At 39.0% G+C, this 44,252-nt stretch carries 47 protein-coding genes, 1 pseudogene and 1 riboswitch (1 of these 49 only partly in view); of the genes and pseudogenes, 10 read left to right on the top strand and 38 right to left on the bottom strand.

Annotated features, from left to right (window positions below; all coding sequences use genetic code 11):
• On the top strand, window positions 1–77 hold a 77-nt coding region (locus ACQKII_RS16705), incomplete at its 5' end, for an IS3 family transposase (RefSeq protein WP_427461115.1).
• Window positions 78–152: 75 nt separating this feature from the next.
• Here ACQKII_RS16705 and ACQKII_RS16700 read toward each other — a convergent pair.
• The 6 genes from ACQKII_RS16700 to glnA all read right to left on the bottom strand — a co-directional run bounded on the left by ACQKII_RS16700 (window position 153) and on the right by glnA (window position 5,632).
• Window positions 153–1,319, bottom strand: coding sequence for an MFS transporter (locus ACQKII_RS16700; RefSeq protein ID WP_427461099.1), 1,167 nt, complete (start codon window positions 1,317–1,319; stop codon window positions 153–155).
• A 328-nt stretch (window positions 1,320–1,647) separates the two neighbouring features.
• Window positions 1,648–1,794 carry a hypothetical protein gene (locus ACQKII_RS16695; RefSeq protein WP_427461097.1) on the bottom strand — a complete coding sequence of 49 codons (147 nt, stop codon included), beginning with the start codon at window positions 1,792–1,794 and terminating at the stop codon, window positions 1,648–1,650.
• Between the two features lie 76 nt (window positions 1,795–1,870).
• Window positions 1,871–2,044 carry a hypothetical protein gene (locus tag ACQKII_RS16690; RefSeq protein WP_427461096.1) on the bottom strand — a complete coding sequence of 58 codons (174 nt, stop codon included), beginning with the start codon at window positions 2,042–2,044 and terminating at the stop codon, window positions 1,871–1,873.
• A gap of 128 nt (window positions 2,045–2,172) precedes the next feature.
• Entirely contained in the window at window positions 2,173–3,465 is a 1,293-nt protein-coding gene (gene hemL / locus ACQKII_RS16685; protein ID WP_427461113.1) for a glutamate-1-semialdehyde 2,1-aminomutase, read from the bottom strand.
• A 407-nt stretch (window positions 3,466–3,872) separates the two neighbouring features.
• Complete coding sequence (locus ACQKII_RS16680) at window positions 3,873–4,058, bottom strand: hypothetical protein (RefSeq protein ID WP_427461094.1); 186 nt, start codon at window positions 4,056–4,058, stop codon at window positions 3,873–3,875.
• 239 nt (window positions 4,059–4,297) lie between these two features.
• A complete protein-coding gene (gene glnA, locus ACQKII_RS16675; RefSeq protein WP_427461092.1) occupies window positions 4,298–5,632 on the bottom strand; it encodes a type I glutamate--ammonia ligase in 1,335 nt (444 codons plus the stop codon).
• Between the two features lie 509 nt (window positions 5,633–6,141).
• Here glnA and ACQKII_RS16670 point away from each other — a divergent pair.
• From ACQKII_RS16670 to ACQKII_RS16655, 4 genes are read left to right on the top strand one after another with little or no spacing between them, the layout of a single operon-like run.
• Complete coding sequence (locus tag ACQKII_RS16670) at window positions 6,142–7,272, top strand: SpoIIE family protein phosphatase (protein ID WP_427461090.1); 1,131 nt, start codon at window positions 6,142–6,144, stop codon at window positions 7,270–7,272.
• Window positions 7,273–7,278: 6 nt separating this feature from the next.
• Window positions 7,279–7,698 carry an ATP-binding protein gene (locus ACQKII_RS16665; protein WP_427461088.1) on the top strand — a complete coding sequence of 140 codons (420 nt, stop codon included), beginning with the start codon at window positions 7,279–7,281 and terminating at the stop codon, window positions 7,696–7,698.
• 22 nt (window positions 7,699–7,720) lie between these two features.
• The gene (locus ACQKII_RS16660; RefSeq protein WP_427461086.1) at window positions 7,721–9,415 is read left to right on the top strand and encodes a methyl-accepting chemotaxis protein; all 1,695 of its coding nucleotides are present in this window, start codon (window positions 7,721–7,723) and stop codon (window positions 9,413–9,415) included.
• Between the two features lie 45 nt (window positions 9,416–9,460).
• The gene (locus ACQKII_RS16655; RefSeq protein ID WP_427461084.1) at window positions 9,461–9,847 is read left to right on the top strand and encodes an STAS domain-containing protein; all 387 of its coding nucleotides are present in this window, start codon (window positions 9,461–9,463) and stop codon (window positions 9,845–9,847) included.
• 327 nt (window positions 9,848–10,174) lie between these two features.
• Here the strand turns inward: ACQKII_RS16655 and ACQKII_RS16650 are convergent, their stop codons facing one another.
• The 16 genes and pseudogenes from ACQKII_RS16650 to ACQKII_RS16575 form a co-directional block, all read right to left on the bottom strand.
• Window positions 10,175–11,521: a sodium-dependent transporter gene (locus tag ACQKII_RS16650; RefSeq protein ID WP_427461082.1), complete on the bottom strand. Its 1,347-nt coding sequence runs from the start codon at window positions 11,519–11,521 to the stop codon at window positions 10,175–10,177.
• Window positions 11,518–11,934 (bottom strand): hypothetical protein, encoded by a 417-nt coding sequence (locus ACQKII_RS16645; RefSeq protein WP_427461080.1) that lies wholly within the window; start codon window positions 11,932–11,934, stop codon window positions 11,518–11,520. Before ACQKII_RS16645 ends, ACQKII_RS16650 begins: the two co-directional genes overlap by 4 nt.
• Window positions 11,935–12,040: 106 nt before the next feature.
• On the bottom strand, window positions 12,041–12,628 hold the full coding sequence (locus ACQKII_RS16640) for an ECF transporter S component (RefSeq protein WP_427461078.1): 588 nt from the start codon (window positions 12,626–12,628) through the stop codon (window positions 12,041–12,043).
• Window positions 12,629–12,852: 224 nt separating this feature from the next.
• A riboswitch (FMN riboswitch) is annotated at window positions 12,853–13,050 on the bottom strand.
• A 259-nt stretch (window positions 13,051–13,309) separates the two neighbouring features.
• Window positions 13,310–13,498 (bottom strand): annotated as a pseudogene (locus tag ACQKII_RS16635) (transposase); the annotation flags it as partial.
• Window positions 13,499–13,728: 230 nt separating this feature from the next.
• Window positions 13,729–15,036, bottom strand: a complete 1,308-nt coding sequence (locus ACQKII_RS16630; RefSeq protein ID WP_427461076.1) for an RNA polymerase subunit sigma — start codon at window positions 15,034–15,036, stop codon at window positions 13,729–13,731.
• Window positions 15,033–15,566, bottom strand: a complete 534-nt coding sequence (sigX, locus tag ACQKII_RS16625; RefSeq protein ID WP_427461075.1) for an RNA polymerase sigma factor SigX — start codon at window positions 15,564–15,566, stop codon at window positions 15,033–15,035. Before sigX ends, ACQKII_RS16630 begins: the two co-directional genes overlap by 4 nt.
• Before the next feature lie 179 nt (window positions 15,567–15,745).
• A complete protein-coding gene (locus tag ACQKII_RS16620; protein ID WP_427461073.1) occupies window positions 15,746–17,518 on the bottom strand; it encodes an ATP-binding protein in 1,773 nt (590 codons plus the stop codon).
• Window positions 17,511–18,227, bottom strand: a complete 717-nt coding sequence (locus ACQKII_RS16615; protein WP_143997863.1) for a response regulator transcription factor — start codon at window positions 18,225–18,227, stop codon at window positions 17,511–17,513. The genes ACQKII_RS16620 and ACQKII_RS16615 overlap by 8 nt, the downstream gene beginning before the upstream one ends.
• A gap of 114 nt (window positions 18,228–18,341) precedes the next feature.
• The gene (gene ccsB, locus ACQKII_RS16610) at window positions 18,342–19,523 is read right to left on the bottom strand and encodes a c-type cytochrome biogenesis protein CcsB (RefSeq protein ID WP_427461070.1); all 1,182 of its coding nucleotides are present in this window, start codon (window positions 19,521–19,523) and stop codon (window positions 18,342–18,344) included.
• Window positions 19,520–21,193 carry a cytochrome c biogenesis protein ResB gene (resB, locus tag ACQKII_RS16605; protein ID WP_427461068.1) on the bottom strand — a complete coding sequence of 558 codons (1,674 nt, stop codon included), beginning with the start codon at window positions 21,191–21,193 and terminating at the stop codon, window positions 19,520–19,522. The genes ccsB and resB overlap by 4 nt, the downstream gene beginning before the upstream one ends.
• 13 nt (window positions 21,194–21,206) lie before the next feature.
• Complete coding sequence (gene resA, locus ACQKII_RS16600; RefSeq protein ID WP_427461066.1) at window positions 21,207–21,740, bottom strand: thiol-disulfide oxidoreductase ResA; 534 nt, start codon at window positions 21,738–21,740, stop codon at window positions 21,207–21,209.
• 366 nt (window positions 21,741–22,106) lie between these two features.
• Window positions 22,107–22,838 (bottom strand): pseudouridine synthase, encoded by a 732-nt coding sequence (locus ACQKII_RS16595; protein WP_427461064.1) that lies wholly within the window; start codon window positions 22,836–22,838, stop codon window positions 22,107–22,109.
• Window positions 22,839–23,222: 384 nt separating this feature from the next.
• Window positions 23,223–23,768 carry a hypothetical protein gene (locus ACQKII_RS16590; protein ID WP_427461063.1) on the bottom strand — a complete coding sequence of 182 codons (546 nt, stop codon included), beginning with the start codon at window positions 23,766–23,768 and terminating at the stop codon, window positions 23,223–23,225.
• A 170-nt stretch (window positions 23,769–23,938) separates the two neighbouring features.
• Window positions 23,939–24,979 carry a D-alanyl-D-alanine carboxypeptidase family protein gene (locus ACQKII_RS16585; RefSeq protein WP_427461111.1) on the bottom strand — a complete coding sequence of 347 codons (1,041 nt, stop codon included), beginning with the start codon at window positions 24,977–24,979 and terminating at the stop codon, window positions 23,939–23,941.
• Window positions 24,980–25,226: 247 nt separating this feature from the next.
• Window positions 25,227–25,820 carry an SMC-Scp complex subunit ScpB gene (gene scpB / locus ACQKII_RS16580; RefSeq protein WP_427461109.1) on the bottom strand — a complete coding sequence of 198 codons (594 nt, stop codon included), beginning with the start codon at window positions 25,818–25,820 and terminating at the stop codon, window positions 25,227–25,229.
• Window positions 25,792–26,571, bottom strand: coding sequence for a segregation/condensation protein A (locus ACQKII_RS16575; RefSeq protein WP_427461061.1), 780 nt, complete (start codon window positions 26,569–26,571; stop codon window positions 25,792–25,794). Before ACQKII_RS16575 ends, scpB begins: the two co-directional genes overlap by 29 nt.
• A gap of 170 nt (window positions 26,572–26,741) precedes the next feature.
• Here ACQKII_RS16575 and ACQKII_RS16570 point away from each other — a divergent pair, with 170 nt between their 5' ends.
• Complete coding sequence (locus ACQKII_RS16570) at window positions 26,742–27,245, top strand: DUF309 domain-containing protein (RefSeq protein ID WP_427461059.1); 504 nt, start codon at window positions 26,742–26,744, stop codon at window positions 27,243–27,245.
• Here ACQKII_RS16570 and ACQKII_RS16565 read toward each other — a convergent pair.
• From ACQKII_RS16565 to ACQKII_RS16510, 12 genes are all read right to left on the bottom strand, one after another.
• Window positions 27,242–27,613: a GNAT family N-acetyltransferase gene (locus tag ACQKII_RS16565; protein ID WP_427461057.1), complete on the bottom strand. Its 372-nt coding sequence runs from the start codon at window positions 27,611–27,613 to the stop codon at window positions 27,242–27,244. The two genes, ACQKII_RS16570 and ACQKII_RS16565, sit on opposite strands and share 4 nt — an antisense overlap.
• 200 nt (window positions 27,614–27,813) lie before the next feature.
• The gene (gene lysA, locus ACQKII_RS16560; protein ID WP_427461055.1) at window positions 27,814–29,133 is read right to left on the bottom strand and encodes a diaminopimelate decarboxylase; all 1,320 of its coding nucleotides are present in this window, start codon (window positions 29,131–29,133) and stop codon (window positions 27,814–27,816) included.
• 215 nt (window positions 29,134–29,348) lie between these two features.
• Entirely contained in the window at window positions 29,349–30,791 is a 1,443-nt protein-coding gene (locus ACQKII_RS16555; RefSeq protein ID WP_427461053.1) for a spore germination protein, read from the bottom strand.
• Between the two features lie 36 nt (window positions 30,792–30,827).
• Window positions 30,828–31,598: an RNA polymerase sporulation sigma factor SigF gene (sigF, locus tag ACQKII_RS16550; RefSeq protein ID WP_427461051.1), complete on the bottom strand. Its 771-nt coding sequence runs from the start codon at window positions 31,596–31,598 to the stop codon at window positions 30,828–30,830.
• Window positions 31,599–31,608: 10 nt separating this feature from the next.
• Window positions 31,609–32,049, bottom strand: a complete 441-nt coding sequence (gene spoIIAB, locus ACQKII_RS16545) for an anti-sigma F factor (RefSeq protein WP_427461049.1) — start codon at window positions 32,047–32,049, stop codon at window positions 31,609–31,611.
• Window positions 32,042–32,395: an anti-sigma F factor antagonist gene (spoIIAA, locus tag ACQKII_RS16540; protein WP_427461047.1), complete on the bottom strand. Its 354-nt coding sequence runs from the start codon at window positions 32,393–32,395 to the stop codon at window positions 32,042–32,044. The genes spoIIAB and spoIIAA overlap by 8 nt, the downstream gene beginning before the upstream one ends.
• A gap of 791 nt (window positions 32,396–33,186) precedes the next feature.
• A complete protein-coding gene (locus ACQKII_RS16535; protein WP_427461045.1) occupies window positions 33,187–34,437 on the bottom strand; it encodes a thymidine phosphorylase in 1,251 nt (416 codons plus the stop codon).
• A 13-nt stretch (window positions 34,438–34,450) separates the two neighbouring features.
• Window positions 34,451–35,632 (bottom strand): phosphopentomutase, encoded by a 1,182-nt coding sequence (deoB, locus tag ACQKII_RS16530; protein ID WP_427461107.1) that lies wholly within the window; start codon window positions 35,630–35,632, stop codon window positions 34,451–34,453.
• 87 nt (window positions 35,633–35,719) lie between these two features.
• A complete protein-coding gene (xerD, locus tag ACQKII_RS16525; RefSeq protein ID WP_427461043.1) occupies window positions 35,720–36,622 on the bottom strand; it encodes a site-specific tyrosine recombinase XerD in 903 nt (300 codons plus the stop codon).
• Window positions 36,623–36,860: 238 nt separating this feature from the next.
• Window positions 36,861–37,325 (bottom strand): Fur family transcriptional regulator, encoded by a 465-nt coding sequence (locus ACQKII_RS16520; RefSeq protein WP_143997847.1) that lies wholly within the window; start codon window positions 37,323–37,325, stop codon window positions 36,861–36,863.
• Between the two features lie 124 nt (window positions 37,326–37,449).
• Complete coding sequence (locus tag ACQKII_RS16515) at window positions 37,450–37,962, bottom strand: hypothetical protein (protein ID WP_427461041.1); 513 nt, start codon at window positions 37,960–37,962, stop codon at window positions 37,450–37,452.
• A gap of 74 nt (window positions 37,963–38,036) precedes the next feature.
• Window positions 38,037–38,573 (bottom strand): NUDIX domain-containing protein, encoded by a 537-nt coding sequence (locus ACQKII_RS16510; RefSeq protein ID WP_427461039.1) that lies wholly within the window; start codon window positions 38,571–38,573, stop codon window positions 38,037–38,039.
• A gap of 76 nt (window positions 38,574–38,649) precedes the next feature.
• Here ACQKII_RS16510 and ACQKII_RS16505 point away from each other — a divergent pair, with 76 nt between their 5' ends.
• Together ACQKII_RS16505 and ACQKII_RS16500 are read left to right on the top strand one after the other, a co-directional pair.
• Window positions 38,650–39,549, top strand: a complete 900-nt coding sequence (locus tag ACQKII_RS16505; protein WP_427461037.1) for an aldo/keto reductase — start codon at window positions 38,650–38,652, stop codon at window positions 39,547–39,549.
• On the top strand, window positions 39,546–40,004 hold the full coding sequence (locus tag ACQKII_RS16500) for a VanZ family protein (protein WP_427461035.1): 459 nt from the start codon (window positions 39,546–39,548) through the stop codon (window positions 40,002–40,004). Before ACQKII_RS16505 ends, ACQKII_RS16500 begins: the two co-directional genes overlap by 4 nt.
• A gap of 174 nt (window positions 40,005–40,178) precedes the next feature.
• Here ACQKII_RS16500 and ACQKII_RS16495 read toward each other — a convergent pair whose 3' ends face one another.
• Window positions 40,179–40,682: a GNAT family N-acetyltransferase gene (locus tag ACQKII_RS16495; RefSeq protein WP_427461034.1), complete on the bottom strand. Its 504-nt coding sequence runs from the start codon at window positions 40,680–40,682 to the stop codon at window positions 40,179–40,181.
• A gap of 222 nt (window positions 40,683–40,904) precedes the next feature.
• Entirely contained in the window at window positions 40,905–41,432 is a 528-nt protein-coding gene (locus tag ACQKII_RS16490; RefSeq protein WP_427461032.1) for a GNAT family N-acetyltransferase, read from the bottom strand.
• A 185-nt stretch (window positions 41,433–41,617) separates the two neighbouring features.
• Here ACQKII_RS16490 and ACQKII_RS16485 point away from each other — a divergent pair, with 185 nt between their 5' ends.
• Complete coding sequence (locus tag ACQKII_RS16485; RefSeq protein ID WP_427461030.1) at window positions 41,618–41,818, top strand: hypothetical protein; 201 nt, start codon at window positions 41,618–41,620, stop codon at window positions 41,816–41,818.
• 109 nt (window positions 41,819–41,927) lie between these two features.
• Here ACQKII_RS16485 and ACQKII_RS16480 read toward each other — a convergent pair whose 3' ends face one another.
• Both ACQKII_RS16480 and ACQKII_RS16475 read right to left on the bottom strand, forming a co-directional pair.
• Window positions 41,928–42,194: a YqkE family protein gene (locus tag ACQKII_RS16480; RefSeq protein ID WP_427461028.1), complete on the bottom strand. Its 267-nt coding sequence runs from the start codon at window positions 42,192–42,194 to the stop codon at window positions 41,928–41,930.
• An 85-nt stretch (window positions 42,195–42,279) separates the two neighbouring features.
• Window positions 42,280–43,464, bottom strand: coding sequence for an acetyl-CoA C-acetyltransferase (locus tag ACQKII_RS16475; RefSeq protein ID WP_427461027.1), 1,185 nt, complete (start codon window positions 43,462–43,464; stop codon window positions 42,280–42,282).
• Window positions 43,465–43,733: 269 nt separating this feature from the next.
• On the opposite strand from ACQKII_RS16475, the gene ACQKII_RS16470 reads away from it, so the two are divergent.
• A protein-coding gene (locus tag ACQKII_RS16470) for an alpha/beta hydrolase (RefSeq protein ID WP_427461025.1) crosses the window boundary here: on the top strand, window positions 43,734–44,252 show its 5' portion. It continues 453 nt past the right edge of the window; 519 of the gene's 972 nt are visible here — the first part of the coding sequence; it begins with the start codon at window positions 43,734–43,736; its stop codon lies beyond the right edge, outside the window.

The raw sequence follows: 44,252 nt of genomic DNA, 5'->3' as shown, positions 1-44,252 counted from the left end.
ATTGGTTCAATAACATTCGAATTCATGGAACATTAGGCTATTTAACACCCGTGGAATTTAAAAAACAGACCTTATAATTTTTGTCCAGTTTAGTGTTGACATACCAAGAAAACCAAAAGTCCACTTCTATGAAGTGGACTTTTTTCATCGCTTTATATATTTGTATTCCTTTTCTTTTCATTTAAAAAATCCTTATAGACTAAAACAGCCACTACAAGAAAACTTAGACTAACAAATCGGAAGATCATCTCTAAACTAATCCATTCAGCTAAAATCCCTAAGACAAATGCGCTTACCCCAACACCAACGTCAAAACTGGAAAGAAAGGTTGCGTTGGCTGCGCCACTTTTTTCTTCACTTACCTTTTGAACCGTCCATGTTTGTAAACATGGCATGACAGTCCCATAACCTGCACCAAATAAAATCGCTGCAATAATAAGATAAAGATTATTTGTCGTATAAGAAAGGATAACAAGTGATAAAAAACCTAGCACTGCTGACGCAATGATGATAGACCAAGGTCCTTTTTTATCATACCATTTACCTGTAAACGGACGTAATAAAGTTGCGACAGTCGCATTGATAAGGAAGAATAGAAAAACTTGATCTAATCCCTTTTGTTTTCCAAAAAGCACTAAAAAAGTAATAATCGCTCCAAAACCAAGTGTTGTAATAACCGTCAGTAATGCTGGGAACCATGCGTCTTTTTCAAATATTGCTTCAAAAAATCGAAATGGTTGCTTGTCATGTTTAACAGGTTTAGATGAATATATAAATTGAAGCGCTATTACGGCCAATAGGCTGAGTACTACTGATAACCAAATTAAAATATCGAAGGAAAAAGCGTCATAGATAAGGATACCTATACTCGGTGCAATGATAGCCCCGACCGTTGTTGAAATAGAAAAATACCCTATACCTTCTCCTAACCGATTTTTAGGAATTAAGTCAACTACAATTGTACTGCTGGCTGTGGTTGATACTCCCCATGCTGCGCCATGGAAAAGTCGTAACAATAGCAATAGCGAAATAATATTAAGTAAAGGATACAGCATTGTAATAATCATTAAAGCTACACTTGCTATAATGGCAAGACTTTTCCGTTGATTATCAATTAAATAATACCCTACAAACGGTCTGATTAGAACAGCTCCTAATGTAAATAACGATGTCATTAAACCTACTTGCGTGGAAGATGCATGCATGCTTAACAAATAAGCTGGTAAAATAGGGAGCAACATTTCAAACCCTATAAAAATTAAAAAGTTACTTATAAATAAAAATAGAAATGATTGATTAAAGATTTTTTGTTTTTTCATAGTATTATTCCTCGCTTCTAATTATTTTTCTATATTAGAAGCGTTTGGAACACTGAAACCTTTCTATATCGCCTAAGTTTTTTAAGCAATTGACTCACCCTTTCTAAAACTCCTTTATTGGAGGCACATCAATTTTTCCAACTTGGTTGTTCGGTATTTGGTAGTTCCTTACCTGACCTTTGTCCACTGGTTCATGAATCTCATCTAAGAGGTCGTATAGGTATATCCATCTCTTATAACGCAAAAAGACGCCATATACAACCGGCGTCTAGTCATTGCTTAGCACTTAATGAAAATGCACAAATAATGTAAGTGTTTACTACAGATTCTATAATAAAGAGACAAAAAGCTTCCGGTAGCTGGTTTCTATATGAAGTTTGCTTAAAAAAGGACAGACTGGTCCCTTTGAAAGTAAATCTGCTAGTTGTAAATATGACTTTACTTCTGTTGCAATTCTTCTGAAAACAGTTTCCATGACTTTTTGCCTCCTTTCTTAATATTAGTAAATAGTTTTGTTTATTCTAATATATGTAGATAAAAAAAGCAAATTCTCATGAGAGTACGATAATGTGATTCGCTATTACATACTTAGCTTTTGAATTTTCTGCAATCCTAGTTTTAGATAAATTAATTTTAAATCCGAAACTATGAATCACAGTACGTACAACTATTTCCTTTGGATTAAATACTGCAGCACATTTGGGACAATTTAATGCTTTAACCATCGCTTCATCGCACCTATTATGTATTTTTTATCACTATACTTTGAATTACTAAATATACCAATTAAGTTCTATGATATGAAAGAAAAAAGCCCAGACTCAAAATTAATTGAGTACCTAGACTTTGTGTTTTATATCAATGATAAAATTCTTTTAAATGCTACATCTGCAGCATTAATCGTGCTATCAATATCATTTATTGAATGGGCAGTCGATATAAATATACTTTCATATTGAGAAGGAGGTAAAAGTATACCTTGTTTAAGCATTTCTACATAGAAACGACGAAACATCTCAGCGTCTATTTTTCGAGCATCATCAAAATTTTGTAAGGGATTGTCTATGAATGAGAATCCAATCATAGTTCCAGCTTTAGTTGTTTTAAGGGGAATATTATATTTATTAGCTACTGTTGATAATCCTTGAATAAGTCTGTCTGATAGCTCTTCTATATACTTGTAACTGTCATGATCTAATTTATTTATTGTGGTATAACCCGCTACCATAGCTAATGGATTACCCGATAGAGTTCCAGCTTGATAAATATTACCTTCAGGAGCAATTAGATCCATAATCTCTTTTCTTCCTCCATATGCGCCAACAGGCATCCCTCCACCAATTATCTTTCCTAAACAAGTTAAGTCTGGTTTAATGTTATAAAGCCCTTGAGCAGAGTAGTAATCTATACGAAAACCAGTCATTACCTCATCAAGAATAAATAGCCCACCATATTTTTTAGTCAAAAAACGTATAGCTTGTAAGAATTCGAGGTCAGCAGGTATTCCTGCCATATTACCAGCAAAGGGTTCTACTATAACTGCTGCAATTTCTGACCCGAATTTATCAAATATTTTATTAAGTGCTTCAATATTGTTATATTGAACTGATAAAGTATTTTTTGTTATCTCTAAAGGTACACCAGGACTATCTGGAAGGCCTAATGTAGCAATTCCTGAACCTGCCTTTACCAATAGATCGTCACTGTGTCCATGATAGTTTCCATCAAATTTAACAATAATGTTTTTGCCAGTAAAACCTCTAGCCAGCCTAATGGCACTCATTGTTGCTTCTGTACCCGAGTTAACCATTCTAATCTTCTCTATGGAAGGAATCCGAGTTGTTATTAATTTTGCTAGTTTATTTTCTTGTAACGTAGGCAACCCAAAACTTGTCCCACTATTTATAGCTTTAAGTAGTGCACTTGAAACCTCTTTATCTGCATGTCCATGAATTAATGGTCCCCAGGAAAGAACATAATCTATATAACTATTACCATCAATATCATATATTTTCGAACCTATTCCATGGCTCATAAAAATTGGATCGATACCAACAGATTTAAATGCTCTTACTGGGCTATTTACTCCACCAGGCATAAGTTTTTTTGCTATTTCGAAGGCTTCTGTTGATTTGTTTGTATTTATTTTAAAAACCACCTTTATTATTTAGATGTTTTTGAACGATGAAGTAATTTTTTTCTAATATTTTTGAAGAATATTAAATACACATTCTTAATCTTCTTACTTGCGTGTTGAAGCTTGGCAAGCTAATTTCAATCTACTTCCTCACAATTGAGAGACTTTCTTGAACTAAATAGACTAATATATTATGCCCCCTCTTTGTTCTTTGTCAGTTTGATGAATGAATGAATGAACGCTCTAAGCATAACGAATTAAGGATTGATAAAAAACATCCAAAAACACATTTTTCAGCAGTCCATAATCAAATTCATACTTTTCTCATTTACAAACCAATTACCAGGAAATTTTATTTCTCGCTTGTATTTCCATGCTCAGGCATTGTCTTACTATCCAGTTGGGCATATACCATTTTAGAGACGACATAATTTAAGATTCGCTTCAAATACTCGCTCGTTTCCTGGTACTGCACCTTTTTCTTCAAATTCTTCAATTTCTCTTTGACTCATCTTCTTTTCGGATTGACGTCTTTTTGATTCTTGCCCTTGTTCCTTCTTGCCTAACCCCTTCTGCACTAGCTCAGTCTGTAACATACTCAACTACCCCACCCCTTCCTATAGACATCGAAAAAGAGGCACCAACATAACAGGTGCTTAACCTGTCTGTTAGTGCCTCCGGTATTTTCCGTAAAGGCTTATGAATTTTGAACAACTCTTATAAGCTTCTAATATTTATAATGTGAACAATATTATTAGTTAAAGGTATCTCTTTATCTCGAAGATGCTTTTTTTATTTGTCTATACTTTTGGGGTCAGTCCCAAACCCCAACACTTCTTTTCTAGTACATTTTCATATATTCATCACGTTCCCAGTCATGAACGCGTGTACGGTATTTATTCCATTCAATTTCTTTAGCTACCGTGAACTTCTCAAAAATATGGTCTCCAAGTGCATCACGTACGATATGATCCATTTCTAGCTCAATAAGTGCGTACTCTAGTGAGGAAGGTAGACTATCTATGCTGTTAATTTCACGATCCACCCGAGTCATCTTATAAATATTACGATCTACAGCATCTGGTGGTGTGAAACCTTTCCGTATACCATCGAGTCCAGATGCTAAAATTACGGCCATTGCTAAGTAAGGATTGGCTGCTGGATCTACAGAACGAAGCTCAATACGTGTAGAGAGGCCTCGTGTTGCCGGAATTCGAATAAGTGGTGAGCGATTTTGAGCTGACCATGCCACATAGCAAGGTGCCTCATAGCCTGGCACCAATCGTTTATAGGAATTTACTAATGGATTTGTCACTGCTGTGAAGCCATGCACATGCTTCATAATCCCTGCCATAAAGCTGCGGGCTGTTTGGCTTAATTGCAATTCTGCATTTGCATCGAAGAAAGCATTTTTATCACCCTCAAAAAGTGAGAGGTTAAAGTGCATACCTGATCCGTTGACGCCGAATAATGGTTTAGGCATGAAGGTTGCGTGTAGACCATGCTGAGCTGCCACCGTTTTCACAACAAGTTTGAAGGTTTGAATATTGTCACACGCTTCAATGGCGTTTGCATACTTAAAGTCAATTTCGTGCTGGCCAGGTGCAACCTCATGGTGGGATGCCTCAATTTCAAAGCCCATTCCCTCTAATTCTAGGACAATATCACGGCGACAATTCTCGCCTAAATCGGTCGGTGCTAAATCGAAATACCCTCCACTATCATTTAACTCAAGCGTTGGATGTCCTTTTTCGTCGAGCTTGAATAAGAAAAACTCTGGCTCCGGTCCTAGATTAAACGAGGTAAAGCCTAATTCCTCCATCTCTTTTAGCACACGCTTAAGGTTGGAGCGTGGGTCCCCCTCAAATGGCGTGCCATCCGGTCTTGCAATATCACAGATGAAGCGCGCCACCTTCCCCTTTTCAGCTGTCCACGGAAAAATTACGAAAGTAGCCAAATCCGGACGTAAATACATATCTGATTCCTCGATACGTACAAACCCTTCAATTGAGGAGCCATCAAACATGACCTTATTGTCCAATGCTTTCTCTAATTGACTAAGGGGTATTTCAACGTTCTTAATTGTTCCCAATATATCAGTAAATTGTAGGCGAATAAATTTCACATTTTCTTCTTTCACCAGGCGGACAATATCTTCTTTCGTATAATGTTTCATTCTTCACCACTCCAATTGTCATTTTTCCTTACATAAAATTTATAACTGATATTAAAATACACTAACAGTAGATGGAAACGCAATACATATGTTAAGTTTTCTTACATAGAATTTTTAGAATAATTTTATCTTATTTATAGATGTATAGCATATTGATTTACTTCAAGAAGAAATTAGATGGAATGGCGTCTAATCTATAATGTAGTTTTTGGGTGTTTTTACATATTTTTAGTCACCACCTAATAATAGGTGATATCAATCATTTTTAATTCTATCGATATAAAGATAAAACAGTATAATATACATAGTTCACTTAACAAAACTACCCTTAAAAATTTCACACTTTATACCACAATAGTCTTGTATAAAGTTAGATTTATTGGTAAATTTATAGCAAATTAGAATTTTAAATTGCTCATTCATATTTTAAGACAGCTAATGAAAAAAGCCGTATATATAAAATGCGCATACAGTTCTAAAGATATATAAGGCGGTGAGCGTAAAGAAGGATGGCAGTATTAATTATTGGTAGCGTGAGCAATGATGTGTTGCGAATGCAAAAATATTTTCATCGTATAGACATCAAAAATATTCATTGCTTTACAACAACGGAAGCGGCGATGAATTATTTATTAGATGATTTTAAAGAAGAGCTCGATTTAATTATTTATGATGCAAAATTAACACTTAAAAATTGCGAGGAGATTTGTCAACAAATTGAAGTATTACAGAGTTGGAGTGATGCACCCATTCTTCTCTCCACTTCATATGAAAAATCGATTACGATTGACAGAGTCTTTGAGGCTGGCATATTCGATTTTATATTGAAGCCATTTGATTTCACCCATTTCAAGACACGCATTCAAGTTGCCTTAAAATATCGAGGAGAAGCTAAACTTCGGAAGCAGCAGGAAAGTAGCATTCACAAGGATTTAACGATTGCTAAAAAGTTCCAAAAGAACGCCTTATCACCACCGTTAAATCTCAAACATATACAAATAGATGGGCTATATGTTACTTCTAATACATTAGGCGGTGACATGTATAGCTGGTTTAAAATTAATGAGGATTTAACCGCTGTTTTACTCTATGATGCGATGGGACACGGCATCGCTGCCTCACTTGTCACTATGTCCATTAAATCGTTACTAAAAGGAATTATTACTAGATTAATCGATCCCGTTGCCGTTATTCACGAACTTAACCATCAAATATATGAGTTGTTTTCAGATGAGGATATGGATCGTTTTTTAATGACAGCTATCTATATACTAATCGATACAAAAAGTGGCACCTTACATTATGTCAATGCGGCTCACCCATCTGGTTTTTTATACGGCAAGTACGGAGAAACGGTGTTCCTGCCAGCGAATACGCCCATCTTAGGTCTTTTTCCAACTATTCAAATCAACAAAAAGATGATTCCTTTATCTGGTTGGCATCGCATAATTCTTTATACCGATGGTTTACTTACACTAAATGAAGAACAGGTAATCGATTTTGATTTCTTTCATTCCTATGCATCTCAAGATAACGCCTATGCCCTGCAAAAATTTTCTAAAAAATACGATTTGTCAGAAAATAAATATAGCGATGATATTACAATAGTATCAGTAACGATAACATTACAAGGTAGGTGATTGGTAATGGAATTCACACTCAATGTACAACCTAATATGCAGGCCATTACCTTTGTTGATCAGGTAATGGAAAATTATATGACTGTATATAATCTTCCTTATCAAAGGGAATTACGATTCGTCGTTCACGAATTAGTCATTAATGCTGTCGAAGCGATGGAAAAATTTTATACAGACTGTAAAGAAAAAATACAAGTACAGGTTACCCAGACGGACGAAGAGATACGAGTAACGGTCACTGATGAAGCTAAAGGAATCGACGAAAATGATTGGGAAAAAGTCTTTCAATTTGATGTACATAATCACACTTCTTTTGATCGGGGACGAGGTTTATTATTCGTAAAAAATATGGTTGATCATATTTGGTTTGAAAATATAACAGAAACAAAATTTTTAGTTGGTATTTCAAAAAAAATCCATGCGTAATATATAACTAGGAGGAAGTTTAATGAAATGGACAATCCGGAAAAAGATGACCCTGCTCATCTTTACTTGTATTTTACTACTGACATCACTTTTAGTCGGTATTAATTTCTATGTAGCAAAGAATAATCTATTAGAAAGTGCAAATACAAAACTTTTATCAGATATTCAATTAAGCTATCAATATTTAGATGCAAAAATCCCTGGAGAATGGAAAATTGTTAACAACCAATTATATAAAGGCGATATCAGCATGGTAGAGAATTATGAAATTGTTGATAAAATTGGTGAGCTAACAGACGGGAACGCTGTATCCATATTCCAAAATGATACCCGCATTAGTACGAATATAGTAGAATCTGGCGAACGAGCTCTCCATACAAAAGTTTCCGATGAGGTAGCTAGCGTTGTACTCGGGCAAAAAGACCGTTTTATTGGCTCTGCAAATGTTTTAGGAAGCATGCATCAAGCAGCCTATGATCCCATTTTAGATAGTAAAGGGGAAGTCATTGGTGTGTGGGCAACAGCTGTCCCAACCGCACCCTATATAAAAATTGCTACAAATTCCGCATACTACGATATCGCCATTTCAATAGGAATTGCCATTTTGATTCTTATATGTATTAGCTGGTTTTTACAACGTCAGATTATTACACCCATCAATATACTTAGTGCAAATGCCAAAGAACTTGCCAATTTAAATTTAAATGTTCAATTATTAAGCCCAAGAGGAAAAGATGAGATTACGGATTTAGCACAAGCCTTTAGTGATATGAAAAATCGCTTAACCGAAACGATAACCATTGTAGCTGGTAGTGCCAACCAAATAGCAAACTCTTCTCATTCTTTAGCAGAATCATCACATCAAACAAGTGAAGCAGCAAGTCAAATTGCGTTAACAATGAATGAAATTGCAGTCGGGACCACGACACAATCTGACCAATCTGAGAAAATCGTAAATATGATGCAAAAAACGATTGATGAAGTAGCTCATAGTTTACAAAAGGTAGAAGAAACTTTAAATAATGCCGTAGATTCGACCCATATTGCTCGTAAAGGTGACGAAGCCATCAATGAAGCCATCAAACATTTGAGCGCTGTTACAACAACAGTTTCTTATGCTACTGATTCTATTCAAAAGCTTGGTAAGCGTTCAGAAGAAATTGGCGGAATAATCACAGTCATCACTAGCATTGCTGAGCAAACAAATTTACTTGCCCTCAACGCTGCTATTGAAGCAGCACGAGCAGGTGACCAAGGAAAAGGCTTTGCAGTGGTAGCTTCAGAGGTTCGCCAGTTAGCAGAGCAGTCTAGTTTAGCTTCAGGACAGATTACAAATTTAATTAATGATATACAAGCAGAAACTTCAGTGACTGTTCGCACAATGGAAAGTAACTTGCTTGCCGTAGAGGAACAAGTGGTAATCATCAATAAAGGAGGGAGTGCTTTAAAAGAAATTGTTGAAAAGGTGGTCGAAACCGAAGCAGATATTAAGCAAATGAAAGACGCATTCACGCATGTAAATGATAATTCTCTAGGTGTCCAACAAGCAATTCAAGATATTTCACGAATTATCGAAGACTCAGCAGCTGCTACCGAAGAAATAGCGGCAACCTCAGAAGAACAATATGCAACTGTTGCAGAAATCACACAAAGTTCAGACGAACTAGCTACGATTGCTCATAAATTACAGAATGAAGTGAATAAATTTAAGTTTTGAAAAACGAATCCTAATAACGAAAAGAAAGATGGAGGCGCTATAAATATGGCTCAGAAAAAGGTTACAATGGATATAAAAACAAAGGCTAATTATATTGTCATTTCGTTTACTGGTGATTTGGAATATGGGGTAATTGAGGATATTAAAAAAGATCTGCAAGCGCTTAAATTAGAAACAAAGCACGGATACATTATCGATATGCAAAAAGTAATGAATATTGATAGTACAGGCTTTGGCATGATTGTCAATTTTGCAAAGATGGTATCTGTAAAAGAAAAAAGAATTGCCATTATTGTCGTTGATGACTTCATTCGTAACTTATTCGCTATTTCTCAGTGCGACAAAATATTCCCAATCTCAAAAAACGAGGATGACGCAAAACAGATCATCCAGGACGGATGGTCTAGCGAATTATCGCTAAATGAGTATTAATCTTTTGTAAGTAAAAATTTAGAGACTGGGTCAAAACTTTAAATTTTAAGAAAGAGGAGCATAGGTGTTATTAAATTTTCGCTATCTAAAATGAAGAAAAATTTAGACGTTCTTCCTTTTGGAATAAATAAAGTTCAGAAGAGAGTACTAGTTGATGGTAGCGAAGGCGGCGAATCCTGGGGGATTAGCGTACCTGAGACTACAGGCTCAGGTCACGCCCCCGGAAAGCGTCCGCCGCAGCGGACATCAACGCTTACAGCAAAAAAGTGTTAGATCGACATCAGTCAATCTAACACTTTTTCTCTTTTGTCCCAGCCTCTTCTTACTTTAAAATTGCAAAAGCATATTAAGCAGTACAACAATAATGACACAAGGAACTACAATTAACATTAACCAGCGATATGTCATAAAATATCCCTGTCCCATTTTACTGCCCATCAGTAATTCTTTTTTCACAAATTCCTTATCAACCACATACGCAATAAAAATCGCAATCAATAAATTGCCTAATGGCAACATTAAATTCGACACTAAAAAGTCGGTCGCATCAAAAATTGTTTTACCAAAAAACGATACATCTGCTAAAAGACTTGAAGATAAAGCAGATGGAATCGCAGCTATAAAGACAACCACACCGAGTAACATTGTCAATGAAGTACGTGACATATGCCACTTTTCAATAAATGCAGCTACAATTATTTCATATAAACTAAAGGATGATGTAAGCGTAGCAAATAAAAACAGTAATAAAAACATCGCTAAAAATACTTCACCGAATGGCATTTGACTAAAGGCTGTTGGCAACACCATAAATAACAATCCAGGTCCCGCTGCTGGCTCTAAATCAAAAGCAAAAACAACCGGGAAAATCGCAAGTCCGGCAAAAAACGACACAAGCACAGTTAGCATAACAACTGATCCCGCCGAATTCGGTAGGCTCACATCCTTTTTCAAATATGAGCTATACGTCACAAGACATGAAAACCCAACGGCCAAACCAAAGAACGATTGCCCTAAAGCCTCTAGTAACGCCTTCCCTGTAATATGTGTGAAGTCCGGCCACAAGAAGAATTTAACACCCTCCATCGCCCCATCTAACGTTAACGCACGCACTACAAGTACTACAAACATAAAAAATAATAATGGCATCATCCACTTATTAGCTTTTTCAATCCCATTTTGCACACCAAGTGAAATAACCACTACATTTGCCAACGTAAACAACCCTAAACCAAGCAGTGTAATCCAAGGCGTCCCTATAATGTCACTAAATAGATTACTAGGATTCACCGCAGGATCTATGACCGCTCCCGTCACACCAAGGCCACTATAGATAAAAATCCAGCCCCCTACTACACTGTAAAAAGTTAATAGCAGAAAACAACCAAGCACACCCATACGGCCAATCCATGCCCAGCCTTGCTTCGTTGGCACAACTTTTTTATACGCAGTTACAGCCTCTGACTGTGTACCACGCCCTAAAATATATTCCGATAATAACATCGGTAAACCAATCAATAATGTAAATAACACAAATATCAGGAAAAATGCACCACCGCCACTTTGACCTGTGACATACGGCAGTTTCCAAATTGCGCCTAGTCCAATTGCCGCTCCTGCCGATGCTAAAATAAACCCTAATTTACTGGACCACTGTCCGTTCTTTTGACTCATCTCTTCAAACTCCTCAACATTCTAAACTCACACTCATTGTACATGAAATTAAGTATTACGACTAGACAATCTAAAGTTGACCAGCATATTATCCATTGTTTTATGCCGTTTCCCGTGTTTTCGAGCATTCTATCCGTCACTCTAGGCTTTCTATCCGTCACTTCGAGCTTTCTATCCACCACTCGGAGCTTTCTATCCGCCACTCTTAGCTTTCTATCCGTCACTCTTAGCTTTCTATCCGTCACTCTTAGCTTTCTATCCGTCACTCTTAGTTTTCTATCCGTCACTCTAGGCTTCCTATCCGTCACTCTAGGCTTCCTATCCGTCACTCTAGGCTTCCTATCCGTCACTCTAGGCTTCCTATCCGTCACTCTAGGCTTTCTATCCGCCACTCTTAGCATTCTATCCGCCACTCTAGGCTTCCTATCCGCCACTCTTAGCTTTCTATCCGTCGCGTCGCTACCCTAATTCCCATAAAAAAACCTCGAGTATCTACATACTCGAGGTTCGATCTATTTATTATTTTGTTAAATACATTTGACGTTGACGTTCAATCCATTTACGCATTGTAGTGAATAGTAATGCCATAATGGCCGTTAATAAAATACCTTTTACAAGGTTAAATGGTAAAATTCCTACTACAATCATTGTATATAAAGAATCTCCAACGACTGGCTCCATGCCTAAGAAGTAAGTGTACATTGGTAAAAATAGCGCATAGTTTAGAAGGCTCATACCTACTGCCATCACGATCGTTCCAGCAACTAAACCTCCGACAAGCCCTGCAACTGTTTTAAAACGATTAAAGATAAATGTTACTGGTAAAATAAATAAAATTCCTGTTGCAAAGTTTGCCATATGACCAACCGGTACGCCTGTTGGTGTGCCTGAGAAAATCCAATCTAGTACATTTTTAAATAATTCTACTAAAATGCCTGCTACAGGTCCCATTGTGATTGCTGCAATAAGTGCAGGCATATCACTAAAATCCACCTCTAGAAACGTTGGAAATGGCGGAATCGGGAAATTAAAAAGCATTAGTAAAAACGAAATACTACTTAGCATGCCAATCGTAATAAACGATTGAAGTTTGACATTTTTCTTCATTGTAAGCTCTCTCCTCTTTGCTGATTCGATCTCGCAAGAAGAAAGGCAACGATGCAATCAATTCCTGTTCACGAAAAAACCCCTATGCACGAATAGCATAAGGGAGAATAGGCAAGGTTAAAAAACGCCATTATTAGCCATTTTTTAGCGTCCACTGTACAAAATCCACAATGAAAAAACGCTCGTGCATAGCTAAAATTCGTAACATCAAATGACGATCGTACCTCCATCTTCTCCCATCCAGACTATAACTGTCGGCCTTGGAATCACACCAAGTCAGCCATGCAAAAAAAGATTTGCACAGGTCGCGGGCTGAAGAATCTTGTAGTAAATCAATCGAGCGAATGTAGTTTTATGCTACAATAGCGATTTACGATTCTATTACCGCCGGTCGGGATTTTCACCCTGCCCCGAAGATGAATCAATATTATTTTATCTTACAACTTAACTATAATGAATTATTAAGAAAAAGTAAATACTTCTGCTTTAAAAAATCCGATTAAGTTTGTATGTATTAAGACAGCTTATTGTCAATATGTTCACCTCTTATGTTCATCCACTAATTCCAGCATTTTTTTGTCCATATAAAAAAGGGATTCAGAATAATCACATTCCGAATCCCTTTTGAAATTTTATCAGAAATATACGTTACAAATAGCCCCTATTAACGAGAGTAGTACGCTACAAGCATCTATTTTTTACCATTTTTGAATCTTGCAGCTTCTTCAAATTCATGGCAGCAAAAGTAAACGTCGCCTGCATGGACAATTTTTTAATCCCTCGTAAGGTTATCCAACGCATACCCTTGTTTTCTTTCGCATCAACAACTACACGTTCAATCGTTTCTTTTCGACGTACATAGATTTTTTTCATGTCACTTTGAATTTATAGACGTACACTAGTTGTTTGACACGCAGGCGGCGAGTGTAGCTGACGGCATTCGCCTTTCGCTACAGCGCAAAGCTTTCTGCGAGAATAGCATGAGCTTGAAGGCCACGCAGGCGCGTAAGCTACGAGGAAACTAAAGCCATGCCTGCAAAAAGCGTCCGACCTAGCGGAAATCAACGGGTTCATGTAGATACTTCTATTTTAAAAAGTCGTTATGGCATATATTGCTTATTCGCCCCTACAGGCATTGGTAAGTACTTTGTTAAATCAAAGCCCTCCCAACTATCTTGTACAACATTATCTAAGCGCAATATTTTATCGAAACTTGCAGCAGTTAGCATCATTGCTTCAATTAACTGCGTAGTACGCACTGCATCCATAGTCGTTAAATCAAGTGGTGCATCAAAAGTTACCACGACACCATCCGTTTCTTCCTTCACTGTGTAAGTCACATTTTCAGGTATGGCTGGAACATAGACGTCATCGTTTTTATGACGCATCGCCGTGAGTGCCTCTGTTACAGTTGGATACGTTTTACGAAAATCTGGCGATAAATATTCCGTGCCATTTTCTTCTGTATATAAATAATAATTAAAATGATCTTTTGGTTTCAATGCCAATGGCTCACTTGGCTCACCCGCTTGCGAAAACTCATAAGCTGTGCCATCTGCATTTTCAAAGGCAATTTCCTTATAATCAGAATCTGAGAACGTATCCTTTAACGACCCTAGATACTTACTTACTGAGGCAGAGGCTATATCATATTCATTTTTTTTAGGTAGTACATGCACAAGTTTTTCGCCTTTTTCTTCCAACTCACCCTTGTATGGATGATAGTTTGTAAAGCCCATTGCTTCCTCATCTATTTGTGGGGCGTATTTTTCATACATTTGCAAAGATGTAGGCTTTTCCTTGCCAAAATCAGCGACAACGCGCTCATTTGGAATAATATACGTCATAGGGACACTCTCCGCCGCTATCCCTCCAGCTAAACCAATGCGGAATACTACGGCATCTGTTAAATCTTCTTCGTACACAGATGTTCGGAGCGACATCATCCGAGTATGTTCCGCAACTATACTGGAATCCATTACATTGTCACTACTTTCAATATCCTTTGTAGCTCTGTTGTCTGGTATCGCAGAAAATGTAGCGCTATCAGGGGTTGCCTGATTTTTAGGCGATTCATTATTGTGAACAAACACAGATCCCGCTATTAAAGTCAGGACAAAAACAGCAGCAACACTCATAAATAGAGGCATTTTTCTATTTTTACGTTTTTTTATTGGTAAATCATTTCTCTCTGTTTGTGTAGAATCATGCTGTTGATTAGGCTCTATCGTTGTAATTTGGGTATCAATCGGTTCTTGCACGGCATCTTGAAGATGGATATTATCCTGCAAGCGTGCATCTGCCAGCAAACGTTTCAACACTTCGTCTTTCGAACGGTGGTCAGAAAGCTTAGGGGCATTGTTCAATACATTTTCAAGTTGGTCATCGTCAAACTGTTTATGAGTCATTGCCGTTTCGCCTCCTGTTCACTAACCGTTTGTAACTGTTGTCTTAAAAACTTAATGGCACGATGCTGAGTCGTTTTTACCTTCGCTTCTGTCCAATTTAATATTTGTGCTGTTTCAGCTATCGATAAGTCTTGGAAGTAGCGCATAATAATGACCATTTTTTGGTCGCCCGAACAGTTTTCAAGCGCTGACTCTACTTGCAAAAATTCATCACTGCTCTGTAGCATATCTTCAGGTGATGGTGTGGTTGAATGTAGTTGTTCCGTTTCCCAGTCAAAAAAATCAAGTGAATGTTTTTTGCGTACTGCCTGTTTTCTAAAATGGTCAATTGCCACGTTTTTTGCAATAGCAAATAACCACGTTTTCTCACTGCTATTCCCAGCAAAGTGGTCATATGAGCGCAGCACACGAACGTACACTTCATGCGCTAAATCCTCAGCAAGTGTACGGTTTTTCACTAAATAAATAAGAAACTGGAACACGTCTTGATGGTATACATCGTATAGTCGATGGAACACGGAGTCATTCAAAGCACTCCACCCCCGTTCTTATAGTATTTGTCGTCTAACTTTCATAGAAGTTACACTTAATCTATCTCTACATGACAATTTTGCAGCCTCCCAGCAATTGCACATTAACATATTTAGTGCTGTTGCTTGGCGCATAAGTCTAGGTGCTATTATTTTGTTTGCCATTCGACAAAATAAAGTTAATCGAATGGTAAATAAAACGTGAAAGTCGTACCTTCTTTTAAAACACTATCGACCATAATATTTCCTGAATGTGCCTTGACGATATTTCTCGCAATAGCGAGCCCAAGACCTGTGCCACCTTTTGAACGCGTACGTGCCTTATCTGCCTTATAGAAGCGTTCAAAGACATACGGTAGATCGTCCTGTGGAATACCATGTCCTGTATCCTGTACAGAAATCTTGGCAAAGGTTGGCTCCTTCTCTACTTTCACTGTTACTGATCCCTCATCCGTATGACGAAGTGCATTATCAACCAAGTTTGTTAACACTTGCTCAATACGATCCTCATCTATGCTAATAATCGCATCGTCATTAAATTCACTATCGAAAATTAGTTGAACTTGCTTTTCCTTTGCGACTTGTGCAAATTTTTGTGTGATACGCTCGAATGTTGAGTTAATCGGTAACTCATCTTTGTAGAGCGCCATATGTCCAGACTCCATACGCGCAAGGTCCAATAAGTCCGTAACTAGGCGTCCCATCCGCTTTGATTCATCGTAAATAATTTTTGTAATTTCATTGCGTTCTTCTTGATCTTGAATGAAATCATCCATTAAGGCTTCAGAGTAGCCCTGGAGCATCGCAATCGGCGTACGTAACTCATGCGACACATTGGCTATAAAATCAGATCGGAGCTTTTCTAGACGATGCTGCTCTGTCATATCACGTATAACAGCGACTGCTCCACGTATCAATTCTCCACTATAGAGCGGACTAATCGTAAACGTGTAATAATTCCCATCCATTTCAATTTCCTCTTCGAGCTTATCTTCAAACATCAGTACATGATCGAGCATATGATACAATTCTGGCGGAATGGGCTTTGTACTTTGTGAACCCTTATTGACAAACCATTTTTGCATTAAACGTTCAGCAGGTGGATTGCTTAGTAATATTGTACGGTCACGATTAAACGTAATAACGGCATCCGTCATCGAAGTCAGGATATTCGACAACTGTTCATTTTCTTGATTGATAACTTCTAAATTGTGTTTCAGTTGGCGACCCATTTGGTTAAAAGCAACTGCGAGCTGACCAATTTCATCATTTTGTGTGGTTGGCATTTTCGCTTCGAAGTTTCCTTTGGAGATTTCAAATGCCAATTCTCGCATTTTACGCAAGGGCGAGGTAATACGTGAAGATAAGAAAAATGCAAAGAATGTCGTTAACACGAAAGCTATAAATGCCGCTAAAAAGACAATTTTCGTTGTCTCTTTCGACGTTTTATGTAGTGCATCTGGACTTTGATAAATAAAGACTGCACCGTGTACAGCATTTTCCACATTTAAAGGAAAGGCGAGTACGACATAAGACTCCATTTTATCTTTGTCTGTTGAGGACGGCATCATCATTTCTTTAATGACAGGTTCATCTGATTGAAAAATTTCATGGAAAGTTTTGTTGGCCAATATCGTATCTTGAATTTCTTTTTTATTGACGCCTTCTTGCATCGCAAATGATACTTCGACATGGCTGATTGCAATAAGTGCATTCGTACTATCTGGTAAAATATCTGTTAATAATTCCGAAGTCGTTTCTGCCGTTTCAGTGTCATCAACAATACTTGCGACCGTTGCAGCCGTTTGACGTAGCGAGATCTCTGCCTGCTGCATATGATAGTTTTGAAGAAATTCGAGCATTAAAACCGTGAAAACAAATAATACAAATGAAACGAGAAGCAATATGGTTACCCATAGCTTCCCGACAACACTATTCCATATTCTATTCATTGACAACCTCAAATTTGTAGCCAACGCCCCAAACAGTGACAATCATTTTTGCAGCGTTTTCTGATACACGATTGAGCTTTTCACGTAAACGCTTTACATGTGTATCGACTGTACGTAGGTCCCCAAAGAAATCATAATGCCAAACTTCTTTTAGTAATTGTTCACGGTCAAACACTTTGTCTGGCGATTTTGCTAGGAAATACAGTAGTTCATATTCTTTCGGTGTTAAATTTACTTCGATGCCCTCTGCCGTTACACGGTGAGCATCATGATCGATCATTAAGTGTTGGAATACAACTAAATCTTTTGAAGAAGATGCGCTCGTCGTAGGTGAAAATGCTTGTGATCTGCGTAAAATAGCCTTTACACGTAGGACAACCTCACGAGGACTAAATGGTTTTACAATATAATCATCTGCACCAAGCTCGAACCCTTGTACGCGATTCGCTTCCTCGCCCTTCGCAGTTAATAAAATAATTGGTGTTGCAGCACGCTCACGGATTTCAGCACACACTTCAAGCCCATCTTTTTCAGGCATCATAATATCAAGTAAAATACAGTGATACTCTTTTTCTAAAGATTTCTCGATCGCTTCTTCACCATTCTCTGCTTCGTCAACTAAGTATCCTTCACGCTCTAAATACATTTTTAATAAGCGGCGAATACGATCCTCGTCGTCTACTACTAATACTGAAATATTTTCTGACACTTGCACGATCCCTCTCTTCCAATCTTTCTCTATCCTCTATTGTACATGGTACTTTACGTCTTGAAAAGAAAAGAAAGCCCTTTCGCTGCGGCAAAAGGGCTTTTCGTTTCACATTTACGCGTAAGAGTGTAAACCTGCAAGAATTAAGTTAACAGCAATTAGGTTAAATAGAATAATACCGAAACCAATTAATGCCAACCAGGCAGATCTTTCACCTTCCCAGCCTTTTGATAGACGAAGGTGTAGGAATGCTGCATAGAATAACCATGTAATAAGCGCCCACACTTCTTTCGGGTCCCAACCCCAGAAACGACTCCACGCAATTTGTGCCCAAATCATCGCAAAGATTAATGCGCCTAACGTAAATACAGGGAAACCAATTAACACCGAGCGGTAACCGATTTCATCTAGTAATTGTAAGTTTACACGTTTAACGAGCGGTTGGAATATAGCGCTAATTCGACGTCGTGCAATTAAGCGAATGAGTAAGTATAGAATAGTACCTACTAACAATGACCATACAACTGTTGTTAATTTTTTCGCATTGATGATTCCAGGCATTTCTACTAACGGTGACAGTCCATGTTCTTCCACGGCCTTATATTCATTCATTCCGAAAATCGGCGGCATATTGTAGATAATTTGACGATCCTTACCTTCTTTATCAACATATGTATACGTCGACTCGTAATCCATTGCACTAAATGTCGACGTAACAACCACAAAGCCAACAACCACGATAATGCCATACATGACTGCTTCAAGCCAGAAGCGTTGCTTTGAAGATTTTTTCACATCGACCACTTTTAATAAATAAATAAGACCTGCAACAGCACTAATTGCTAATATCGATTGTCCTAAAGCTGCTGTAATCACGTGAATTGTTAGCCAGTAACTTTGCAATGACGGTACTAATGGGCTTACTTCATTCGGGAACATCGATGCATAAGCAATGATTAACAATGCCACAGGCAATGCCACCAAGCCAAGAGCCGTCATACGATAAATAAAGTAAATTAAAATGAATGCTGCTACGATGAACATCCCGAAAGCAGTCGTAAATTCAAACATATTACTTACAGGAGCATGTCCTGTATGAATCCAACGCGTTATAAAATAGCTAAGCTGTGAAAGGAATCCAATTATTGTTACGACAATCGCGAGCTTGCCCCATATATGCGTGTTATTGCCTGTAGCATTCGATTGTTTAATCGCACCACCGAACAGTAATGTTGCCACAAGATAGGCTATAAATGCAACAAATAATAGGTTTCCACTTAAGTCAATCAAACTCATAAGGTGTTGTCACCTTCCTTTTCTTTAATCCCATCATCCGTGGACTCTTCGCCTTCCTCTAACTTCTCTAACTGATCTATATAGTGCGGTAGACCAGCAAAGGCAGTTACGGCATCTAAATCTTTTTTCATACTAAACATATTTTTGTTTACATGTGCAGCCATTACGACTCCACCATCTGGTTCCACTTGTAACCATAGACGACGGTGATTCCAATAGGAACCAATCGCTACACCAATCATGAAAATAACTCCACCCACAAATAAAATAGGAATTGTGCGGTCTTTACGAACGGTGAAGCCAGACATATCACGTGTTTCCACACCTTCAAATTTCATTTTGTATTGGTTGTCACCAAGCGGTTCGATTGTATTTTTAATGGCAACAAAGCTTGTTTCACCCTCTGGTGTTTCAGGTGTCGTCATTTTAAATAAAAATGCCGGATTATTCGGAACCGATGTTGCTGTTTGCGGTACACCATCTTCAAAGCCAGAGAAGTCTGGTGTGTAGAGAAGTAGTGTTACAGATGCACCATTTCCTAAATCGTACTCTTTTTCTGGATTGGTTAAATCAATTTCTACTTTACCCAGTGATTGCTCAGTTGCTTTATTCACTAATTGAAAATTCATTTGCTTCAATTCGTTTAGACGATAATCCATTTGATAGACAGCAAAGCCTTCTTCTTTTAATGGATGATTGACACGAATCGAATAATCTTTTACTTTTTCAAGATTTTCTGTATCACCAGCAATAGCATTTTCATGTTGTTTGTATAACGTAATATCTGTTTGGAAGTTTTTCGCAACTACGTTAACGCCCTGCTTAAGCTGTTCCCCTTGTGGTGTATTATCATGTGTTTCTAAAATAAAATCACGGCTTTCAATAAAATAACCGTCCATGCCAGTAACTGCACGTGTTTCGCCTTCACGAACCCATATCGACTCATCGACATAGAAACCAGGGACTAAACGTAGCATAACCCCACCTAAAAAGAGAATTAGGCCAACATGGTTTATGTACGGACCGTAACGAGAGAAACGACCTTTTTCTGCAAGTAGCGCACTGCCATCTCGACGAACATTATATTTCATCTCCGTCATTTTCTTTTCAACTTTATCAAGCGTCTCTTCAGGACTAGCTGTTACTTGTCCCGCTGCCACAATACGCTGGCGCTTCATGAAACTTTCATGGCGTTTGACACGTTGGTTTTTTAATGACTTATAAAGTGGTAAACCACGGTCTAGACTTGCAATAATAATAGATACGCCCAGCATCCCAACTAAAATTTGGAACCACCAAGAGCTATATAAATCTGATAGTCCTAATGCATAATAGACTTTTCCGAATGTACCATATACGTCCTCGTAATAAGCCTCTTTGTTAACATCTGAAGCATTAACGTAAAACTCTTGCGGTAGTAATGTCCCGATTGAAGCAGCAATCAATGTGATAATAATTAACGATATCCCCACTTTAACACTTGAGAAGAAATTCCAAATCTTATCAACAATCGATTTGTTGTAAGTTTTAGAACGAATCGCGGTACCATCGTATCGCATGTCGACAACTTTATTTTGTTTTTCTTCTTCGGTTAATGGACGACCACATTTCTCACAGAGCTTCGTGCCGTACGGGTTACTATGACCACAAGCACAAGTGATATTTTCCATCGTCATTTACTCCTTATTCTGGCTTTACTAATTCCATGTAAGAAGCGATATTCGCCTCCGTCATTTCACCTGTAATAATTTTTGCTACCTTGCCATCTGGGTCAATCAAAACGGTAGCTGGTAAATTTCCGACGTTATAAGCAGTCATAACGCTCTTCGTTTTGTCAATAACTACTGGAAATGATAATTCATACTTATCAACAAAGTTCTGCACCTCGAAATCTGTTTGTGCTATGTTCACAGCTAATGTTTGTACACCCTGATCTTTATAGCTTTGGTATTGGTTGTCCATTGCAGGCATTTCCTTTTCACAAGGCTTACACCAAGTTCCCCAGAAGTTCAAAAATACCCCCTGTCCTCTATAATCAGACAGTTTATGTTTCTCACCGTTCAAATCTACTAACGTGAAGTCAGGTGCTTCAGAGCCCACTGCTACTAACTCTACTTTCTCCTTTGTTGCCGTTCCATATACTGTGTAACCAATCGCTAGCGCTAAAATTACTAAAATAATTGTCCGTGTTACGAGACGTTTCTTCTTTTTCTCCAAGTTAATAAACCTCCCTCTTAATTACCCCTCGGAGTAATTCTTGGTGACGCTTTTGCTTTTGTACTTAAAAAACATGCGTCCAGATCCTAAATCCGTACCTGCCACGTTGCTGTCGGCACTGAAAGAAATTACTGCTGCCACGAATCTTTTCAAAAAGATGTGACATCTGCGAGGCTTTAATTTTATATCCAGCAGTACCGCTGGACGAAATTAAATAAGGTGTACTATTCTCACCTATTATAGCAAAATGATACAAATTTGCTTAGCTATTAATTATGAATGATTTATGAACGTTTTCACCACAAAGAAAGTGAAAAACACACTATACGTATAGCGGTATGTTCACTTTCTTCATCAAATGTTCATTTAGCCGATTTGTCCAGTTTCAGCTAACACGCGCAGTTGCTTCACTTCATGCTTGGACAATTCACGGTATTCTCCTGGTGTTAGGCCATAAAGATCTAAAAAGGCAAAGCGCTCACGTTTCAGCTTGACAACAGGTGTGCCGATTGCCTCGAACATGCGACGTACTTGTCGATTACGCCCTTCATGAATGGTAATTTCACAAATTGCTTTACCTGCTTGCTCGTCAAAAGAGGTCATACTCACTTTAGCCGGTGCTGTTTTGCCATCCTCTAACTTAATACCACGCTGTAGCTTTTTTAAGCCTTCAACTGTTGGCACACCTTTGACACGTGCAATATACGTTTTGTCAATTTTAAACTTAGGATGTGTCAGCATATAGGAAAATTCGCCATCATTTGTTAATAGCAATAACCCTGATGTATCATAATCAAGACGTCCTACTGGGAAGATACGTTGCGGCAAATGCTTAAATAAATCTGTGACAGTTTTGCGTCCTTTATCATCTGTCACAGCAGAAATCGTACCACGTGGTTTATAAAGTAAATAATATACTTTATCCTCTTTTTCAAGTTTTACGCCTTCAACCTCAATTGTATCTGAGTTAGACACCTTTGTGCCGAGCTCACGTACCACAACACCATTGACCTTTACTTTACCTTCTACTATCAATTGCTCCGCTTTACGCCTAGACGCAACACCTGCATAAGCAATAACTTTTTGTAATCTTTCCATTGTTTCACCTCTAGTTTAAATTCACCTTGGCATCCGCCAAAAACCTTAACTTTAATTCATGTAAAGAATAAGGCTATTTTTCCCGTTAATCTGTGAAAATTATGTCATACTTTTGTTCATTATTAAAGGAAAACTAATTTTACACAAGTAATACGATTATTCTAAATAGTTTTTTATTTGCTGGTAACCCTAGGATTTGTACTCAATCTTTAGCAGAATTCACCCCACCGTTCTTCATTTATTGCTAACTATACGCTATTTAACAGCTAGCAAATCGCTGTTTTTTATTATGTCATATATCGCAAAAATGAATGACTTTAGTGAAGTATATGTTCAGGGTCATTCAATGCATAAAAAAGCCGCCATTTCGGCAGCTTGTCAAAATTATTCATTTTCACTAAATTTATTTTCAATAGTAAGTCCATACTTACCCAATTCACTACTAATCGATTGTTTAGCTTTCCTTAATTTGCTTGTAAAAGGTTGTTCAATTGTAGAACCATCGTGTAATGTGAAAATCAGTTTATCTGGTACAGTTACACCATTTTTTTTCACATTTATTTGCTCAACCCTCGCAATAGCTTCCCAGCTTGTAACATCCACTTGTAAACTAAAAAAATGATTCATATGCATGCCTTTTGTATCAATGAATTGATAGTTATTAATAGATAAAAATAAACAGGCTCCAGCCAGAACTAAAGATGCGCCCATTATTCCACGTTTAACATACTTCCCTTTTTTTGTTTGAGGGGTCACTAATAGATTTGCTAGTATTAACAGAGCCATCGCTACTAAAACTACTATCAAAATAATATATGCTTTAAAAAAAGGCTCAAAAAGAAAATACTCTTGCGGGCGATAAAAAAGCTCTTGAATTGGATACAACAAAATAAAAGGCGCAATAAAGCTTGAAAGAAATAAAATAATCATCAATCCGATTTGATATTGCTTACTGTTTGTAAGTGCCTTATTAGCTATACTATTTCACCCCCCCTGTTAATATCTTAAAAATTTAGAAAACAATTCCCTTAAATCACACTCATCTATTTTACCAATTTTTATATTATTTGTTAATTAAACAAAAAATCAGCGCATCGCTTTTAACGATCCGCCGATTCTACAATTACAGGTGTTGCATAGATGCGCTCTTCACCGATAAAAATTGAAAGTACAGCTTCCTTCCGTTTTCTAGAAACCTGTAGTACTTGCCTTACTGCCGCTTTTTCCTCTTTGTTTAACTGCAAACGAATCGGTTGCTCTAAACGAATGGCAAGTTTATCGTTCACATTATATTTACCCTTCTTTACAACCGTCTCAATGTTGTAATTCTGCCACACTGAATTGGCTAAACCTCGGTGTACATTCCAGTCATCCGAAGCATTTAATGTCACAACAATACAAGTTTGCCCGTCCTTTTGAAAGGCGGTTGCGAGTGTGCGACCAGCAACCTTTGTAAAGCCGGTCTTTCCTGCAAAGGCCGTACCTGTTGCAGATTTCAATGAACTGACAGGCTGCTCTGTCTCATCATCTATTTCACTTACAACCCCTGAACCTTCTCGTAATAAACGATGTTTATTTTCCCACAGCATGCCATTTACTGTATTTGCTCGATATAAGACCGTTGATGCAATCTTTTCAAAGGTTTTATTTTGAAGGGCCACTCGTAGCATTTCAGCCGTATCCCTTGCAGATGATAAATGCTGATCATGATGTAAACCAGACGGGTTCATGAAAACTGTATTCGTGAGACCTGCAATAACAGCCCTTTCATTCATCAAACGAACAAAGCCTTCAACAGATCCCCCCGCGTGCTCGGCTAATGCGGTTGCCGCATCATTTCCTGAACGTAGCATTAAACCATATAACAGTGTTTCTACCGTAACTGTTTCACCTGCCTGCAAGTAAATGGATGAACCCTCAGCCATCGCAGCGTTCGGTGATATGACCACTTCATCTTGAAGGTCACTATTTTCAATAGCGACAAGAGCCGTCCAAATTTTCGTTAAGCTCGCAATAGGCAGTCGTGCATCATAATTTACACCTTTTAACACACGACCAGTATCACCATCCAAGACGACATGTCCGCTACCACCTCTTGCTAAGCCGTTTTCCGGAAATATCAAGAATCCCACTAACAACATCAACACCATAAAACGTACTAACCGAAGCAACGAGCCACTCCTTATTAAATGATTTGAAAGTATTGGTTCTTATTACTGTTTAGACCAAAGCATGATTCACCTGAGGTCGTAAAAAATTTTCGGATGAAAGTCGAAAAATCCATGCTCACTTCGCGCGTTCAACACAATAGGGTCATCTCCTCTAAAGGAACATTTTTTGTGGTCAACACTTGTCAGGATAACTGCTCTCTTTACTATTTTTCTTATGTTACTTTGCAACACTAAATGTTTCTTGGAATTTCGTCATAAATAAATCGGTTTCTTGCTCTGTTTCACCTTGTTCCTCCTCAGGTAGCGGAGGCATTTCTTCAATACTATTTAAACCAAAGTAATTTAAGAACTCTTTTGTTGTGCCATATAAAATTGCACGCCCTGTTCCTTCTGACCGGCCAACCTCTTTGACAAGCCCTCTAGAAGCGAGTGTTTGCAGTGGTCTTTCACATTTTACGCCCCGTAAATCCTCAATGGCCACACGTGTAATCGGTTGCTTATATGCCACAATAGCCAATACTTCCAGTGAAGCTTGGGACAATGATTGCGCGGTTGGATTCTCTACTAATCTTTGAATTGTATCCGCTAGCTCATGCTTTGTCGTTAGCTGATATACCCCTGCAATTTCTTTTATCGTAATACCTCTAGTTAAATCTTCGTCATATGCTGTACGCAATGAATCCATTGTTTGTGCGACAAGTTCTTCCGCCTCACTTAATAATAGCGCTAATTGTTTAATGGTTAAGCCATCATCTCCAACGACAAATAATAAAGCCTCTATTCTACTTTGTAGCATCATTGTTTTCGTCATCATCCCATTCCTCCTTCTGTAATGTGACCGTTAGTTCTTCAAAATTACCGTCCTGCTGCACAATAACTACTTGGCGTTTCATCAATTCAAGCAGAGATAAGAACGTCAAAATTAGCGTTGGCTTATCCTCATAGGAGAAAAGCTCGAAAAATGACGCACGTCCACCTGTCGCACGTAATGAATGAACAACAGAACGCATTTGATCTCTCACTGAACGCTCTTGCCTAGCAACTGTCGTCTTCAGTGGCTTTTTTAATTTCTTCCTCCGCATCAGCTTTTGAAAAGCCCCAAGCATATCATAAATATTGACGTTCAAATCAAATAACGCCATTTGCTCATCTGAAGCTAATCCAGATAAGTCTGCTGGTGGTCGCGTAAACACCTGTGCCCGATCTGACTCAAGCTCTTGTAAGTTGCTTGCCGCCTCTTTATATTTCTTATACTCTATTAATCGCTGTACCAGTTCCTCACGAGGGTCAGGTCCGTCAACTTCTAATTCGGCATCCTCTAGCTCTCCTTCATGAATCGGTAACAACATACGGCTTTTAATGGCCAAAAGCGTCGCGGCCATCACTAAGTACTCACTCGCCTCATTTAATTCCAGTACCTGCATAGCATGTATATGGTCGATATATTGTTGTGTAATTTCAGCCATTGGAATATCATAGATATCAATTTCCAATCTGTGAATTAAATGCAATAATAAATCAAGAGGCCCCGAAAAGGCTTCTAATTTTACTTCATAAGACATTGTTTACCACCCTGACATTCTTTCAATTACGCCTCCATATAGTTGTCGTCGCTTCCTGTGAAAAAACAACTACGACAGCAGTTGGAAGCTTCAATTTTATGCAATATGAGCCTAAAAACCAACTGCATAAAGTTAAGTTCACGTTTTAGTATAGTGGAAAGGAGTTCAAAATGCATCCACAGCATCATACTTTATTTATCGACTACTGTGCTTATTTCAATGGTAATGGAGATTATTTCGAATGCCACGAAGTATTAGAGGAGTATTGGAAAGACATTGCTCCAGGTGATAAAAATCATCCACTTGTTGGTTATGTACAGCTCGCAACAGGTCTTTATCATTGGCGACGTGGCAATTCTACTGGCGCAGTCCGAATCTTGCAAAAAGCACTGTATAATTTTCAGTACAATGTGCGTCATGTCTTTTTTTCTGAAATTGACTACGAAAAGCTTCTCACACTACTAAAGGATTCAATCACTACTATTCAAATGGGCAAGTCCTTTCAAGCTTTTCAACTACCGATCACACCAACATTGCATGAGCTAACTACTGCACGCATACAACTTTTACCATTAAATAGTCACGACTATCTTCTTCATAAACATATGCTTCGTGATCGCTCACATATTCTTGCTGAGCGCCAAGAAAGTAAACAAAGAAAAAGCAGACGTTAACACTCGTCTGCTTTTTCATCATTACATTGTATACATTTCCGAACAAATTCACGTGTTTCATCAGTTGCGCGCACATTTTCGTATTGACCAAGTTCTGCCACTTCTTGTAGCATTTCCTTCGCTACGCCTTCTCCTCTGTAAGAAGGGATTACGGAAACATGCTGAATCGTTGCTGAATCATTATCTGTTACAATACCAACGATACCAACATACTCATCATTCTTTTTCCATAAATATAACACCCAATTATCATTATTTTCATAAGATTGGATTGTCTCTGTGAGCTTTTTTATGTCTTTTTCGTTAGGCATAAACGAGAGTAGCCCCATCGCTATTTTCTCGAAAGCTTTTTTATATCGAATTAACATATTTGTCTATTCCCTCTTTTTCTAGCTGTACATAATCTTTGACTATCCTACACGATTTGTACTTTTACCGCAAGTCAATTTCTGTCTTACGAACCAGGTCCGAGAATACCTTTTGAAGCTAACACCCAATAAACAATGCCCCACAACAAAATAAAAGTTGAAATGGACGCAAGTAATACCCATTTATTTTTTCTCAAATTCTACTCACCCTTTTTTAACGTTAGCGGGAGGTCGTTTTGTACAATATCTTCATAACTTTCACGTTTAATCGTTAATTGATGCTTGCCATTTTCAGCAAACACCACCGCTGGACGTGGAACACGATTGTAGTTACTCGCCATTGAGTACCCATACGCGCCTGTGCAAAAGATTGCTAGTACATCGCCTGAAGCTGCTTCTTGCAGTTTAGCATCAATAATCAATTTATCGCCTGATTCACATAGCTTCCCAGCCACTGTGTACGTCTCACTTTTCGGTGCATTTGCTTTACTTGCAATGACCGCCTCGTATTTTGCATCATAAAGTGCTGGACGAATATTGTCACTCATCCCGCCATCGACCGCAACATATTTGCGCACGTCTGGTACAGTTTTTTGTGAACCGATTGTATAAAGTGACGTCCCTGCATCGCCAACAAGAGAACGACCTGGTTCAATCCAAATTTCTGGCATCGTTAGACCTAGTACAATTGCTTTGTTTTTAACAACTGTAATCATATCCTCTACATATACTTGTGGCTCAAGCGGTGCATCTTCTTCTGTATAACGAATACCAAAGCCCCCTCCTAAGTTTAACACAGTACAAGTAAAGTCGTGAGCCTTGTGCCAATCAGAAATTTTATCGATTAGTTTTTCACCCGCTAAGCCAAAGCCAGCTGTATCGAAAATTTGAGAGCCAATATGGCAGTGTAAGCCCAGAAGCTCTAAGTATTCATGGTTAAATGTTTGCTGGAATGCTTCGTCTGCTTGACCATTATTTAAGTCAAAGCCAAATTTAGAATCCGCCTGTCCTGTTGTAATGAAATCATGCGTATGTGCCTCAACACCTGGTGTAACACGCAATAAAATACGCACTTTTTGCTGACGGCGCTCTGAAATTTCTTTTAAAAGCTGGATTTCGTAGAAGTTATCTACGACGATACAACCAATTTTTGAGTCAAAGGCTAATTCTAATTCGGCAATGCTTTTATTATTACCATGGAAATGTATACGCTCGGCTGGGAATCCCGCTTTTAACGCGGTAAATAATTCTCCACCTGAAACAACATCCAATGATAGATTTTCTTCTGCCGCTAATTGATACACAGCCACACATGCAAATGCTTTTGAAGCGTAAGCTACTTCTGCTTTTACGCCTAGTTTTTTAAACGTATCTATAAAGCCGCGTGCACGCTTACGAATAAGCGCAGTATCGTATACAAATAGTGGTGTACCGTATTCTTTCGCAAGCTCAAGTGTGTCTACCTGTCCGATTGTTAAATGACCATTTTCAGAAATCGCTTGTGTTCCATATAAATGCATGTGCATCTCTCCCTTTTCACATCGTTCCATCCTGTGATCGATACAGCCCGGCGGTATTGCGTCCAAATGATGAATTGTGTTTGCACAAATCATCATATATGTTGAGACTTCGCCTTCGCACGCAAAAACATCTACTGAATAAAGATAATTTTTGCAAAAATCACAAAATACTATATGTGAACTTTATCACATGGAAAAAACGAGTGCAACGGCTCCTATGACCTTTTTCGCTGTTTGGAAGCGACTACATATGGTCTTAGTGCATCGGCTGTCATTGGGAAACGGACAAGCACACGAAGCATGGCATTTGGGAAGAACGGGACAAGTGGCCATAAATACGGCGCTTGTAGTGGACGCAGTGAACATAAATACGTAAATAAAATAAATAATCCAATAAATAGACCATCTGCACCCCAAATACCTGTCATTATTAATAACACCAACCTAAAGAGCTTGATGGAAATACTTAGCTCGTATGACGGTATAATAAATGTAAGAATTGCGGCTACAGCTGTATATAACACAACTTCTGAAGAAAAAAGTCCAACATCAATGGCAATCTGCCCAATAATGACACCCGCAACCAACCCCATCGCAGTAGATAAAGGTGACGGGGTGTGAATGGCGGCCATCCTCAAGAATTCAATCCCAATATCTGCAATCAACACTTGCAGTAAAATTGGGACATTAGACTTTTCCTGCGCACCTAAAAATGATAGTGATTCAGGCAATAATGATTCATGTGTTACAAATAAATACCACAAAGGCAATAATAGCAAACCCATTATTGTCCCAAAGTAGCGCATAAATCGAACAAATGTCCCAACTGCAGGCGCCTGCCTATACTCCTCAGCATGCTGCAGTAAATGAAAAACTGTTACAGGTACTAAAATAACTGAAGGTGAGGTATCCACCAAAATAGCCACATGCCCTTCGAGTAAATGCGCAGCTGCAATGTCAGGACGTTCCGTATAACGTACGAATGGCACGGGGTGGAACTTTTGCTTAAATAGCCACTCTTCTAGTGATTTATCAGCCATTGTTAGTCCATCATGATTAATTTGTCCAAGACGCTGTCGTATCTTATCGAGCATTTCATCATTCGCAATATCCTTTATAAACGCCAGTGCAACATCGGTTTGACCAATCTTGGATATTTTATGTAGCTCGAAACGTAAATTACTATTACGAATTCGTCGACGAATCAAAGCCGTATTTTGTGATATCCCTTCAGTAAAGCCATCCCTTGAACCACGTATAACCTTTTCATTATCCGGTTCCTCTGGTGAACGTCCTGGATAATTTCGAAGTTCAGCCACATAACAGTAACCACTTTTCGTTATAAATGTTACTTGCCCACTTAAAATAGCAAGTAAGTAGGCTTTGCGCTCTGTTTCTTCGGAACGACCGTGAAAATTGAAGTAAACTTCAAAATATTCCTGCTCATCTTCAATATCTACCTCTTCATCAGGCAACATACTAGAGAGTAATTGCGTTAAGGCTTCTCCATCCACAAGTCCACTAATATATGCACAAAGGACCGGCAAATCTTTGACAAATAAATGTTTGATGCCAACGTCAAATGATTCGCCGTCCCCAAATTGTTCTTTAAGAAAATTTTCGGCTTCTTCTAAGTTGTTAAATAGTTTATTTGTCATGCTGTCACCATTTTCTTAGATGTCTTTTTTTACTACCTACTCCTCGACTGTAGCACTCGTGGCCATCCAGCTCTTTAATTGTGCCAGTATCTTTTTCTCTAACCGCGATACTTGCACTTGCGAAATACCTAGCCTGTTTGCTATTTCCGTTTGCGTACAATCAGAAAAATAGCGCAAATAAATAATGGATTGCTCTCTTTGATCAAGTCGTGTGAGCATTTCTTTTAGAGGTATATAATCAAACGGCTGCTCGGATTTCTCATCCTTCATTTGATCCATTAAGGTGATGGAATCCCCTTCACTCTCATACAATTGCTCATGTAAGGAAGCAGGATCCCTTAGGGCATCAGAAGCCGTCACAATTTCTTCAGCAGTGACACCCAGCACCAGTGCTATTTCCTGAATGGTCGGTGGATGTTCATTGTTCTTGATAAATTCATCGGTTGCATGGCGAATTTTAAAGTTGAGCTCCCGAATGGAGCGGCTAACCTTCACCATACCATCATCTCTTAAAAAACGCTGAATTTCCCCAATAATCATCGGTACCGCGTATGTTGAAAATTTCACATCATACGATAAATCGAATTTATCTACCGACTTCATGAGTCCAATGCAGCCAATTTGAAATAAATCCTCGAGCTCTACGCCCCTTGTTGTAAAGCGTTGGACGATGGACCACACAAGCCTCGTATTTCCTTCAATCATTCGTTTACGAGCCTCATGATCGCCCTGCTGTGAAAGCGCAATTAACTCACGCATTTCTTCCTGTGACAATAGCTTATCGGACGACTGTTCTAATGGCTTCATGTTAGCATCCTCACATGACCGCTGTGCGAACCGAGTAAAATTTCTTCGTAAACGTTACAGTTGTACCTTCTTGCCACTTAGACATTACTGTCAACTGATCAGAAAAACTATCCATAATTGTAAAGCCCATACCCGAACGCTCCATCGCGCTTTTCGTTGTAAACAACGGTTCCATGGCACGACTCACATCCTCTATGCCCATTCCATTATCCATAACAGACACAGTTACAATATCATCCTCACGTTTTGCATGAACTGTAACAACGCCTTTACCGTCCTCTTCATAACCGTGAATAATGGCATTAGAAACAGCCTCCGAGACAACCGTTTTAAATTCCGATAGCTCATCAATCGTTGGATCTAATTGTGCGATAAAGCCTGTCACAGCTATTCGTGCCAAGCCTTCATTTTCACTAATTGCTAAAAATGTTAATGTCATTTCGTTATCCATTTACAATCCCCCTTACTCGCTCAATCGCCTCTTCTTCGGTTGCATCCATCATCCACGGACCTAAGCCTGAAAACTGGAATACTTTTCGCATTGTCGGCGATGGATTCAATAAAATCGTTCGTCCTGCGATAGCCTCTAACTCACGCATTCGACCCAGCACTAAGCCGACTCCCGAACTATCCATAAAGGACAGTCCCTCTAAGTTCCAAATGATAGTCGATACAGCACCTTGAAAAATTGCTGAAGAAATTTTTGCTCGAATTTGTTCTACTGCATGATGATCGAGCTCCCCATATAAACGTATAACTACTGTCTCTCTTGTTACCATTTCAATTTGAAAATGCATGAACATCGCCTCCTCCTCGTGCAATTCTACGTTCTATGCGGTGATTCCTTGCAACTGACACAACTAGTGCAAAGTCTTCCGAAATAGTGTTAAATCGACATACTTATGGCTTTTTAGGTTATGTGCAGTATGGGATAAATGAAGATATTTTAAACGTGGGACACACTTTTTGCATGAATACTGGTCAGGAGGTTAGATTTTATTGCGTTCAAGGATTGAAATTAATGAAGGAAAGGAGACTTTTAAAGAACTGTGAAATACCTGTAGAGGGAGACTGTTTACCCGCGATATTAGGACAATTTCCCGCGGAGAGTGCCTGTTTACCCGCGATATTAGGGCAATTTCCCGCGGAGAGTGCCTGTTTACCCGCGATATTAGGACAATTTCCCGCGGAGAGTGCCTGTTTACCCACGATATTAGGGCAATTTCCCGCGGAGAGTGACTGTTTACCCGCGATATTAGGGCAATTTCCCGCGGAGAGTGCCTGTTTACCCGCGATATTAGGACAATTTCCCGCGAAGAGTGCCTGTTTACCCGCGATATTAGGGCAATTTCCCGCGAAGAGTGCCTGTTTACCCGCGATATTAGGACAATTTCCCGCGGAGAGTACCTGTTTACCCGCGATATTAAGACAATTTCCCGCGGAGAGTACCTGTTTACCCGCGATATTAGGGCAATTTCCCGCGGAGAGTGCCTGTTTACCCGCGAACTCGCGGAGCAAAAGCGAATACCGTCAAATCACAAAAAAAGAGAACCCTTCTAAGTTAAGAAGAGTTCTCGTTCAATATTATTTAGGCAATCGTATAGGCGTTCTGTACTTTATTAATTGTTTCACCATCGATTTGACGATTTGAATATAAATAAGCAATGGTTTCGCCCGTCTTTACAGCATCGCCTTTTTTGGCTACAAGTTGAATACCTGCATCATAATCAAGTGCAGATTCCTTGGTTAAACGACCTGCACCAAGTGCAACGCTTGCCTCACCGATTAATAAAGCATTAATTGTTTCCACAACACCGTTTGTAGCAGCTTTCACAGCCACCTTATTCGCTGTGTCATTTTGAACGATATCTGCTAAATCACCGCCCTGAGCCACGATAAATTCCTCAAATTTTGCAACTGCAGAGCCATCCTCTAACACTCGTTTAACAGCTGCTGTTGCCGCCGCTTCGTTCTCTCCAGCTGCAACCTGATACATAAGTGAAGAAATAATGATGCATTCTTCTAGTAAATCTTCGTGTGTTTCGCCCATACGACCGCTAAGTAAAGAATGCGCTTCCGCTACTTCGAGCTTATTACCAATCATTTTTCCTAACGGATTATCCATATCGCTAATATGAGCGACTACTTTACGGCCTAGCTTTTCACCAATCGCTGTCATCGCATTCGCTAATTTTTTCGCTTCTTCCTCCGTCTTCATAAACGCACCGGAGCCACATTTCACATCTAGTACGATACCATCTGCGCCACTAGCGATTTTTTTACTCATAATCGATGCTGCAATTAAAGGAATAGAATCGACAGTACCCGTCACATCTCGTAATGCATAGAGTTTTTTGTCGGCAGGCACGAGATTGCCTGTTTGACCTGCAACCGCAATTTTATGTTTATTGACATTATCGATAAATTCCTGTGACGAAAGCTCCGTCTTAAAACCTCGAATAGATTCTAATTTATCGATTGTACCGCCAGTAATACCTAAGCCTTTACCACTAAACTTTGCCACAGGAATCCCAAGCGAAGCAATAACTGGCGTCACAATAAGCGTTACTTTATCACCCACACCGCCAGTAGAGTGCTTGTCAATTTTAAAGCCGTCAATCGATGTTAGATCAATTACATCACCTGATTCAATCATTGCTTTCGTTAAATAAAATGTTTCTTCATCAGTCATCCCTAATAAACGAATGGCCATTAAAAGGGAGCTCGCTTGATAGTCCGGAATAGAATCTGTTGTGTAGCCTTCTACAAAGTATTTTATTTCAGCTTGCGTAAGCTCTTTGCCTTGCTTTTTCTTTTCAAACAGTTGCGTCATATTCATAGGAAAATCCCCCTTATTTTAAATCATTCAAGAAACTTTTACCAAATGGTGGTGCTTCGACGTCAAAGTTTTCAGCGACAGTTGCTGCAATATCTGCAAAAGTTTCTCGTAATGCAAGCTCACGACCACCTTTAAAACGAGGTGAATAGACAATTAATGGAACATATTCACGTGTATGGTCTGTCCCAGGGAATGTTGGATCATTTCCGTGGTCTGCCGTAATCATCAGTAAATCGTCCGCTGTCATTGCCTGTAAAATTTCTGGAAGACGCGCGTCAAATTCTTGTAACGCGTTGCCATAGCCAAGTGGATCACGACGATGGCCGAAATTCGCATCAAAGTCTACTAAATTTAAGAAGCTTATCCCGCGAAAATCACGACGTGCAACCTCCGCAAATTTATCCATACCGTCCATATTATTTTTTGTACGAATAGCGTCTGTTACACCTTCTCCATTGAAAATATCAGAGATTTTCCCAATAGCAATTACGTCTAAATTTGCATCCTGCAATGCATTCATCGTTGTACGACCGAATGGTTTTAATGCATAATCGTGACGATTTGGTGTGCGCGCAAAGTTTCCAGGTGTACCAATGAATGGACGAGCAATGACACGACCAACTAAATACTCAGGTTGCAAAGTTAATGCACGAGCAATTTCACAAATTTCATATAATTCCTCTAGTGGAATTATCTCTTCGTGTGCAGCAATTTGTAGTACAGGGTCAGCAGATGTATAGACAATCAATGCCCCTGTCTCCATATGCTCTTGTCCAAAATCCTCAATAACTTGTGTACCACTTGCAGGTTTATTGCACAGTACTTTACGACCAGTACGTTTTTCAAGCTCCGCAATAAGCTCAGCTGGGAAGCCATCTGGATACACTTTGAATGGTTTATCAATATTCAACCCCATGATTTCCCAGTGTCCAGTCATCGTATCTTTACCGACTGAGGCTTCCTGCATTTTACCGTAGTACGCTTTCGGCGCATTGGTTGCTTGCATCCCTTGTAATGGCTCGATGTTCGCTAAACCGAACGATTCCATATTTGGCATTGTAAGCCCATTCATTTTTTCAGCGATATGCCCCAATGTATGTGAGCCCACATCTCCAAAGTTTGCAGCGTCTGGTGCTTCACCAATACCAACTGAGTCCATAACCACTACGTGGATTTTTTTAAACGTTTTATTCATCATCTGTTGCCTCCTAATCTTCACGACTCTATTTTACCAAAAACCAGTGAAAAATAAAGGTCAGACATCCGACTAAGGTAAAAATAATTACGCGCGTGGATGGAATTGCTTATATACCTCTGATAGTCTTGTTTTGCTAATATGTGTATAGATTTGTGTTGTAGATATATCAGCGTGTCCCAACATCTCCTGTACCGCTCGTAAATCCGCACCATTTTCCACTAAATGTGTAGCAAAAGAGTGGCGCAATGTATGCGGTGTTAACTCATGCTGGATGCCTGCCTTTAGTGCATGCTCCTTCATTAATTTCCAACAACCTTGCCTTGTTAAACGTGTCCCTCTTTGATTAATAAAAAACGCATCTGTTTTTGGGTATTTCCCTTGTAATTGACCTCTTGCGCCATCTAAATACGCACTTAATGCTGAAAGGGCACTTTTACCGAGTGGTATAATACGCTCTTTGCCCCCCTTGCCAAAAACACGGACAAAGCCCATTGTCAGGTGGATATCGGCTAAATCTAGTGCAATCAGTTCGCTAATACGCATCCCTGAGCCGTATAATAGCTCAAGCATCGCTACATCGCGTACGCCTTGAGGCTTACTACGATTCGGTGCAGTCAGTAAGGATTCGATTTCTTCAATAGAAAGGATATTCGGCAGCTTTTGTTCAATTGTTGGCATTTCTAAATGCACTGTTGGATCTGTTTCTGTGCGTTTTTCACGAAGCAGAAATTGATGAAAACTACGAATGGAAGAAATATGGCGGGCGACAGTACGACTCGTCTTGCCTTGCATACGTAGCTGCTCTAAATGGCGTAAAATAGTCGTTCGTTCCACTTTGCGGAAATCAGCCATTCCCTCAGCTTCCTGTAAGAACTGTACATAATTTTCTAAATCTCGGCGATAGGATGCTAATGTATTAATAGATAATTGCCGCTCAACTTGGATAAAATGGATATAATCCTCTATTGCATAGTGAAATTCATTCATCACAACGCCCCCTTACTGTCAATTATTCTCTATTTTAGCACGCATATTAAGAAAAGTGCTAAAAACGCTTTCTATCCGTTGTGACAATCCTGCCCGCAACTAAGCGTCATTGCTATTGACGCCTAGTTCTCTATAAAGCAATTGACTCCCTGACTGACCTAGAAGGGTGCATGCTTTTTGACAAAACAAAAAACTGTCTGATTCAATCCATTCCTAGATCTCATCAGACAGCTTCTCGTTATTGTTCTTCATCGTTTTCGTCGTTTTTATCATGACAGCGCCAGCAAATACCGTGGAAAGTTAGTCGGTGGTCCTTTATGATAAAGTTCCAACGCTTTTCAACAACGGCTTCCACATCTTCAAGTAAGTCTTCTTGGATTTCATCAACAGCACCACATTCGATACACACAAGATGATGGTGGAAATGCGCGGCTCCCTCTTGGCGTAAATCATAGCGCGATACGCCATCGCCAAAGTTGATTTTGTCGACAACTTTGAGCTCTGTTAGTAACTCTAACGTTCTATAGACAGTAGCTAAACCAATTTCAGGCGCTTTATCTTTTACTAAAAGATAAACATCTTCCGCACTTAAATGGTCCTCTTCGTGCTCAAGCAATACAGCAACTGTTGCTTCTCGCTGCGGCGTCAGCTTGTAACTAGCACTGTGCAACTGTTTTTTTATGCGATCAATTCGGCTCTCCATGTGACGCCCCCCTAAACTCATTCCATTATACCAAAGGAGTAAATCCTATTACAAGATAGTGATTAGATTTCAAATATGTCCTTACATACTTTTACCAGTGGCTACACTTTTACTACTTTATTAATCATTTTAATACATACGATATTACGATAAACTCAGCAACTATTATGATGAAAAATGCGATAAAATTCAACAAAATTGTCCGCCCATTCATCTTTTTCCCGATTTTTCGCTTTGACCAGGCGGGAACAAGTAAATTGCAAAGGACTAGCAACAATATACAATAGATGAGTTGAAATGGGAACCACCAAATCGTATAAAGCCAAAATGCTTCTAATTTTTGGAGTAAAAATACCGAACTAAAACCAAAAAAAGTTGCGCGCATAGCGACCGTGATACGCACTAAAACTTTCAGCACGCTATGTGTTGCAAGCAATAGCACAATAACAACGGAAGCAGCAACAGGCAATATTAAACGAAAAATGGACTGCTTGTCCCCATCTGCTAAACGTGGTTCTATAAACAAAATAAAAGGTTCTGCATTCGCCCCACCAATAATATGAAAGCAGATGACGCCACAAACGAAGCTCACTGCAACAATCGATGCGTGATAAAATATAGAAACCGTACGAGACATAAGCATGCTCCTTTTCTATCAAGTTTTGTACAGCTTATGCTCGTCCGCTTCTATTATGCTAAAGATTATTTGACTTATTGTAGCCCAAGCCAAAGTACTGCAAACGCTGTCTTGGCGTCATATATACGTTCATCTGCGACCATTACTTGTGCCTCTTCCAACGAAACTTCTAGTAATTCGACAAACTCATCTTCATCTAACTGTGCTTTATTTTCAATTTTGTATAAATCTTTTGCAATAAAAAGATGGATGACCTCATCCGCAAAGCCTGGTGACGTTGCAAAAGTTTGTAAATATGTAAATTCCTTTGCACCATAACCCGTTTCTTCTTCTAATTCTCGACGTGCTGTGACAATCGGCTCCTCATCTGGTTCAATCTTACCCGCTGGAATTTCGATGATTGAACGTTCAAGTGCTTTACGATATTGCTCAACCACTACGAGCTTGCCTTCATGCGTAATAGCAATGACTGCTACCGCCCCCGGATGCTTAATAATTTCACGTTTTGCCATGTTGCCATTCGGCAAAATAACATCATCAACCTGTAGTTTCACAATTTTTCCGTCAAAAATAGCTGTTGTCTGCATCGTTTTTTCTTCAAACTTTTTCATAGGCTCCAACCTCGCTTGTTCTTCAGATACGTTCATTGTACCATTACAAGTAGAAGATTCGAAGGAGGTTATTGACATGAAAAAAAGACAACTCGGCTCGAGCGATTTGTTCCTATCAGAAATTAGTTTAGGGGGTATGTCTCTTTCGACAGATAAGGAGAGGGCAGCTGGCATTGTCGATATGGCGTTAGAAGCTGGGATCAATTATTTCGATACAGCTGATTTATATGATTTGGGCGTCAACGAAACAATCATTGGGGAAACTTTAGGAAAACGCCGGCAGGATATTATTTTAGCGACAAAGGTCGGCAATCGCTGGACAGAAGGTGTGGAAGGTTGGCACTGGGATGCCTCTCCTTCTTATATAAAAAAAGCGCTACATGCGAGTTTACAACGACTCGGTACCGATTATATTGATGTCTATCAGCTACATGGAGGCACAATTGAAGACGATTGGGATGGCATTATCAATACATTTGAAGATTTGAAAAAAGATGGGCTGATTCGTGAATACGGTATTTCTTCCGTTCGACCAAACGTGCTACAGCGATTTTTACCAGCAAGTTCGGCGAAAAGTATCATGATGCAGTATAGTGCACTTGACCGTCGTCCTGAAGAGTGGTTCGATTATATCGCAGGCGAAGGCGCTTCGGTCGTTACGCGAGGTACCGTTGCAAAAGGCTTATTGACAAATACTTGGCAAGACCGTTTACAGCCTGGGAATGGCTATAACTCATATACGCCAGATGAGTTAACGACGACATTAGCAGGTTTAGCAACACATTATGACGATTTACACGCGCTAGCGTTAGCGTTTAATCTGAAAGAATCGACTATCGCCTCAACCGTGATTGGTGCAAGCTCACAGGCGCAACTTGCACAAACCCTTACTGCCTATGAAAAATCTATGGAGATACTGGATTTTTATAAAGCCAATGAACTGACAAAATCCGAACTATATCAAGATCACCGATGAAAAAATGGTTTATCTTACTCATTTTTTTAGTCGTACTTATACTATCCTCCAGTATGACATACGAACAGCAGTCTATTATTCCTGAGTTAGAGGAAATTTTGGCGAATAAGCCTTTTGAACAACAATTATCTCGCTTACATATTCCTTATTGGGACACCGTTGTTTCTATTGAAGAACGTGGCTACTTTAAATTTGTAGAATTTTTAATCCGTAAGCTCACACATTTTGTTGGGTTTGGCTGTATAGCACTTGGACTCTATTTTGCATGGGGTAAGCGTCGATATGCTGCGGGTGTTGCTCTCTTTGGCACAACGCTTATTGCTTTGCTTGATGAATATCGCCAAAGTTTTACACCCGGACGCATGATGAGTGCTCAAGATGTAGCAGTCGACACAGCTGGCGCCCTAGTTTTTGTTGGAATTGTCGTGCTAGTGAGGAAAGTACGCAAGGCATGATGTGGATACATCGTCAAAAAACGGCTCATGTTAACAGTAGAAGGGACAGTCCGCATGATGAAGGACTGCCCCATTTTCTCTTATTCACAAATCTTTTTTTAAAGGTTCATTGCTTTCATTAGGTGCTAAGAGCAACCACAATGAGAACGTTATCCTTCTTTGCGACAACATATTTCAAAAAAATCTCCAAAAATATAATTCTTCCGTTTCTTTAAATAATTCTGCTCCTGCTTTTTCTAATACCTTGTGTGAGGCAATATTGTCTTTTTCAGTATCCGCAATCACATACTTAACATCAGGCTGACTGAATAACCAATTTTTCATCGTCTCAATCGTCTCCGTCATATAACCGTTTCCTTGATAGGGTACAAGGGTGTAGTAACCGATTACTACTTCTCCTTTTTCATTTGGAAGTCCCTTAATCATGATGCCACCAACAGTACAGTTTTCATCTTTCAAGACAATTAACCAATTCGTGTACCATATATAATTGCGCTCATCTTCCAATAATTTTGAAAGTCTGAATTTCAATGCTTGTCTAAGTTCTTCATCAAGAAATACTTCTGATTTACTTAATGATAACTCTACTGCCAATCCCTTTTGATGCTCCATTAATAATTTCAGATGCGCAGCGTTTAATGGGATTAATGTTAATCTTTTTGTACGTAATTCAATCATATTTGCTCTCCTATCATAATTTGTAGGTCTTCTAACAAAGACTAAAAACTAATCTATAAAGAGTTATACGTTATTGGCAGCGTCTCCCATTAATTTTTTCTTCATAAAGTGAAGGGATAAAGGATTGATACACACCTGTAATCCCCTATTTGAAGTTTATTTATTTTAGCATTCATATGTTCAACTGTAAATATTTCCAACATATTCGTTGCGTCAGACCTATTATCTTTTTAACATTGAATAAACAAAAGTGTCATGGGCTTTTCCATTTTGATACATATAGTCCCTCAAGATTCCTTCTTGTTGAAAGCCCAGTTTTGTTAATAATTTGTTGGATGCTTCGTTTTCAATAAAAACAACAGCACCAATACGTGTTAGATCTAGTGCCTCAAAACCATAGGATAAAACGCTTGTTACTGCTTCCGTAGTGAAACCATTTCTCCAGTAATCCGGATGTATTTCATAACCAATTTCAGCCCGTTTATGCTTAGGAAGCCATGCATTAAAGCCGATTGTACCTATTATTCCACTGTTGCCTTTTATTTCGATTCCCCAACGAATGCCTCTTTTTTCGGTATAGATTTTCGAAAAAAACTCCACTATCTTTACTGCTTGTTCTACACTTTCCAATGTATCTTGGCCATAAAACCTTGTGACATCATTATTCGAGAAACAATTAAAAATCCCCTGCGCATCCTCTTCCTTAATCTCCCTTAATAGCAGTCTATCTGTTTCTAGCGTAGGAAACATTTCTATTCCTCCTATAAGATTTCATTATTCTACCAACTTTTCTATTGATTCTATATATACTGTCAAAAACCTTTATTACTGACCAATTATCTTTTAATACTACCTATTCTCGTCATCATCAAATGCCACCATTGAGCATAAAACCGCCTATAGTGAGCACATTAAACGTTAGGAGGTGAAAATCCATGCGTAAAAATAACAGTAAGATGATGAACGAAAAAAAGCAAAACCCTTCTGAAATCTTCAAATACAATAATACTAGTAATGACAGTAACCCCGACAATAACCCAAATGAAGAATTTTCTGCTGAATGGGATGCAAAAATAAAAAATAAAATTAATCTAACCAATTACGACACAAATCAACAACCCAACAAAGAAAAATAATAGACAAAACAAAAGCTGAGACCTATAAGAACGCACCTTTACATGAAAACAATTGATAAAGCGGATAAAAAAATAACAGTGAATCCCTATTCGGATTCACTGTTATTCGTTAGAACTTCGAGCCTTTGCCACCGTATTCGTTTAGTAATTCCTCAAACGATTTATTTTTTTCACGTTGCTTACGCTCAAATACTAACTTAGCTTGGCGTTCTTCCTCAGCTGCTTGCTCTTTCGCTGTTAAATCTTGCTTTGCAGCTTTCAACTTAGCAAGCACATCACCACCAAGCTGATCGGCTAATGTCACTGCCTGCTGCTTTGGTAAACCAGCAGTTACGCCATCGGCTACTCGTTGTTGCTGTTTTCGTTTTTTTCCCATTTATTTCACCTTCTATAGTTCAATTACACCTTTGCAGAATGTCATCCAGATTTAACATTCATCTGTGGCATCCGCCTGAGGCTGATTAAGGGCGCTGTACAACTGTTGCTACGCCTTGTCCACCACCGATACATAATGTAGCGAGACCCGTTTTAGCATCGCGTTTTGCCATCTCATGTAATAGCGTAACTAAAATGCGTGCACCACTCGCACCAATCGGGTGACCAAGAGCAATTGCTCCCCCGTTCACATTTAGTTTATCATGATTGAAGCCTAATTCGCGATCAACAGCAATTGATTGTGCCGCAAACGCTTCATTTGCTTCGATTAAATCTACATCTGTTAATGATACATTAGCTTTTGCCAATGCTTTTTTCACCGCAGTTACAGGGCCTGTTCCCATTACCGATGGGTCCACACCTGAACTTGCATTCGCTATAATTTGTGCCAGTGGTTCAATACCAAGCTCTGCCGCCTTTTGTTTCGACATGACAACAACTGCTGCAGCACCATCATTTATGCCAGAAGCATTTGCTGCTGTCACGGAACCTTCCTTTTTAAAAGCTGGACGTAGTTTTGATAATGCCTCGGCTGTAACACCTGCACGTGGGAATTCATCTTTGTCAAAAATAATAGCTTCTCCCTTGCGTTGAGGAATTTCAACGGCTACGATTTCATCACTAAATTTCCCTGCTGCAATCGCCGCTTCTGCCCGTTGCTGTGAGCGTGCTGCAAAAGTATCCTGCTCCTCGCGTGAAATCTCATAAGCGTCACATAAATTTTCTGCTGTAATTCCCATATGATAGTCATTGAAGGCACACCATAAGCCATCATGAATCATCGTATCAACCACCTTTTGGTCGCCCATGCGGAAGCCTTCACGTGCATTTTTTAAGACATATGGTGCTTGGCTCATGTTTTCAAAGCCACCTGCAACGATGATCTCCGCATCTCCAGCTAAAATTGCCTGTGCAGCTAAATGGACTGCCTTTAATCCCGAGCCACACACTTTATTAATTGTTAAAGCAGGCACTTGATGGGGTAAGCCCGCTGCAATCGCTGCTTGCCGTGCTGGATTTTGTCCAAGCCCTGCCGATAAAACATTCCCCATAATGATTTCATCGACTTGTTCACCTGCTACGCCAGCACGTGCTAAAACCTCTTTAATAACGATGCTACCAAGAGTTGTTGCCGGTACATCCTTTAATGTTCCCTGGAATGAACCGATCGCAGTACGCACGGCACTTACAATTACTACCTCGTTTGTCATAATCATTCTCCCCTTTTCCCCGTTCAAAAATCAACACTGCCTGCATATGCTACTAGCAGATATGTATATTTTAACAAATATTTTGACGATTTTCGATAACAGAAATAATCGCACTTTTTTAAAAGTTATTGTAAAATGTTGTCGTGTTTTAAACAATCTTAGTTGGGAACATTACAAGTAAGAAAGTGCTTTCGCGGTTGAGGGCAAACCTTAAACGTGGGGCGCCAATGTCTAGACAACAAAAGAAACAGGATGTGGAGGTGTTTAAGATGAAAAAGAAAATGCTTTTATTTTCAGGTATTACAACGACGCTTGCCGCGGCAGCAACAGGTCTGTTCGGCTTTGCGCTTTCCAATAAATTAATGTACATTCAGCAAAAAGATCCAGAATTTATTCGTGAACGTGAAACATCTGCCAAACGTTTCGATGAAGTCTGGTACAATCAAAATTTTAAATGTGAATTAAATATCGATTCACCCAATGGCTATTCCATTCGAGGCATTATGTTTCAGCCGCTACAAACGAATAATACCATCATCATCTGCCATGGTGTCACGGAAAATAAAATTAACTCCGTCAAATATGCACGGCTTTTTGAACGCCTTGGCTACAATTCCGTTATTTTCGACCACCGTAGACATGGAGACTCAGGTGGTAAAACTACGAGCTATGGCTACTATGAAAAAAACGACCTTGATGCGGTTGTCAAAACCGTTAAAGCAATGATCGGGGACAATGCCATTCTAGGTATTCATGGTGAATCAATGGGTGCTGCAACCATGTTGTTG

It is taken from the genome of Lysinibacillus sp. NPDC048646 (assembly GCF_050272295.1).
Lineage (GTDB): Bacteria > Bacillota > Bacilli > Bacillales_A > Planococcaceae > Lysinibacillus.
This window is presented reverse-complemented; position numbering and strand designations above follow the sequence as displayed.

What these genes read in the sequence shown, in the direction of transcription:
- ACQKII_RS16670 (WP_427461090.1), top strand. Translation starts at nt 6,142, where the DNA reads ATGGCAGTATTAATTATTGGTAGCGTGAGCAATGATGTGTTGCGAATG.
- deoB (WP_427461107.1), bottom strand. Translation starts at nt 35,632, where the DNA reads ATGAATAAAACGTTTAAAAAAATCCACGTAGTGGTTATGGACTCAGTT.
- scpB (WP_427461109.1), bottom strand. Translation starts at nt 25,820, where the DNA reads ATGACGAAAACAATGATGCTACAAAGTAGAATAGAGGCTTTATTATTT.
- ACQKII_RS16595 (WP_427461064.1), bottom strand. Translation starts at nt 22,838, where the DNA reads ATGGAAAGATTACAAAAAGTTATTGCTTATGCAGGTGTTGCGTCTAGG.
- lysA (WP_427461055.1), bottom strand. Translation starts at nt 29,133, where the DNA reads ATGCATTTATATGGAACACAAGCGATTTCTGAAAATGGTCATTTAACA.
- ACQKII_RS16695 (WP_427461097.1), bottom strand. Translation starts at nt 1,794, where the DNA reads ATGGAAACTGTTTTCAGAAGAATTGCAACAGAAGTAAAGTCATATTTA.
- ACQKII_RS16485 (WP_427461030.1), top strand. Translation starts at nt 41,618, where the DNA reads ATGCGTAAAAATAACAGTAAGATGATGAACGAAAAAAAGCAAAACCCT.
- ACQKII_RS16650 (WP_427461082.1), bottom strand. Translation starts at nt 11,521, where the DNA reads ATGAGTCAAAAGAACGGACAGTGGTCCAGTAAATTAGGGTTTATTTTA.
- ACQKII_RS16520 (WP_143997847.1), bottom strand. Translation starts at nt 37,325, where the DNA reads ATGGAGAGCCGAATTGATCGCATAAAAAAACAGTTGCACAGTGCTAGT.
- ACQKII_RS16565 (WP_427461057.1), bottom strand. Translation starts at nt 27,613, where the DNA reads ATGTTAATTCGATATAAAAAAGCTTTCGAGAAAATAGCGATGGGGCTA.
- ACQKII_RS16655 (WP_427461084.1), top strand. Translation starts at nt 9,461, where the DNA reads ATGGCTCAGAAAAAGGTTACAATGGATATAAAAACAAAGGCTAATTAT.
- spoIIAA (WP_427461047.1), bottom strand. Translation starts at nt 32,395, where the DNA reads ATGCATTTTCAAATTGAAATGGTAACAAGAGAGACAGTAGTTATACGT.
- ACQKII_RS16700 (WP_427461099.1), bottom strand. Translation starts at nt 1,319, where the DNA reads ATGAAAAAACAAAAAATCTTTAATCAATCATTTCTATTTTTATTTATA.
- ACQKII_RS16500 (WP_427461035.1), top strand. Translation starts at nt 39,546, where the DNA reads ATGAAAAAATGGTTTATCTTACTCATTTTTTTAGTCGTACTTATACTA.
- ACQKII_RS16490 (WP_427461032.1), bottom strand. Translation starts at nt 41,432, where the DNA reads ATGTTTCCTACGCTAGAAACAGATAGACTGCTATTAAGGGAGATTAAG.
- ACQKII_RS16495 (WP_427461034.1), bottom strand. Translation starts at nt 40,682, where the DNA reads ATGATTGAATTACGTACAAAAAGATTAACATTAATCCCATTAAACGCT.
- ACQKII_RS16575 (WP_427461061.1), bottom strand. Translation starts at nt 26,571, where the DNA reads ATGTCTTATGAAGTAAAATTAGAAGCCTTTTCGGGGCCTCTTGATTTA.
- spoIIAB (WP_427461049.1), bottom strand. Translation starts at nt 32,049, where the DNA reads ATGGATAACGAAATGACATTAACATTTTTAGCAATTAGTGAAAATGAA.
- ACQKII_RS16620 (WP_427461073.1), bottom strand. Translation starts at nt 17,518, where the DNA reads ATGAATAGAATATGGAATAGTGTTGTCGGGAAGCTATGGGTAACCATA.
- ACQKII_RS16690 (WP_427461096.1), bottom strand. Translation starts at nt 2,044, where the DNA reads ATGGTTAAAGCATTAAATTGTCCCAAATGTGCTGCAGTATTTAATCCA.
- ACQKII_RS16585 (WP_427461111.1), bottom strand. Translation starts at nt 24,979, where the DNA reads ATGTTGTTAGTGGGATTCTTGATATTTCCGGAAAACGGCTTAGCAAGA.
- resB (WP_427461068.1), bottom strand. Translation starts at nt 21,193, where the DNA reads ATGGAAAATATCACTTGTGCTTGTGGTCATAGTAACCCGTACGGCACG.
- ACQKII_RS16555 (WP_427461053.1), bottom strand. Translation starts at nt 30,791, where the DNA reads ATGACAAATAAACTATTTAACAACTTAGAAGAAGCCGAAAATTTTCTT.
- ACQKII_RS16535 (WP_427461045.1), bottom strand. Translation starts at nt 34,437, where the DNA reads ATGAATATGACGCAACTGTTTGAAAAGAAAAAGCAAGGCAAAGAGCTT.
- ACQKII_RS16590 (WP_427461063.1), bottom strand. Translation starts at nt 23,768, where the DNA reads ATGATTATTTTATTTCTTTCAAGCTTTATTGCGCCTTTTATTTTGTTG.
- ACQKII_RS16630 (WP_427461076.1), bottom strand. Translation starts at nt 15,036, where the DNA reads ATGACTCATAAACAGTTTGACGATGACCAACTTGAAAATGTATTGAAC.
- sigF (WP_427461051.1), bottom strand. Translation starts at nt 31,598, where the DNA reads ATGAAGCCATTAGAACAGTCGTCCGATAAGCTATTGTCACAGGAAGAA.
- ACQKII_RS16640 (WP_427461078.1), bottom strand. Translation starts at nt 12,628, where the DNA reads ATGAAGAAAAATGTCAAACTTCAATCGTTTATTACGATTGGCATGCTA.
- ACQKII_RS16505 (WP_427461037.1), top strand. Translation starts at nt 38,650, where the DNA reads ATGAAAAAAAGACAACTCGGCTCGAGCGATTTGTTCCTATCAGAAATT.
- ACQKII_RS16660 (WP_427461086.1), top strand. Translation starts at nt 7,721, where the DNA reads ATGAAATGGACAATCCGGAAAAAGATGACCCTGCTCATCTTTACTTGT.
- ccsB (WP_427461070.1), bottom strand. Translation starts at nt 19,523, where the DNA reads ATGAGTTTGATTGACTTAAGTGGAAACCTATTATTTGTTGCATTTATA.
- ACQKII_RS16480 (WP_427461028.1), bottom strand. Translation starts at nt 42,194, where the DNA reads ATGGGAAAAAAACGAAAACAGCAACAACGAGTAGCCGATGGCGTAACT.
- ACQKII_RS16665 (WP_427461088.1), top strand. Translation starts at nt 7,279, where the DNA reads ATGGAATTCACACTCAATGTACAACCTAATATGCAGGCCATTACCTTT.
- ACQKII_RS16570 (WP_427461059.1), top strand. Translation starts at nt 26,742, where the DNA reads ATGCATCCACAGCATCATACTTTATTTATCGACTACTGTGCTTATTTC.
- ACQKII_RS16510 (WP_427461039.1), bottom strand. Translation starts at nt 38,573, where the DNA reads ATGAAAAAGTTTGAAGAAAAAACGATGCAGACAACAGCTATTTTTGAC.
- ACQKII_RS16515 (WP_427461041.1), bottom strand. Translation starts at nt 37,962, where the DNA reads ATGTCTCGTACGGTTTCTATATTTTATCACGCATCGATTGTTGCAGTG.
- xerD (WP_427461043.1), bottom strand. Translation starts at nt 36,622, where the DNA reads ATGAATGAATTTCACTATGCAATAGAGGATTATATCCATTTTATCCAA.
- ACQKII_RS16475 (WP_427461027.1), bottom strand. Translation starts at nt 43,464, where the DNA reads ATGACAAACGAGGTAGTAATTGTAAGTGCCGTGCGTACTGCGATCGGT.
- glnA (WP_427461092.1), bottom strand. Translation starts at nt 5,632, where the DNA reads ATGAAACATTATACGAAAGAAGATATTGTCCGCCTGGTGAAAGAAGAA.